A 43,639-nucleotide genomic window follows, 5' to 3' on the forward strand; every position below is an offset into this window, starting at 1 on the left:
CGGGAAGCCGAAAGGCCGCCCGATCGCGGCGAATCGGGACTCCGCGTTCGGTCCTGTGGACCGGATCGGCCAGCTCACCATGCGCAACCTCGACATCGCCGACTCGCGCGCCAAGCTGGAGCAGTACGCCGGGCTCGGCCTGATCGGCACCGGGAGCCCCGCCATCGGTGCCGCCCAGGCGGCCGCCACCGGCCTGATCGGCACCATGCCGGCCATGCCTGAGGGCGGAGCCGAGGCCATCGCCTCTCGCGGCGAGATCTCCACCGACGACGCGATGCTGGACCGCGCCGCGATGGAGTCCGGCACGGACTGACCAGCCCAGTAGAGCGGAAGGGTCGGCCCCCAGGGGGATGCACCACCGGTAGGCCGGCTCGGCGCCAACGGCGTCGAGCCGGCCTTTTCCGTTACCCGGGGGCTGTGTAGACCCGCGGTTTCATCCTGAGAGCTCCTTGGTGATGCGGTCCAGCATGAATGCAGAGGATTCCTTGGCCCGTTCCTCCCAGGCGAAGACGCATGCCGTGGCGACACCGTCGAAGTTCAGCTCGCGCAGGGTGCCGAAGAAGGCGTCCCAGTCGACCTCGCCCTGGCCGATGTCCAGGTGCTGATGGATACGGGCCGTGGTGCCGGGCGGGTTGAGGATGTAGCGAAGCCCACTGGAGCCCTTGTGGTTGAAGGAATCGGCGATGTGCACGTGCCGGAGCTTGTCGCCCGCATAGCGCATCATCGACGCGATGTCCGCGCCGACCTGCGCCGCGCCCGAGAGGTGGAAGGTGTGCGGGGCGCAGTAGAGGTAGTTCACCCAGGGCTTGTTGATCGCGCGGACCAGATCGACCGCGGGTGTGTTCTCCTCGCAGAAGTCGTCCGGGTGCGCCTCCAGGTTCAGCGCGATGCCCTCCCGCTCGAACAGCGGCAGCAGCTCCTCCAGCGAACGCCAGAACGCCGCCTCGCTCTCGGCGGCGCACTCCGGGCGGCCGTTGAACTCCGAGTTCATCAGCGGGCATTCGAGGTCCGCGGTGATCTCGATCATCCGCTTCCAGTAGCGGACGGCCGCCTGCCGCTCGGTCTCGTCCGGTGAGGACCACTTGTAGAGCGGGAGCACGGAGGACAGCTGGACGCCGTGCGTGCGCAGGGACTTCTTCAGCGCGGCAATGCGTTCGTCGTCCGCCCGCGGGTGCAGGAAGAACGGCATGAAGTCCTCACGCGGCGACAACTCGATGTACTCGTAGCCGAGTTCGGCGACCGTACACACCATCTCGTCGATGGGCAGCGCGCGGAACATGTAGGGGTCGAGAGCGATCTTCATACGGCACCTCCGTAGAAGGCGGGGCGGGGCTTCATGTCCGTACCGACGGTGCGGCCCGAATCGAGGGCCTCGACGGTGGCGCTGGTGATGACGGTCGCGGCGTAGCCGTCCCACGCGGAGGGGCCAGTGGGCTCGTTGCCCGCCGCAAGGCTCGCGATCCACTCGCGGAACTCGGTGTCGAAGGCGTCGACGAAGCGGCCCACCCAGTCGGTGAGCACGGTCGTGCTGTGCTGTCCCGCCGTGCGCACGGCGACCGAGGACGGGTCGGGCAGCCGTACGAGACCCTGCTCGCCGACCGCCTCGCACTGGATGTCATAGCCGTACTGGCAGTTGACGAAGACCTCGAGGTCGATCCGGACGCCCTTCACGGTCTCGAAGAGCATGATCTGGGGATCCTTCAGGTGCGCGAACCGCTTGCTCGTGGCGCGCGGCGTGACGACCTGGGCCGAGACGATCTCGTCGTCGAGCAGCCAGCGCAGTACGTCCACCTCGTGCACCGCCGTGTCGAGCGCGGCCATCTCGGAGGTGTACGACTCGGGCACGGTCGGGTTGCGGTGGGCGCAGTGCACCACCAGCGGCTCGCCGATCCGGCCGGACGCGATGACCTCCTTCATCTGCCGGTAGCCCTGGTCGTAGCGGCGCATGAAGCCGACCTGCACGAGGCGGCGGCCGTGCGCCATCTCGGCCTCGACGATCCTGAGGCAGTCCTCGGCCGTGGTGGCCAGGGGCTTCTCGCAGAACACCGGCTTCCCCGCGGCTATCGCGTTCAGCACGTGCTCGGCATGCGTCGGCCCCCACGAGGTGACGAGCACGGCGTCGACCTCGTCCGCCGCGATCAGCTCGGCGCCGGTGCCGTACACGCGGGCGCCGACCCGGGCCGCCGCCTCCTCGGCGCGCGCGGCGTCGATGTCGCTGACCGCGGTGACCGCGGCGCCGGTGACGACGTCGGTGAGGCGCCGGATGTGTTCGTGGCCGATCCAGCCGGCGCCGATGACTCCCACGCGCACAGTCATGGGTTTCTTTCCTTTCTACGGCTCCCGGGCGCTGCTGTTGCACGGAAGCGGAGGGGGTGTTCGAAGCCTTGTCGAGAAGGGGGTTCAGGAGTAGCGGGACCGGAGCTCCGTCTCCAGGTCCTCCAGCGTGCGGCCGCGCGTCTCGGGGACGTACAGCTTGACGAAGGTGATGGACAGGACACCCGCCACCACGAACAGGAAGAAGGTCGCGGAGATCCCGATGCCGGAGACCAGCGAGGGGAAGACCAGACCGATGGCGAAGTTGGTCAGCCACAGGACCACCGCCGCGATCCCCATGCCGAAGGCACGCATCCGCATCGGGAAGATCTCCGAGAGCATCAGCCAGGTCACCGGCGAGATCGCGCCCTGCTGGAAGGCGAGGAACGTGACCGTCATGGCGAGCACGGCGTAGGCCCGGCCGTCGCCCGAGGGCAGCACCAGCGAGAAGACGCCGATCAACAACAGCGCGCCGGTCGTACCGACCTGACCGGTCATCAGCATCGGTCGGCGGTTGACCCGGCCGAGCAGCCAGATGCCGACGAAGGTGGCGAGGACGGAGATCACGCCGTTGGCGATGTTGGCCGTCAACGCGCTGTCCGCGGCGAACCCGGCGTCGGTGAGGATCTGCGTGCCGTAGTACATGATCGTGTTGACGCCCGTGATCTGCTGCACGATCGCGATGCCGAAGCCGACGAACATCAGCCTGCGAACCCACGGTACGGACTTCATGTCCCGCCAGCCGCCGAGCTTCTCCTGCTCGTCCTTGACCGCGAGCGCGGTGACCTCGCGCAGCTCGGCCTCGGCCCGCTGCTGTGACCGGACCTGCTTCAGCACCTCCAGGGCCTCGCTGAAGCGGCTCTTGGAGGCCAGCCAGCGCGGGCTCTCCGGCATCACCAGCATGCCGAACCAGAGGACGACGGCCGGGATCGTCGCGATCACGAGCATCCAGCGCCAGATGCCGCCGGACTCTCCGCCCACCTGCGCGATGATCGCGTTGGAGGTGAAGGCCAGCAACTGACCGCTGACGATCATGAGTTCGTTGCGGGTGACCAGTGCGCCGCGCCGCTCGGCGGGCGAGATCTCCGCGAGGTAGACCGGCACGGTGACCGAGGCGCCGCCGACCGCGAGGCCGAGCACGAACCGCGCCACCACCATCACCGCGGTGGTCGGGGCGAACGTGCAGCCGAGCGCGCCGACGAAGAACAGCACGGCCAGCAGGAGGATGTTGCGCCGCCTGCCGCGCGCGTCCGACAGCCGGCCGCCGACGACCGCCCCGAGCGCGGCGCCGAGGAGCAGCGAGCTGGTGACCATGCCCTCCGTGAAGGGGGTCAGGCCCAGGTCGTCGGTCATGTACGGCAGCGCGCCGTTGATGACTCCGGTGTCGTAGCCGAAGAGCAGTCCGCCGAAGGTGGCGATGATCGTGATGAGCCGCAGCCGCCGGGAGACGGCCGGCGGGGCGTCATTGATGAGTGCGGAGGGTGCGGTGGGAGCCTGATGCGCGTCGTCCCTGACGTCCATGGCCACCTCCTAACGGTTGTTGTTCGGGCGCCGGGTTCCGGTCAGGCCGCAGCCGGCCAGGTGCTCACGCGTCCGTACGGCGATGGGCAGGGGGACCTCGGGAGCGCAGGGATACAGGTCCTGCTCGACGATCACGAACAACTCGGCGTCCAGCTTGGAGAGTTCGTCGACCACGTCGGCCGGGCTGGGCACCCCCGCGGGCGGGGAGACGCACACGCCGCGCTTGACGGCCTCGCCGAAGGAGAGGTTCTCGGCGGCGACCTGGGCGAGGATCTCCGGGTCCATCTGCTTGATGTGGACGTAGCCGACGCGCTCGCCGAACCGGCGGATCAGGTCGAGGTTGTCTCCGCCGCCGTAGGCGACGTGCCCGGTGTCCAGGCAGAGGTTCGTGTAGCGGCTGTCGGACTCGCCCAGCAGCCGCTCGATCTCCGGCTGGGTCTGGATGTGGCTGTCGGCGTGCGGGTGGATGACGAGCCGCACGTCGTACTCGTCGACGAGCAGCTTGCCGAGCCGGTCCGCGGCCCGGCCGAAGCCCGCCCACTGCTCGGCGGTCAGCTCGGGTGACTCGGTGAACGCGCCGGTCTTCTCGTCCCGGTACATGGGCGGGATGAGGACGAGGTGGTGGGCGCCTGCGGCGGCAGTCAGCGTGGCCACCTGCCGGACGTGGGCGAGCATCTCGTCCCACCCCTCGGGGCGGTGCAGTGCGCCGAAGGCGGTGCCGCCGGAGACCTGTAGCCCCCGGGCGTCCAGCTCCTCTTTGAGGCGCTGCGGGTCGGTGGGGAGATAGCCGTAGGGGCCGAGCTCCAGCCACTCGTAGCCGGCCCCTGCCAGCTCGTCGAGGAAGCGGGTGTACGGGACCTGGTGCTCGTCCTCGGGGAACCAGACGCCCCAGGAGTCGGGGGCGGAGCCGAGGCACAGGTTGCCCGCGGTGGTGCGGAGTGGGGATGGCGCCGTTGCCATGGTCGGAATCCTTCTGCGATGGGGGACGGAGGTGCTTTTTCGCTCAGCTGGAGGTGGGGAAGTTGAAGCCCGCGGTCGTCTGCTGGGTGGGCTGGGGCCAGCGGGTGGTGACGACCTTGGGGCGGGTGTAGAAGCGGATGCCTTCGGGGCCGTGGATGGGGGAGTCGCCGATGAGGGAGTCCTTCCAGCCGCCGAAGGAGTAGTACGACATCGGGACGGGCACGGGGACGTTGACGCCGATCATGCCGACGTTGATCTTGCGCTGGAAGCGGCGGGCGGCTTCGCCGGAGGCGGTGAAGAGGGCGGTGCCGTTGCCGTAGGGGTTGGCGTTGATCAACGCGATCGCCTCGTCGAGGGACTCGGCACGGACGATCGCCAGCACCGGGCCGAAGAGCTCCTCCTTGTAGGCGTCCATCTCGGCCGTGACGTGGTCGAGGAGGGACGGGCCGGTGAAGAAGCCCTCCTCGTGACCCTCGACCTTCAGACCGCGGCCGTCGACGACGATGGTGGCGCCCTGGGTGGCGGCGGTGGTGACGGCGTTTTCGATGCGTTCCTGGGCGGCCTTGGTGATGACGGGGCCCATATCGGTGCCGGGGGCGTCACCGGGGCCGACCTTCACCTCAAGGGCCTTGCGCTCCAGCACCTTGACCAGCCCGTCTGCGGCGTCACCGACCGCGACGGCCACCGAGACCGCCATGCAGCGTTCGCCTGCGGAGCCGTAGGCGCCGGCGGTGATGTGGTTGGCGGCGAAGTCGAGGTCGGCGTCGGGGAGGACGACGGCGTGGTTCTTGGCGCCGCCGAGGGCCTGGACGCGCTTGCCGTGGGCGGTGGCCTGCTCGTGGACGTACTTGGCGATCGGTGTGGAGCCGACGAAGGAGACGGCTTCGATGCCGGGGTGGGTGAGGATGGCGTCGACGGCCGACTTGCCGCCGTGGACGACGTTGAAGACGCCGTCGGGCAGGCCGGCCCTCTTGTACAGGTCGGCGACGAAGTTGGCGGCGGAGGGGTCGCGTTCGCTGGGCTTGAGGATGAAGGTGTTGCCGGTCGCGACGGCGATCGGGTGCATCCACAGGGGCACCATGGCGGGGAAGTTGAACGGCGTGATGCCCGCGACGACGCCGAGGGGCTGGCGGAAGTTGTGCACGTCGACGCCGCGGGAGACCTGGTCGGAGAAGCTGCCCTTGAGGATGTCGCCGAGGCCGCAGGCGAATTCCACGACCTCGCGGCCGCGTACGATCTCGCCGCGTGCGTCGTCGACGGTCTTGCCGTGCTCGGCGGAGATGATCCGGGCCAGCTCTTCCTCGTGGTCGACGAGGAGCTGGCGGAAGGCGAACATCACCTGGGTGCGCTGGGTGAGCGAGGACTCGGACCAGGTCTCGAAGGCGCGGGATGCGGCCGCGACGGCGGCGTCGACGTCGGCGGCCGAGCCCAGGGCGACCTGAGCCTGCTCCTGGCCGGTGGCGGGGTTGAACACGAGTGCGGTCTGCGGGTTCGTCCCGGCGGCGGGTGAGCCGTTGATCCAGTGCTGGATGGTCTTCACGTGAGGGTGTCCTTACAGGTAGTGCCGCTGGTGGCGCTTGTGGGCGGCGTAGGTCTCGTAGGCGGCTCGGGTGGAGTCCAGGGCGGAGGTCTGGCTGACCGGCACGTCCCACCAGCCGTGTCCGGGCGGGTTCGGCCCGTACAGGTCGGTCTCGACGTGCACGACGGTGGTGCGGCTCGCGGCCTTGGCCTTCTCCATCGCCGTACGGAACTCCTCTACGGAGGAGGCGTGCAGGACGTCCGCGCCGAGGGAGGAGGCGTTCGCGGCGAGGTCGACCGGGAGCACATCGCCGTCGAGGTGACCGGAATCTCCGTCGCGGAAGCGGTACCTGGTGCCGAACCGCTGCGAGCCGAGCGACTCGGACAGTGAGCCGATGGAGGCGAAGCCGTGGTTCTGGACGAGGACGATGATGACCTTCAGGCCTTCGGAGACCATGGTCACGATCTCCTGAGCCATCATCAGATACGAGCCGTCGCCGACGAGGACGACGACCTCGCGCGAGGGGTCGGCCATCTTCGCGCCGACACCGGCGGCGACCTCGTAGCCCATGCAGGAGTAGGCGTACTCGACGTGGTAGGCCTTCGGATCCCGCGCCCGCCACAGTTGCTGCAGGTCGCCGGGCATGGAGCCGGCCGCGTTGATCACCACGTCGCGGTCACCGAGGACATCGTTCAGTGCGCCGAGGATCTGGGTCTGGGCGGGGAGGTCGCCGGTGTTGCGGCCGGGCGCACAGCACGCCTCCTCGATCTCCCGTGTGTGAGCGATCAGTTCGCGGGTGCGGGCACGGTGGAACGGGTCGACCTCCCAGTCCACCAGCGCTTCGGCAAGGGCCTGGATGCCGAGCCGGGCGTCGGCCACCAGAGGCTCGGCGGAGTGCTTGACGGCGTCGAGGCGGGCCACGTTGAGGTTGACGAACGCGACGTCGGGGTTGCCGAAGACGGTGTGACTGGCGGTGGTGAAATCGCTGTAGCGGGTGCCGATGCCGAGGACGACGTCGGCCTCCTTCGCCAGTTCGTTCGCCGCGAACGAGCCGGTGGAGCCGATGCCTCCGACCGCGCAGGGGTGGTCCCACGGGACGGCGCCCTTACCGGCGTGCGTGTCCGCCACCGGGACGCCGGTGGCCTCGGCGAAGGCACGCACCTGCGTCTCGGCACCGGAGTAGACGGTGCCGCCACCGGCCACGATCAGCGGCTTCTTCGCATTGCGGAGCAGTCGGGCGGCCCGCTCGACGGCGGCGGGTTCCGGCACCGGACGCCCCACGTGCCACACCCGGCGCCGGAAGAAGGAGACGGGCCAGTCGTGGGCTTCCGCCTGTACGTCCTGCGGCAGCGCCAGGGTGACGGCGCCGGTCTCCACCGGGTCGGTCAGCACCCGCATCGCGGCCAGCGCCGCCGGGATCAGCTGCTCCGGGCGCGAGATGCGGTCGAAGTACTTCGACACGGCGCGGAAGGCGTCGTTGACGGTGACGTCGCCGCCGCGGGTGTCCTCCAGCTGCTGCAGCACGGGGTCGGCGGCGCGGGTGGCGAACATGTCGCTGGGCAACAGCAGCACCGGCAGCCGGTTGGTGGTCGCGAGCGCCGCACCGGTGATCATGTTCGTCGAGCCGGGCCCGGTGGATGCCGTGCAGGCGAACGTCGCCAGCCGGTCGCGCATCTTCGCGTACGCCACCGACGCGTGCACCATGCCCTGCTCGTTACGGGCCAAGTAGTACGGCAGATCCGCCTCCCCCGTGACCGCGGCCTGGAGAAGCGCCTGCCCGATCCCGGCCACATTGCCGTGCCCGAAGATCCCCCACGCCCCGGGGATCAGCCGCTGCTCCTGCCCGTCACGCTCGCTGTACTGGTTCGCGAGGAAACGCACGAGCGCCTGGGCCGTGGTGAGTCGGACGGTCTTCATCGTTCGTTGAGCCCTTCGAAGGGAAGCCGGTCGTCGATGTCCTGGGTCTCCCAGGTGCCGCGGACCCACCCGTGGGCGGGGTCGTCGCAGATCAGCCAGGCGCGGTCCTGGCCGGGGCCCGCCATGACGTTGAGGTGGTAGAGGTCGTAGCCGGGTGCGGCGATGGACAGGCCGTGCCAGCCGTGCGGAATGAGGACGGTGTCGCCGAGGTCGTACGGGCCCTCTGCCGCCTGGCCCTTGGGGAGGCGGTGCTTGCTCGTGTCACTCACAGCAGGCTCACCGCCCGGTCCACCGCGCCGGCGACGTCGCCGCCCGACGGGTAGAGCAGGGAACGGCCCACGACCAGACCCTGCGCTGTCGGGAGCTTGAGGGCCTTGCCCCAGGAAGCGAACGCGGCGTCCGGGTCGGAGACCTCGCCGCCGAGCAGCAGCGCGGGCAGAGTGGAGGAGGCGAGCACGCGCTCCATACCGTCGACGACCGGCAGCTTCAGCCACGTATAGGCCGTACGGCGACCCAGCCCGGAGGCGATGGTGATGGACTTGACGACGGCGTCGGAGGAGAGGTCGTTGCGGATCCTGCCGTCCCGCCACACCGACATGAACGGCTCGACCATCGCAATGAGCTGGCGGTCGTTGAGTGCGTCGATGGCGCGGGCGGTGTTCTCCAGGGCGGACGGCGTCGCCGGGTCGTCCAGCGCGATACGGGTGAGCATCTTGCCGCCGTCGAAGCCCATCGCGGCGATCGTCTCGGCGTCGTAACCGGTGAACCGGTCATCGATCTCGAAGACCGAGCCCGCGAGTCCGGCGCGGTTCATCGAGCCGAAGACACTCTTGCCGTCGAGTACACCGAGCAGCAGCAGGTCCTCCAGGATGTCGGCGGTGCCGAGGACACCCGTCACACCCGGCCTCTCCAGGGCGACACACATCCTTTCGAGCAGCTCGAAGCGGTCGGCCATCGCGGACGGATCGTCGCCCACCGTGTTGGCGCCGCGCGCCGGATGATCGGCGGCGATGATCATCGCCTTGCCGTGCTCGCCGAGGGGCGAGGCGGCCCTGACGCGCCGGGCGGCTGCCGCCGCAATGGCACCGGGATCCTTGACCCTGGCGTCCACGATCCGGCTCACCTTGTCGGACAGCACTGCCTCACACCTCTCGGGTTGCTTCGTTGTGGGGGGTTCCGCCGTGATGCGGGGCGTTCGAGGTGGCGAGCTTCGCCTCCACCTCGGCCTCCGTCGGCATGGCGTCCGAACAGGCCAGCTCGCCGGCAACCAGAGCGCCCGCAGCGTTGGCGAAGGCGACCGTGCGGCGGGTGTCCCAGCCGGACAGCAGACCGTGGCAGAGCGCGCCACCGAAGGCGTCACCGGCACCGAGGCCGTTCACCACGTCGACCGCGACGGGCGGGATCTCGGCCGTGGCGCCGCCTCGGCCCATCGCCAGCACGCCCTTGGGCCCCTGCTTCACCACTGCCAGCTCGACACCGGCGGCGAGTAGCGCCTTGGCTGCGGCGTACGGCTCGCGCTCTCCGGTCGCCACCTCGCACTCGTCGAGATTGCCGACGGCGACCGTGGTGAACCGGAGGGCCTCGGCGTAGTACGCACGCGCCGCCGACGGGTCCTGCCAGAACATCGGCCGCCAGTCCAGATCGAAGACCGTCGTCCCCGCCTTCGCCCGGTGTTCCAGGGCCCCGAGCGTGGCCGAGCGGCTCGGCTCCTCGCTCAGGCCGGTGCCCGTCATCCAGAAGATCCGCGCGTCACGCACCGCACCCAGATCCAGATCACCGGCCCGGATGTCCAGGTCGGGTGCCTTCGGCAGCCGGTAGAAGTACAGCGGGAAGTCGTCCGGCGGGAAGATCTCGCAGAACGTCACCGGGGTGGGCGCGATGTCCGACGTACCGACGAAGCGGGTGTCGACGCCGTAGCCGTCCAGGGCCGTGCGGACGAAGTCCCCGAACGGGTCCCGTCCCGTCTTGGTGATCACACTCGCGGTGCGCCCGTACCGGGCGGCGGCGACGGCCACGTTGGTCGGGCTGCCGCCGAGGTACTTGCCGAACGAGGTGACCTCCGCCAGCCCCACGCCCGTCTGGAGCGGATACACATCCACTCCGACACGGCCGATGGTCAACACATCGAACGACATATCAGTCTTCGTCCCTTCACTCTCCCGGCCTCATCGGGATGGGGGCGGAAACGGGATGATCCCGTGCCTCTGTCGCGCTCTACTAGCGCGCTCTAGCAGGAGTACGATGACCCTGGTTCAAATGTCATGTCAATAGGTTGTTGCTGGGAGATTTCGTAGGCCGCTGGTGGCTGGTGCGGGAGACTTCCTGGAGACGGCGTCGACCAGGTGCCAGTGGGTCGGGAGGATGGTTCGCAGGTGGACTCAACGGGTAAGCAGCGGCCCACGATGATGGACGTCGCCGTGAGAGCGGGGGTGTCGAGGGCGCTGGTCTCCCTCGTCTTCCGCAACCAGCCGGGGGCGAGCCAGGAGACCCGCGAGCGGGTGCTGCGCGTCGCCGACGAGATCGGCTACCGCCCGGACAGCGCTGCCCGGCTGCTCGCGCGGGGCCGTAGCCGCACGCTCGGTGTGATGCTCACCGTGCACCAGCCTTTTCAGGCGGACCTCGTCGAGGGCATCTACCCGGAGGCCGAGCGCCTCGGCTACGAGGTCCTGCTCTCCGCCAACGCACCCGGCCGCGACGAGGTCAAGGCGATCGAGGCACTCCTCAGCCACCGTTGCGGGGCGCTGATCCTGCTGGGTCCGGCGTCCGACGCCGCGGACCTGGATGCCCTGGGACGCCGCACGCCAACCGTTTCGGTCGGTCGGAGGGTGCCGGGCGCGCATGTCGACAGCGTCCACTCGGCCGAGAACAAGGGCGTTCGGCAGGCCATGGACCACCTCGTCGAACTGGGCCACAAGCGCATCGTGCACGTCGACGGCGGCAGGCAGTCCGGCTCGGTGGAGCGACGCCGCGCCTACCGCGACGCGATGCGTCGGCACGGCCTGGCCGGGGAGATCCGGGTGATCCCGGGCGCCCATGACGAGGACGCGGGCATCGAAGCCGGCCGCCTGCTGCTCGCCGAGCGCGACCGGGGACTCTCCCTGCCCACCGCGGTCCTCGCGGGCAACGACCGTTGTGCGATGGGCCTGTTGATGACCCTCACCCAGGCGGGCGTGGACGTCCCCGGCGAGGTGTCGGTCGTCGGCTACGACGACAGTCATCTCTCGCATGTGATGCCGATCGGGCTGACGACGGTTCGTCAGGACGCCGTCCTCATCGCCGAGTACGCGGTGCGGTTCGCTGTGGAACGGCTGGAGAGCGGCGAGTCGGAGCCGCGTGAGGCGGTGCTTGATCCAAAGCTGGTGGTACGCGAGACGAGCGGGCCGCCCCGGAGCGAATGAGCCGCGGCCGATGGCCCGCGCCGCGGCAGGCCCGGGATCTTCGACGCATCGACGCATCGACGCATCGAGTCGTCGGCGCGGGAGAATTCCAGAGGTGCGAAGGCCGAGCCCGCCAGGGCAGGGGAGGGGCGGGCCCGGCCGTTTGTGCCGTCCCGGGGTAGGACGGAGTGGATCGCCTCAGGCCAGCGGCTTGCCTTCGCGGTGTCGGCGCAGTCCTTCAGGCCCCTCGACCACCGCCGCGGTGAGTTCCTCGACGCTGGTGTCCTCACGGCGTACGTCAAGGATCTTGCGGCCGTGGTTCATCACGATGTGCCGGTCGCAGACCTGGAAGGCGTGGTGCAGGTTGTGGGTGACGAGCACCGAGCTGACGCCCTCCTTCTTCAGCTGCAGAAGGTAGTTGAGCAGCGCCTCGGTCGCGCGCACGGCCAGGGCGCTGGTCGGCTCGTCGAGGATCAGCAGACTGCGCTTGAAGTGCACCGCACGGGCGATCGCCACCGCTTGCTGCTGGCCGCCGGAGAGGGAACCGACCAGCTGGTTCGGGCTCTTGATGCCCTCGATGGTGACCACGCTGTCGAGGATCTGCGCGGCGATCTCGTTCATTTTCTTGATCTTCATCAGGCCGATCGGGTTGGTGATTTCGCGGCCCATGAAGATGTTGCGGGTGATCGTCATCGACGGCACCAGAGCGGAGTCCTGGAAGATCGTCTCGACGCCGCGCTTCTCGGTCTCCTGGCGATTGATCGTGCCCAGTTTCTCGCCGCGCCAGAGGTACTCGCCCTCGTCGGCGAGGACGACGCCGGACATCGTCTTGACCAGCGTCGATTTGCCGGCGCCGTTGTCGCCGAGCAGTCCGACGACCTCGCCCTGGTGGATCGTGAAGCTGACGTCGTCCAGCACGGTGTTCGGCCCGTACTGTTTGGTGATGCCGGACAGTTCCAGCAGGGCCTCGCCCGTGCGTGCTTCGGTGGCTGTGGGGGACATGGTGGTTGCTCCGTTTCCGGCGGGCTCGGCGGAGGGTGCGATGGCGCTCATTCGGCCTTCCCCTCGATCATGCGGTTGAAGAAGGCCGCGGCGACGATGATCAGGCCGACGAACAGGTCCAGGTAGAAGCCCGGAGCACCGCCGAGCAGCAGGATGTCCTGCACGGTGAGGATGAGGGCCGCGCCGAGGACCATGCCGAGGACGCTGCCCCGGCCGCCGGACAGGGAGACGCCCCCCACGACGGCCGCCGCGATCGCCCGCAGTTCCAGACCGCGACCGCTGCCGGGCTGCACGGATCCCGTGCGGACGGCGGTGAGGATGGCGGCGATCGCCACGCACAGACCGAGGATGCAGAACGCGATGATCTTGACCCGGGCCGGGTTGATGGAGATGGCGCGGGCCGCGGCGGGGTTGCCGCCGACGGCGAAGATGTGGTTGCCCAGCCGGTGCCGGTGCACCATGAGCCAGAAGAGGCCGCCGAGCACGAGGAGCCAGATCACCTGGCCCCGGAAGAAGCCGAGGTCACCGGCGAAGATGGCCTTCATGGTCTCGCTCGGGACCATCAGAGTGGCCGTGGTGCCGTTGTAGAAGAGTGCGGCGCCTTCCCAGAAGAGCATCATGCCCAGCGTCACGATGAATGAGGGGATCTTCGCCTTGGTGGTGAGGATGCCGTTCAGCAGGGCGATGCTGATACCGGTGATGAGGGCCATGCCGGTGGCGGTCCAGGGGCTCGCACCGTCGGAGTACCACCGGGTGAACACCAGCGCGCAGAAGGTGAAGTTGGCGCCGAGGGACAGGTCGAACTCTCCGGCGATGATGAGGATGCCGGCGCCGATGGCCAGGATCGCCAGTACGGGGATGCTCTGGCTGAGGACGTTGAAGTTCGCCTTCTCCAGGTAGGGGAAGCCCTGCGGGTCCACCAGGTAGTAGACGATGCAGCCGATCTGCAGCAGGACGAAGATGACGCCGATCTCCATCGCCCCGCGCCCGCGCATCTGGCGCAGGCGCTCGGTCAGCCGACCCGTGGTGCTGGTGGGGGCCGAGTCCGCCAGGTTGCGCTTGTGGACGGCGGTACCGTCGACGGCCGGATCGCCCTCCACGGCGACGATGGCGGCTTCCGCCGCCGTGCTCTCGGCGGTCACCTGACCGCTCCGCTCACTCATGCTCGTACTGCCTTTCCTTCGGTGGGGTGGGGCGGTCTTCCGTTGCTACGGCAGACCGCCCCGAACTGGTCGTGCGCTGACGTGAGTTGGGGGAGCGTCAGCGGACCTTGCCCGCGAGCTTCTCGGCGACGCCGACGTTGGACTTGTCGACCAGACCACTGCCACCGGAGTTGATGCTGGCCGGACTCAGGCCGAAGTCCAGGAGCAGGCCGAGCTGTATGACGGTCTGGAAGCCCTGGACGTAGCCCTGCTGGTCGGCCGCGGCGTCGATGGCGCCGGACTTGATGCCGTTGACGATCTGCGGAGCCAGGTCGAAGCCCACGACGGGGACCTTCACACCGGAGTCCTCCATGGCCTTGGGGAGGTTGCGGTGCGGAGTGCCGCCCAGGGGGACGATCGCGGCCGTCTTCTTGTGGCCGAGCAGGTACTGCGTGATCTTGTCCAGCGCGGCCGAGTCCTCGATCCCCGTGCCGAGGATGTCCGACTTCGCGCCGACCTCGTCGAGCGCGCGCTGCACACCGGCATGACGCTGCACCGCGTAGACCTGGTCCGGGAACTCGACCGGTGTGAGGACGGTGTCGCCCTTGCCGATGTCGGGATGGTCGGCGAGCAGGCGCTTGCCGAGCAGATAGCCGACCGCCTCGAAGTCCTGGCCGACGAAGCCGAGCGTGCACTTGCCGACCTTGCCGCTCTGGGTGATGTTGTAGGCCATCACCGGGATGCCGGCCTTCTGGGCCGCACAGACGTTCTCGGTGTACTTGTTGGGGTCGTCGAGCACGACGGCCAGCGCGGCCGGCTTGTCGGCGACGGCGCTGCCGATCAGGTCGTTGTACTTGCTCTGGTCACCCGAACTGGTCTGCATGTTCAGGTCGAGATCGAGCAACTGCGCGGCATCCTTGGCGCCTTGGGCGATGGTGGTCCAGAACGGATCCCCCGGGTCCTGAGCCAGCAGGAACGTCACCTTGCGGTCCTTGGCCTCACTGCCGAGACCGGACTTCAGCGAGGTGCCCTTCGAAGACCCCGAGGACGAGTCGTCGCCGGAGCCGGCGGAGCAGCCGACCGCGAGCAGTGCGAGTGCGGGGACGAGAGCGAAGGCGCGCCAGCCGGTGACCCGGCGGGCTCTACGGGACGAAGGCCTGGAGTGCGGCACGGTCTTACCTCTCCTTCGAGGGCACCGCAGACCCGCATTTGGGCATGCGGAATCAGCCGAGGAGTTCTCGAGCGGTGTGGGATGGATGTGGCCTGGGCCTCGGGCCGGCGCGGTGGCCGACCTCGTGGCGCAGATGTAACGCCCACATGAAGGGAGGTGTCAATAGAATGTCCGTACATCGTTCCCAACGAGCGGGTAACGGAGCGCCGAATGAGTAGGGCTTCCAAGCCCTGGGCGCGCGTGGATATCTAGCCCCGGCTGAAAGGCGATGGAGTTTCCGCAGGTCAGGGACGCTGTGCTGGTTGATCTAGAGCGCTCTAGGAGAGACAGCTGAGATTGCCTCCTGGAGCGCTCTATTTTTGCCATTGACATGGACCCTAGAGCGCTCTATCTTGCTCAGCGAATCGGCTACATAGAGCGCTCTACCTCACGTGCTCAGCGATCACCACGACGTCGCCCTGACGGGACGCGCTGTCAGGCGACCGGCGGGTCGAAGGTGAAGCGCAGGGCGCGCACCCGGTTGTCGAAGTTCGAGCCGGCCAGTTCGGGGATGCCCACGGCGCGCAGCGCCTGCGGTCGGCTCAGCAGCTCGCGGAACAGGCCCTTGATCTCGAGGCGCGCCAGATGTGCGCCCAGGCAGAAGTGCGGGCCACCGCCTCCGTATCCCAGATGCGGGTTGGGGGTGCGGGTGATGTCGAAGGCGTCAGGGTCGGTGAAGACCGCCTCGTCGCGATTGGCGGATGCGTAGTAGAGGACCACTTTGTCGCCGGGGCGGAAGGTACGCCCGCCCAGCGAGTACTCCGCGGTCACCGTCCTGCGGAACTGGATGATCGGCGTCGAGTGGCGTACGACCTCCTCGACCGCCCCATCCGCGTACCGGTCGAAGTCGGAGGTCAGCAGGGCCCGTTGTTCTGGGTTCGAGGTCAGCAGCGTCAGCGCATGGGCGATGGCGTTACGTGTGGTCTCCACGCCGGCCACCATCAGCAGAGAGAAAAACGCGCCGAGCTGACGTGCATTCAATTTCTGGCCGTGGACGTCTGCGCACACCAGGGCGGAGATGAGGTCCCCCGTGGGCTGACGGCGGCGTTCGCGGCCCAGCGTCGCCATCATCAGGTGCATGCGGGCCAGCGCCCGCAGGCCCCGTCCCGGCATCCGCAGCCTGGCGCCGAGGGTGCGCTTGACGCCCACGTTCTCGGACGCGTGATTGATCTGCCCTGCGATCTCGGGCCGGTAGTGCTCCGGGATGCCCATGAGATTGCAGATGACCTCGAACGGCATACGGGAAGCCACCGACGACACGAACTCGCCGGGCCGCTGCGCGATCATGTCGTCCACGATGCGGCCCGCGACTCGGCAGATGTCCTCCTCCGCGGCAGCGAGCAGCCGTGGGGTGAAGGCGCGCGAGACCACCCGCCGCAGCTGGGCGTGGTGCGGGTCGTCCAGGTTGACCATGGATTCGCCGAACAGGCATCTGACCCACCTGGCGGGCTCCGGGGTGGTGACGGCCGGAGCACTGGCGAACACCTTGGGAAGCCGGCTGGCCCGCACCACATCGGCGTGTTTCACCAGCGCGTAGAAGCCCCGCTCCGGTCGGCGCCACGAGGCGGGACGCTCCATGAAGTACGCCGGCCGCTCGAGGCGCCTGAGCGCCGCGAAGGCCTCCAGGCGTGCGGCCTGCGGGAGTTGCCAGAATGACGGTTGGGCGAGATTCACCTCGTGCGGCTGTAGCGTGCGTCGCTCGGCCGTCTGCGCCGGGACCCTCATGACCAGCTACCTCTCGTGGTTCCGGCGTTCAGGCAGCCGGAATGATCGCCTGGTGTGCAACCGCTCGCAGCTTGTACTCCCTCTGGAGGAGAAGCTTCCGCAGTGGGGGGAGGACATTCGCCCGACCGGCCGAACGAGTGTTGTCGCTGCGGCCAGGCGAACCTTGTCCCAGTGACGCGCCGTCCAGCCGCCGTCCAGCCGCCGTCCAGCCGCCGTTCAACTGCAGGCGAGTCGGGTCCCCTTGACGGGCACGAACTCGCCCATGCCCGGGGTGGTGTGAACTCCGGCAGGGAGTGCGGCCTTGGCCGTCGCCAGTGACCTGCCCGCAGGCACGGCCTTGAACACGGCCGCGGACTTCGGCTCGTCCCACGTGATGGTGGAGCCGACGCCCTTGATGTCGGCGTATCCCTTGATGGGAACGGTGGCGAATTCGAGCGAGCCGAGGCCGATGTTCCGCAGTTCCCTGGCCAGCGACAGAAGGTCCTTCACCGTGAAGGCCCTCTCCGTCCGGGCGGAGGGCAGCAGCACCGAGCCCAGCTTCGCCAGCCGGACCGGATTCTGCAGCGTTCCATCGCTCGAGATCTCCTTGATGAAGGAGACTAGGAACTTCTGCTGCCGTTGGATACGGCCGAAGTCGGCAAGATTGTCCACCTTGCGGGAGCGTGCGTATTGCAGCGCCTCGCCGCCGCCCAAGTGGTGCGTGCCCACAGGGAGGTCGAGAGCGGTCGCCGGATCCTTGAGCCTGCGGTCGGTGCAGATATCGAGTCCGCCCAGTTCATCGACGGTCTTCATGAAGCGGGAGAAGTCGACGGCCAGGAACCGGTCGATCTTTACGCCCGTCATGTTCTCGACCGTACGCATGCTGAGGCCCGGGCCGCCCTCCGCGTATGCCGCGTTGATTTTCGCAAGGTGGCCCTTGTGCTTCTTCCCCGTACGGTCGGTGTATGCAGGAATCCGCGCGAGGGAGTCGCGGGGGAGGCTGATGACACTGACCCTCTTCCGGTCCTGCGCGATATGGACCAGCATCATGGTGTCCGTGCACCCGCAGCCGATACTGCCGAGGCGGTACCGCTTCTTCTCCTCCTGCGTGACGGTGTCCCGGTTGTCCGTTCCCACAAGCAGCACATTCATCGCGCGGCTCTTGGGGGCAGGCTGTTTTGCCGACGACATCACGTCGTCTGTCTGGAATGCGCCCAGCGCGAGCACCGAAGTGAGCACGGTGACGGCAACTGTCCAGCCTGGGATTCCCCACCTCCGCCTGACAGGCAGGCTCGAATGCGGGGTGCCGGAGAATTCATTCATACGACCTGAACCTCACAGAGACTGCTTGCGACGGGAGAAACGTTATTTCATTCCGTCAGCAGGAAACGGCACCGACTCGGCAATCTTTTCTTTGCGCTTCGAGGATCTCTGGCCGTCAAATCCTTCAAGTCGCCCATCACCGACCGGAACTGCCGCCGAGCTTGAAGTGACCCCGGGCCAAAAGTGACCCGGGGCTTGAAGTGACCCGGGGGCGACGCCCCATGCTCGCCTTCAGTTCCGTCCTTGGCCGCAGCTCCGCCGACTCCAGCGGAGTGGCCGGGACGACGTCAGGCGGCGCTGCACCCCGCGTACCAGCCGTCCAGCCGTGAAGGTGGCCCCGTACACAAAGCGCATGGAAGGGCCGAACGACGGCGCGGCAAGAAGTCCCGCGAAGAACAGCCCTGGATACGAGGACTCGAATCCCGCATTCAGCTCCGGTGACCTGCTGCGGCCGACAGTGCCGAGCGAGCGCCGCAGGCGGTCGTCGAGCAATTCCAGCCTGCCGAGGTCGGGCGTGAAGCCGGTGGCCGCGATGACATGGTCCGTCTCGACGGTGCGGATGCCCGCGCGACCGGGAGCCATGAGTGTCAGCCGGATACGATCCCCCGCTTCGGTGGCCCCGAGCAGTTCCTGCCCCAGCTCCACGGGCACCTGCTGCTCGAATCGGTCGCGCAGCCACCAGGCGCCCGCAGGCCCGAGCGCCGTGGCGGCGATATGGGCACGGGCGTCGCCCGGAAGGTGCCGTACGAATGCGGGGATCTCGGACCAGACCCAGCTGGTCCAGCCCGTCCCCAACCCGCTGTGCGGCTCGCGGAGCGAGCGCAGCAGTCCGCGGCGAAGCGGCTGCGGCGGGGTGTTCCAGTTGAGTTGGCCCGCACGGGCGACGAGCCGCGGCCGCGCGCCGTGCTCGGCCAGCAGGGCCGCGGTCTCCAGCGCCGCCTGGCCGGCTCCGACGACGGTGACCTCCTTGCCGCTGAAGCGGCTCAGGTCCCGGTGGCTGCTGCTGTGGGAGTAGCGGTCGGCGGGAAGGCCCTTCAGCTGCTCGGGGATGTTGAGGAACGGCATGACCCCCACCGCGAGGGCCACGGTGCGCGCGGAGAACCGCTCGCCCTCGGCCGTCTCGACACGGAATCCGGAGCGGCCAGGGGACACCCGCGTGACGGTGCGCTCCTCGACCGGTGGCGCCGCCCGCTCGGCGAACCACATGCCGTACTCGGTGAAGGTGCTGATGGCCAGTGGCTTGCCGTGGCTCGGACGCAACTCGCGGGCAGCGCAGTATGCATCGAGGGTGTGGCTGCCCGAGGGGTCGGACAGATTGGACGACCAGGGTTCCGACTTGAGGAACATGCCACGCGGCATGTGATCGCGCCACGACGCCATCGGTCTGCCGAGGACCCGGGTCCTCAGTCCGGCCGCGGCCGCGTGCGAAGCGATGGACAGCCCGTAAGGGCCGGCCCCAATGACTGCCAGGTCGTACATGATTCGATCTCGCCTTTCTCATCGTGGCATGGACGCGCTGTCAGGGTGGGACGCGGAGCCGCCGTCGGGCACGGCACGGGGGACGGGCATGGCCCTGCCGCGCCGGCGAGTCCGTACGCCCGGTCTTCGCAGCCGGTTCCTGCCTTTGCGCAGTGCCCTGCCGAACCACACCGCTGCCATGGACAGGAAGGGGGCGATGTCATCGGCGGCGAACCAGGCGCTCTCGGTGCCGTCGCGCCTGCTGGCGGGGCCGGCGCCGTCAGGCGGGCACCCGGCGGACCGGCTGCTGTCCGGCCCCGCCGTCCTGAAGGGCCGAGCGCGGCCCCCGGAGGCCAACAGCGAGAGCAGGGCGTAGTTCTCGGCGACGAAGACCCGTCCCGGCCTGCTGCGGGGCCTGGGCACGGGGCGACCCGTCAGGTCCAGGTACTGGGCCCGCACGACGTCGAGGCCGTCCCGGTCGGTGAAGAGACGGAACTGGGCGCCCAGGCGCGGATTGAAGTCCAGCAGGTGGAAGGTGCCGCTGGCTTCGTCCCAACGGAAGTCGAGATCGAGGATTCCGCGGTACCCGACATGGGCCGCGAGCCGCAGGGCGGCCTGCTCCACCTCCGGGTTGGGCTGCCATCTGCCCAGCGCCGTCAGTCCGGTACGGAGCGGCCAGGAGAGCACCTTCCGGCCCGTGCCGGCCACCAGACAGCGGTCCTGGTCCCCGAAGTAGCCGTGGAAGAACCAGTCGCTGTCCGGCCTGTACGGCAGATAGCGCTGGAGCAGCAGGCGGCTGCCCGCCGCATCGCCCTGTTCGTGCAGCCGCGCCGCGTCGGCCGCCGAGTGCACCAGGGTCGTGCTGCGCAGCCCTGATCCGGCGGTGAGCAGCCAAGGGCGGCTCCACTTCGCCACCATGGGCAGCCCCAGCTCCCAGGGCGCCGCCGCGGCCTCGGCAGCGCTGGCAGGGATGACCATGGCCGGATGCGGGATCCCCAGACGCTTGCACAGCCCGGCGAGTTCCTCCTTGTCGGCAAGGCGCCCCGGCAGGTCCGGCGGCTGCTCCGGAAGCAGATAGCGCCCGGTGAGACGAGGAGCGAGTGCCGCGATATGGATGGCGCTGATGTCGTCCATCGCAATCAGCACCGCTGGTCTCCCGATCTCGTCGGAGATCTGAAGCAGCGTCCGGTGAAAGAGGTCTGGCGTGATGGCGCCTTCCGGTCCGGGGTGCGACCGGTGCAGATATCGGGACCTGGTGACCGGGCTGTCCGCCGATTCGACAACGGCATGGACTTCCACTCCTGCGCGGCCCAGTGACCTGACCGCTCCAAGGGTGCCGTGGTGCAGGGGATTCCGGTCCAGTCGAAGGAGCAGGGCGGGTACCCCGGCGCAGAACGGTGGCATTCACGTCACGTCTTTCACCTGGATGGAATGGGACGGGGTATAAAAGTCGCCAATGGGCTCTACAGAGTGCCCAAGCCGCCCGTTAATAGGATTGTTTGAGAAAAGGCTCATGAATCCGCTGATTCGCCGGCCTTCAGGGGGAGAAGTCAATGCTTCACCAACGCCGTCGGTTGATGGTCACCTGCATCGGGACCGTGGCCGCCGGTCTTCTCCTCGTCCGAGTGGGGCTCGGAGATCCGGCGCCACCCGTCCCGCCGCCCGCGGAGTCCGCCCCCGTTCCGAAGCCGGCCCCGTCCCGGGCTTCGGAGCCCGCCGTGGGCGCCTACCTGGACTTCGGTCCGGCTGGCGTGGAGCGCATGGGGCAGCTGTCCCGCTGGCTGGGGGGAGCGAACCTGCGCGTCGGCCACACCTACCTGCCGGGTGACGTCTGGTCCAACATCGAGGGCCGCCCGGGCTATCTGCAGGCCTGGGCGCGCTGGCGGCGGGCCCAGGACGACCGGATGTTCGTGCTCAATGTGCCCATGCTCGAACGCAATGAGGAGGGACTCTCCGACGACGAGGTCCGCTCGCTCCTCAGGCAGGGCGCGCGGGGAGACTTCGACGACCACTTCCGCAAGCTCGCCATACGGCTGGTGCGTCTGGGAGTCCCCGACACGATCGTCGTCCTGGGCTGGGAGATGAACGGGACCACCTATACGCATCGCTGCGGCCCGGACCCGGAGTCCTGGAAGGCGTACTGGAATCGCATCGTCAACGCGATGCGCTCCGTCCCGGGGCAGAAACTCACATTCGACTTCGCACCCAGCCGCGGAACGGACGCGGTTCCCTGGACCCGGTGTTATCCGGGTGACGACACGGTCGACATCATCGGGATGGACTCGTACGACCAGCCCCCGGCCGAAACCTTCGACGAGCAGGTGAAAGGACCGTACGGGCTGCAGGCGCAGATCGACTTCGCGGCCGCGCACAAGAAGGAGATCTCCTATCCCGAATGGGGTCTCTTCCGCAACGGTGACAATGCCGTGTACATGCGCGGGATGCTCGAATGGTTCGACGCACACAAGCCGCTCTACCAGTCGATCACGGACTACTGCCCGCACGGTGTGTGGCAGTGCGACGAGAACCCCGACGCCTCGAGGGTCTACCGCGCCAAGATGTCCGAGCCGGCCAAACCCGAGCCGCTGCCGGGCAAGGAGCGTGCAGCGTCGGACGTCAATACGACCGTGGGGTGCGTCCCGGTCGATCTGGATGACTGGGCCGGGAGGCGGGCGAAGCCCCGCACGATGTGTTGGCGCGTCCGTCGGCGGGACGACTGAGGAGGCGGCGCACTGCGCCTGGTTGTGGGTCACCGCCCGCCACCCGCCCGCCAGTTGTTGAGCTTGACGCGCCACTCCCGCACCGCCGGCACGAGCGACCGCAGTACCTCGGTCGCCCGGTCGCGGCCGGCCAGCTGCGCCGCGTACAAGCTCAGCATCGGCGCCAGCGCGGACGGGGCCAGAAGCAGCCGCTGGTTGGTGACGGTGGCCGGACGCCAATGGGTCTTGTACGGTTCCGTGCCGCGCAGCAGGCTGATGACGCTTCGGCCCGTCTCCACCGCATGCTGTGCGTCGCGCCGCAGCAGCATGGTCGCGACGTCGACCTTCCTGGTACGGAGTTCCGGGTCGGCGCCGTACAGATAGCCGCCGGTGAGATGCGCGGACTGGAGCGTCACATTGGCCGCCACCACCGCGCCGTCCAGCCGGTACTCCGTCAGCGCCGCGTCCCCGTCCCTGACCATGCGCCGCGTGGCACGCGTCAGATGCTCGGCGAAACGGGGCTTGAGGTGCTCGGGGGTGACACCCCGCCCGCGCCACTGCAGCTCATGAAGGCGCAGCAACTCGCGGATGGTGGAGGCGACTTCGTGTTCGGCAACGGCGTGTTCCTCGATGCGCAGGGCATCGACCTTGCGCAACTTGGCCCGTACGCGCTGGGCCCGCGAGGATGCGAGCCGCTTCATCAGCTCTTCGATGGGCTCGGCGGGCAGCTCCAGACAGACCGAGTCGCTGAGCCTGCGCCGCGCCCCCGGCCAGACGTCGAACAGCTGCTCCGCCGCAGCTCCGGGACGTACCTCACGCAGATCGATCACCGCATGGCTCCCGGCGCGGCGCAGTCCGTCGGCCAGCGCGTTCAGCACGCCGGGCGCGTGTGAGTCGTCGACGAGGATGTCGGAGAAATCGGAGATACCTCCGCCCAGCGGAACCAGCAGCGGCAGCGGACGGTGTACGAGCATCAGGGGAGCGGCCCCGACCAGTGTCCCGCCGCGCCGTACGAGGACGACACGCAGCCGGCCCGGTGTGCCGTACGAGAGCCACCAGGAGTGCAACCAGGAGTGGCTCTGGAACGGGGTGGCCGCTGCGCCGCTGCGGTGCAGCCTGCCCCACTCCTCCTCCAGCCCGGCGAACTGCCGGTCGTCGCGGCACAGCGTCGCGGCATAGCCCGTTCCGGCTTCGGTCGCCGTGGCCATCAGATGTGTTCCTTCGCCTTGGCGGCGGGCTCTCCCGACCGGGCGGGAGCGGGGACCGGGGTACTCGCGGTCCACTGCTCGCGCCGGGGCCGCACGAGCAGTACGAGAGCGCCGATGACGCCGCCCGCACAGCCGCCGACGGCGATGTCGACCGGAAGCGACGGGGAGACGGGCTTGGCGGGCGCGATGGCCGCCGAGAAGTCCACCAGCCGGACGCCGGTGTCCTTCGCTGCCGCGTTGCCGCTGTGCATGAGGGAATCGGCGACCGCGTTGGCGATGTTGGCGGCCTCGTCCCGGCTGGTGGACGTCCCGGTGATCTCGATCACCGGTGAATCCGGCGAGGTCTGGGCCTGGACCTGCCGGGCGGGCAGCTTGTCCGGTACGCCGTCCGCGGTCTGGGCATAGGCGAGGATGGATGTGCTGGTGGAGAGGCGGCCGTAGGCCTGGGCGAAGCCGAGGGCGGTGGCGGGGTCGGAACCCTTGGCGGGCACCACGACGACATAGGTGGTGGCGGCGTACTCCGGCGCTACGCGCGCGCTGTAGGAGGCACCTCCCGCCACCCCGATGAGGATGAACAGGACCAGTGGCCACCAGGCGGGCAGGAAGGTGAACTTCCTCCGGCGCGGGCCGGACCGCCGGGGAAGGGGGGGCTTTTCCTGGGACAACTCGGCCATGGTGGTGGTCACTTCTTCGTCGGGTCGGTGGACGGGGTTGAGGCGACGGCGCGCGCGTACACGTCCAGGAGGCTTCTGGCGCTGCGCACGATGTCGTAGTGGCTGACAACTGGGGGCGGCTGAAGGCGGCGCGCTTCCGTGGACATCTGGATCCTCAGCGCCGCCTCCAGCGCGTCGGCACGGCCTGCGACCCGGACGGCACCGGGCGCCAGTGCTGCGGGCAGATCCTCGATGGCGGGGCAGGAGACGTGCAGGACAGGCAGTCCGGCGGCGAGGGCCTCGACGGCGGCGAGCCCGAACGACTCCTCCTCAGAGGCGGAGACGAAGATGTCAAGTGCGCTGAGCACGGCCGGGATTGCGGGGACGCCGCGATCGGGGCCGTCCCCGAGCGCATCGCATTCGCCGAGGAACCGGATACGGTCGGCAGCGCCGAGCCGCCGGGCGAGGGTACGCAGCGCGGTCCGCTCCGGTCCGTCCCCCGCCAGCACCAGACGGGCATCGGGGATGGCGGCGACCGCCCGTACCAGCAGCTCGAAGCGCTTGCCGGGCACGAGCCTGCCCACGCCTCCCACGACGAAGGCGCCTGCCGGGATGGAGAGCTGTGCGCGGGTGGTGAGCCTGGTTCCCTGGTCGAAGCGGAGACTCTCCGCGTCGATTCCGTTCGGTACGAGGTGGATGCGCTGGGCGGGCACCCCCCATGTGCGCAGCCGGTCGGCGATGGTCGCCGAGACGGCCACGGTCGCCGAGCCGAGCTTCTCCGTCCTCAGATACAGGGCACGGATCCCCCGGGTGAGCGGCCGCCCTTCGATCTGCCGCTCACCCAGGGAGTGTTCGGTGGCGATCGTGGTGCGGACGCCGGCCATACGGGCTGCGATCCGCCCGTACACACAGGCGCGGTAGAGGTGGGTGTGGACCAGGTCGTACCTTCCCCGTCTGATGAGCCGGGCCAGCCTGGGCAGCGCGGCGAGGTCGCGGTTGCCGTTCATCGCCAGGTGCGCGACGGACACACCGTCGGCACGCAGCCCTTCGGCGACGGGGCCCGGGTTGGTGAGGGTCACCACGTCGCAGTGGACCGGCAGATGGCGCAGCAGCAGGCGCAGTTGCTGTTCGGCGCCGCCGACGCCGAGCCCGGTGATGATGTGCAGGGCCTTCACCGGAGGTCACCGCGGGTCAGCTGCCGGAAGCGGTGCCGCAGCCGCTTGGTGCGCAGCCGCAGGCCGCGGTCCGCGTGGCTGATGTGGGTGCGCGGCAGGGCGTGGTCGCTGCCGAGCGGGCCCGGGGTGATGGCGCAGGCATAGGCGTAACCGGCGTCTCGTACGGCCTCCACGGCCCGCTGGTCGACGGCGCCGTACGGGTAGCAGAAGCCCTGCGGGGCGACGCCGGTGATCTGGCGGAGCCGTTCAAGGCTCCCGCGCGTCTCCTTGCGCAGTTCGTCCACGGTGACCGCGGTGAGATCCAGGTGGTACCGGCCGTGCGAGCCGATCTCCATGCCCGCGGCGGCCACGGCCCGGATTCCCGCCGCGGTCAGCAGCGGCCTGCGCGGGCCCAGCAGGTCCCAGGCGTTGTCGCCGCCGAGCCTGCCGGGCAGGACGAACACGGTCGCGGTGAAGTCATGGCGTTGCAGCAGCGGCAGCGCATGGTCGATGAAGTCGGTGTAACCGTCGTCGAAGGTCAGCCCGACCAGACCCCGGGCGCGGCCGGCCGCGCGGGCGCGCATCAGGGTGCCGACGCCGACGCCCGTCAGCCCTCTGCGCCGCAGCCAGCGCAGTTGATGCTCGAGGCGCTCCGGGGCGACGGTGATGCCGTACGGGTCGTCGGCCGGGTCGCCCACCGAGTGGTACAGCAGGATCCAGGGCTGTGGGTGCGGGGTGGGGGGGGCCGGTGCGAGCGGGGCGGCGTCGCGCGACGCGGTGTCAACGGGCATGGCGGAACCTTTGTTTGGTGAGGTCGAGCAGTTCGGCGACGTTCGGGCCGCGCAGGGCGAGCACGCTGACGGCGAAGACGCCGGGCACCAGCAGGCACCCGAGGCCCAGGCTCAGCAGCGGGCCCGGCACCAGCGGCGCGAGCAGCCAGCCCATGGCGCCGGCCGCGGTGGCCGCGACGGTCAGCCGGCCGAGGGCCGCGGTGACCCCGCGCACACGGATGGAGACCACGCGCGAGCCGAGCCCGCTCAGGAGGAGCACCGCCGTCATGGTGATGCCGACGGCGTTCGCTGCGGCGATGCCGTACACACCCCAGTGCTGGACCGCGAAGGCGCCGACGACGGTGGTGATCAGCAGTCCGGCGGCCATCACGGCGGCCGGGTACCAGATGGGACGCGACGCGGAGAAGAAGGGCCTGACCAGCGCGCCGACGAGGCAGTGGCCCAGCAGTCCGAGTGCGTAGACACGCATGACGGAGGCGGTGGTGGCGACGTCCTGGGCACCGAACGCACCACGCTGGAAGAGCACTTCGATCAGCTGGGGCGCATAGCCGACGACGAGGGCGGTGCCCACGAGCACCACGACTGCGGCCAGTACCAGATCCTGCTCGACCCTGCGGCGGGCCCGGTCCTCGTCCCCGTCGGCCACGGCCTGGGCGACCACGGGGAAGGTCACCGTACAGATCATCAAGGACAGCACCATGGGCATCTGCGCGACCTTCTGCGCGTAGTTCAGATGCGAGATGGCTCCGGCCGGGAGCGAGGACGCGAGGAAGCGCTCGATCAGGACCTGGGACTGGCGGCAGACCGCGAAGAGGACGACGGGCGCGAGGACGCCGAGACCGAGGAGGGCAGGACGCGCGGTACGGACCGGGGCACCGCCTCCATGGGGGCGGGACTTTCTCCGGCGGCGCTTCACCCTCATATGCCGCATGAAGGCGGGCAGCTGGACCAGAACCATCAGCATGCTGCCTGCGGCGACTCCCGCCGCCGCGGCCCGCACACCCCACAGGGAGTGCAGCACCACCATGGTCACGATGATGCCGACGTTGTACGCGAGGTAGATCGCAGCCGGCGGCAGATAGCTGCGGTGAGCCCGCAGCGCCGCACTGAGATAGCCGCTGATTCCGAAGGTGAGCACGGTGACGGCCGTCAACCGGGTACAGCTCACGGCCAGTTCGGGACTGGCGAGCCCCGGCGCCAGGAGCTCCACGACCACCTGCGCACCCAGGATCAGCGCCCCGGCGGCGCACGACAGCAGCACGAACAGCCGTGGCAGCGTGGCGGACACCAGGCCCCGTACGGGGTCCGGGGAGACCCCCGCCGCACGCCTGGCGAGCGCATGGCTGAAGGCCGGAACCAGCACCAGCGCCATCGCGTCCTCGATGAGCAGCGTCGATGCCATCTCCGGCACGGTCCAGGCGACCAGGAACGCGTCGCTGTCACTGCCCGCGCCGAAGAGGTGCGCAATCGTCTGGTCGCGGCCCAGACCCAGCAGCGATCCGGCCACCGTGAGAGCGGCGGTGACCGCGGCGGCCCTGGCCAGCACCCTTCCCAGTCGTGGCGGCTCCTGCGGGCCGTGCGGCTCCTGCCGGCCCTTCGACGGGTAGAGCACGACGGCCGGGGGCGGCACTGTCAGACGGATGTCGGCGCTCGGGCCGATGCCCGCTGTCGCTTCGTTCATACGCTGCTCGACGTCTCGGGCTCAGCCAGCGCCCACCACGCGACGAGGCCGAACACGATGCCGGTGAGGGCGGTCGAAGGTCCGCCGATGTCCGCGTACAGGAAGTCGACGGTCTGCCAGATCATCAGCCCCATGGCCATCAGTCCGCAGTCCACGGCCGACTTACGGGATCTACGGGCTCCGGTCAGCCGGCGTACGCCTCCCACCAGCAGTGCGGCCCAGCTGCCGAACAGCGCGGTGGCGCCGATGAGGCCCTGCTCGCTGAGGACGAGCAGATACATGCTGTGCGGCGAGAGCAGGGGCTGGCGCTGGAAGGCTCGGCCCGCTCCTGCGGTGTCGCTGCCCGAGGAGAGCCCGAGCGAGGAATGGCCGTCGCGGTGTGCGGGAAACCCTTTGAGGCCCACTCCGCTCGCGGGCTCCTCGCGCCACATGCTCACTGCGGCGGCCCACATCGTGTACCGGTCGGTGACCGACTGGTCGGGAGTGTCGGTGACCCGCGTGATGCTGCTGAACCGCGCCGAGACTGCCTGGGAGCCGACACCGAAGCCGCCGACGAGTACGACCGCGACGGCGACCACCGCCGCCAGCGCGCGCGCCGCCTGGCGCAGCCCGGTGAGCAGCATGACCGCGACGCTCCCGAGCAGCGTCGCGATCCACGCTCCCCGGCTGAAGGAGAGCGCAAGGGGGAGGGTGAGGGCCACGGCGGTGGCGGCGGCTGCGGGGCGCAGCCAGGGGGGCGCGCCCTGCGCGGGGCGGAGCGCAAGACCGGTGGCGATCACCAGGCCATAGGCGACGACCGTCGCCATACCCATGACGTCGGTGGGCCCGAAGGTGCCCACCGCCCGGATGTCCGAGCCCATGTAGGAGGCGCCGGTGCGGGTCACGTACTGGTGGACGCCCAAGGTCCCCTGGATCAGGGCGAGTACGACGAAGGATCCGGCCACCACCCGGAAGTCCCTGGCGTCCCTGAGCAGAAGTACGACGGCGGCCGGTACCACCACGAAGACCTGGAGATAGCGGACGAAGCCCGGGAGGGCGGCGACCGGGTCGGCGGCGGTGATGGTGGCGACGGCGAAGCCGACCGCCGGGATGCCCAGGACGAAGGCGGCGACGGGCGTCAGCGGACGGGCCCGGTGGCGCACGAGACGCACCGCGCAGAACAGCACCAGGAACGCCGACGCCGCATCGGCGACGGAGACATGGGCAGAGGTGCTCGATCCGTTCCCGTACTCGACGGGTACGGCCAACAGGAGCACGGGGGCGATCGCAGGTGCGAGCGGCCACCAGCGGGAGAGGGAGGACATCCGCTGTCCGGCCAGCGGCGTAGCGGTCGACACGATGGCCACGGTCAGCTTCCCCCCGGCCGGAAGAGGGAGCCCGCGGTGCGGAGCAGGATGCAGACGTCCTGCCAGAGCGACCACGTGGCGATGTAGTGGTTGTCGAAGCGCGCACGGTCCTCGATGGAGGTGTCGCCGCGCAAACCGTTGACCTGGGCGAGACCGGTGATGCCGACGGGCATACGGTGCCGGGCCCGGTAGCCCGGATAGGTGCGGGAGAACTTCGAGACGAAGTACGGGCGTTCCGGCCGGGGTCCGACCAGGCTCATGTCCCCGCGCAGTACGTTCCACAGTTGCGGCAGTTCATCGAGGGAGAGCCGCCGCAGCAGATTGCCGACGTAGCTCATCCGGTGGTCCATGGCGACACTCCAGCGGGTGGCGGACTCGTACTCGTCCGCGGGGCGCAGGGTGCGGAACTTCAGCAGCGTGAAGGCGCGACCGTCCTGCCCGGTCCGCTCCTGCCGGAAGATGACACCGGGCCCGTCGGAGATGCGCACGGCAAGGGCGCAGAGCGCCATCACGGGCGCGGTCGCGAGCAGGGCGAGGACGGCCAGACAGATGTCGAGTGCGCGCTTGCTCCAGCGGGCTGCGGGGTGGTGGCGGCGTGCTTGCAGAGGCCGTACGGAGAAGCCCCACAGGTGATCCGGCAGCGCGGCCGGCGGTGCGGCCGGTTGTGCGGGGAGAGCCGCGTCGACAAGCCACATCTGCACTCCGTGCTCGTTGAAGAGCTGGACGAGGGCAGGGTCTTCGGGCTCGGCGTGAGCGGGCCGCACGAAGAGGACGTGACGCACGGTGGTCTGGATGACAGCCCTGCCGATGTCCTCATAGGTGGTCAGGACGGGCAGCACCGAGGCCTCGCTGCCGGCGGTGGCGGCCGGGCCGGATCCCACCAGGCCTACCGGGCGCATCCCGTATCCGTTGAGTGCCCGCAGGAGTGAGCTGATCTGTTGGGCGGTGGCCCCACCGTCGACGATCAGCGTGGACCGGTTGTGCCGGGCGTCCGACCAGCGCTGGAACTGGTGGACAACGCTCCGGCCCGCGCAGCCGATGAGCGTCTGCGCGGTCACTGCGGCGGCCAGCGCCTCCCAGCCCAGCACGTGCTGAGGTCCGACAGCCGCGAGGCCCGCTGCCGCGGTGCACCACAGGATCAGCGCAAGGCTGAGCAGCGCGGGCAGTTCGAGAAGCGCCGACGGCGACAGCCGCCGCCGGTAGAGACCTCGGCGGGTGTGCAGCGCCACATGCAGCATCAGCAGCGGTACGAGCACGGCCGCCGGCCGCTGCGGCCCTGGCATCACAGCGACGGTGAGGACCAGCGCGAGTGCGTCGACGGCGAACAGGGGGAAGGCAGTGCGGCGATGCCGCAGCCGTCTGCGTCTCAGCGGCTCGGGCAGCCGGTTGTCGGAGGATCTGCGCGGCGGGTGGACCGAGGGTGTCAGGCGCCGTACCGGAGTTGCCTGACCGCCGACCTGGCCTGCATGGGGAGCACGTGTGCTGTCCATCGTCATCGGGTGATGCGCTCCGTCGTCGTGGGTTGGGGCAGGCCGAGGAGCTGCCGGTACAGCTCCGAGACCGCGGTGACCGTGTCCTGCACATCGAAGTTCGCCCGTGCATGGGAGCGGGCCTGGTGGCCCAGGGCGTCCCGCAGCTGAGGGTTCGTCAGCAGCCGGCCGACGGCATGCGCCAGCGCCCGCGGATCGTCCGGCGGTACGAGGCAGTGGCGGTCATGGCCCGGTGGCAGGCTCTCCCTGGCCCCGCTGACATCGGTGAGGACGACAGGGCGGCCACAGGCCATGGCTTCGAGCGGGGCCAGGGCCATGCCTTCCCATCGGGAGGGCTGGACGACGACGTCGGCGGCCCTCATCCAGTCACGAGTGCCGTCGACCGCTCCGGCGAAAAGGACTCCTGAGGAGGCGAGTGTCCGCAGTCGCTCGCGGTCGGGACCGTCGCCGACCAGCACCAGACGGGCGTCGGGAACCGCACGGGTGATCTCGGGCCATGCCCGTAGGAGTACGTCCTGGCCCTTCTGCGGGCACAGGCGGCCGACACAGACGACCACGGGGCCCTGCGCGGGGGTGCGGGACATCAGCAGAATCGTTTCTTCTAAGGGGGGCGCCGTGGTGTCATCGGTACCGAACCAACGCACGTCGACACCGTTGCGGATCACCGTCCAGCGGGCGGCGATTCCGGCAGCTTCTCCGGTTCTGCGTTCGGCCTCGCTGACGCACAAGATGCGCTCCGCCCACCGGGCGGCGTACCGCTCCCAGGCCAGCGCGACGCGCGCTGTCGTGCCGCCCACCGCCTCGAAGGACCAGGCGTGGGGCTGGAACACCGTCGGGATACGCCCGCGCACGGCGAGCCGCGCGGCGAGACCGGCCTTGGAGCTGTGCGCATGAACCACATCGGGCCTGCTCGCGCGGATCAGGCGGGAGGCGGACACCGTCTCCCCGGGCAGTCCGGGGCCCGGGGCGCGGCCGGCCTGCCATGGATGGACCTCAGCGCCCGCATCGGCGAGCGCCGATGAAAGACGGGTACCTCGCGGGCAGGCCACAACGACCCTGATTCCTTCCAGGACTTGAGCCCCGACGAGGTCGGTGACCACGCGAGCGACTCCCCCTTCCACCGGCTGAACGAGGTGAAAAACCGTCAGCCGGTGGTTCGCGGTTCTGGTTCTGGGCAACAAGTGCGGCTTTCTTTGTACCTGGCCCGGCGATCGGGCACCGAGGAGCGCGGGGAGAAACGTTTCAGCGTCGCGAATCCGCCTGCACGAAGAGCGCGCCGAGAAAGTACTCGCCGCTTCCGGCGGAGAAGTGGAAGTTCAAGCTGTCCCCGCCACGGGAGAGCGCAGGCTTCAGGTCGAATACGTCGGAATCATATCCGAGGGTATTCACATAATGGGGCTGCCGTTTGAACGCAGCGCCACCGAAATCTGTGATGGTCGAATTCATCACATTGTTCGCCGGATTTGCAGAATTCCTGAGGCTGACCGGTCCGAACCGACCTGCGGTGACCTTCAGCGCGTCGCCCTTCATGGAGCGGTCCCCGTCGTACGAGACGACGCCGGCCCGACCGGTCGCCCCGGCGGGCATGTCAAGACCGGCCAGCTTCAGGGACTGAGTCCTGCGGGCCGCGCCGAGCGTTTCGAATCCGTCCCAGATGGCGAGGTTCCGCAACGGTTGTTGCTCGTTCTCATAGGCGACGACGAGCGTCCAGCCGCCCCACGCGCCGACCGCCGACTGCCCCTTGGCGACATTGACCTGGGCCACGGTGTACTGGACTGCCCCGCTCTGGCGTACCAGCCGAGTGACATCGGCAGAGGCCTGGAATGCATCGCTGCCATCGGCTGTGCGGTGGGCGACAGGGGTGTCCGCCAGCACCGCCTTGTACTCCCCGCCCGGCTCGGCGAAGAGCACCCGCCCGTTGTCCCTGGGCGGCTTCTGCTCGCCGACCCGCAGATTGCCGCCCCAGTACAGCCGGGCGTAGCTGACCCGCGAGTGGGCCGGCAGGGCCAGCTCGGCGCGGCTCGAGTTGTAGGTGTTGGGGTCGTCGTCGACATCGATGTAGAGCATGTCGAAGTCGCCGTTGACGCCCCCCTGTGCGCCTCGCTGGACCTTCGCGCACGAGGCAGCCGCAGGATGAGGCGCCGTCTGACAGGTGATGGCGGAGTTGGCGGCCCGGACAATCCCGCCGTGCTGTACCGAGTGATAGCGCTGCGTGAAGGGAATCCTGGCTGTTTTCTGCTCCGACTCCCTTTCTGAATCCCGCGGAACAGAGACGGCAGGCCCCGAAAGAAGCGTGGACACAAGCGTCACGTATGACAATACGCCCACGGCATACAGCGCAGTGAGACCCGTCGGCTTCCCCATGACTGCTTTCCTTTTCGCTCGAAATGACCAAGCAGTAGTGCACTTTGTCAGAGAGCAAGTTGGAAAGCACGCAAATCTCACTCGTGCCGCCATTTGGAGGGCGCCCGGAAGCGCCGAAGGCCTACGCGTCACGGGCACGACACATCGCTGCGGGCCCGGAAACGTACCCCGGATGATCGTGTCCTTGGTTCGGTGGGCGAACTGGCGTACGTCCGGCCGGCCCTCACCACCGTAGCCGTGGACCGCGAACGCCAGGGGCGCGAGGCGGTGCGTCGGCTGCTGGCCGTGCTGCGCGGCGAGCCCTCGTCAGGCCGCTCGAGGCGGCCGAACGTGGGAACTGCCGCGTGAAGGACAGGATGCCGTCGGTGCTCTCCAGCTGCAGCAGCGCCTCCAGCCGGGCGCCGCGCCCGGCAGCGTCGCCCTTGAGGCCGACCTTCAGCCACCTGTCGGGGCAGAACTTCTGGGGCGGCGACTCCTACCCCACCGCCATCGGGTCGCAGGGGACCTGGAGTTCGTGATCCTGAAGGACGTCAAGCAGTAGCCGCGGTGGCCTCGGTATCCGCGGCTCGTGGGGAAGCCCGCAGGGCACGCGGTGACGCGCCGAACTCGCGTCGGCAGGCCTTGTTGAAGGCCTGCAGGTCGGGAATGCCGACGGAGGCGGCCACTGCGGGGATCGACAGCGTCGAGGCACGCAGCAGGTGGTGGGCGCGGTCGAGTCTGCGACGGCGGACGTAGCCGACCACCGTGTCGCCGGTCGCGGCACGGAACAGCCGGGTCAGGTGGTTGTGCGAGACACCCGCGGCCCGGGCGACGGCCGGCACGGTGAGCGGCGCTGCCAGATGCGCCTCGATGTACGCGATGGCCGTACTCACCGCCGGGTGCGGTCCGGGCCGCTGCGCGGCCGGGGCCAGCTGCGCGATGCGCCACAGGGCGGTCCAGATCTCGGCCCTGGTGCGCTCCGGCTCGCGCGGGTCGGCGGTGATGGCCTGCAGCAACAGGCTGGTGAGCGTGGGCAGTTCGGGCCCGGCGTCCTGGACGACGGGCACAGTGCGCGTCGGTCCGGCGGCCGGGATGCGCAAGTGGGCGTAGAGGTGCTGGGAGCGGCCCTGGTAGCGGTAGCGGACCGTCGTGCCCGGCGGGACGAGGCTGACCCTGCCCGGTCGGATCACATGCGGCGTACCGTCGACGATCAACTCGGCGTCGTACTGGTACAGGTGTAGCTGCCGCAGTTCGGGCAGCCGGAAGACATCCGTGCGGCTCGCGACGCCGTGCACCCCCACGCCGGCTGCCGCCACGAGGGGCGGTTCGCCGAGGTGGATCTGCGTGACGAGCATGGTGAAAAAATACCAGCAGTGGGTGAACAGTACCCACGCGCCGGAGGGCCCCGGCTCCCTACCGTGGCGGCATGACAGACACCCGACAGCCACCGCTTCTGACATCCGTCGAGATGGCCCGTTTCGTGGCGCACGGATCGCTGCGCCTGGATGCCGTCGTCCCGCCGGAGATGAACGAGGAAGGCATCAAGGTCCTGGGCGAGGGCGTGCCCGGGGTGCCTTACGGCAGCAGGATCACGGACGTCTACCCGGAGGGCTCCTTCGTCCGCCGACTGCTCGAGATCCCTGCCGTGGCAGGCGCATTGCGCTCTCTCGTCGGCCCGGATCCGACGGTCGACCACCATTTCGTGCACATCCGTGAGCCCCACGAGGGACAGGCGCAGCCCCTGCACGGGGACGCGATCATCGACGTGCGGACGGACGCCTTCGACGTCCAGCTGATGTACTACCCGCAGGACGTCACCCTCGACATGGGCGGCACCCTCAGCGTGCCGGGCAGCCATCTGCGGCGCACGAACGAGTCCGACACGGGCCGCTACCAGAACCTGCGCGGTCAGTCCCGGCTCGTCTGCCCGGCCGGCACCGTGGTGTTTCTGCACCACGGGCTGTGGCACGGCGGGCGCCGCAACGACAGCGACACCGTGCGCTACATGTTCAAGATCCGCTTCAATCCGACCGTGCGGCAGCGGCGGCTGTGGGACACCTCGGACCTCGCCGACCCGCGCGTCCGGAGGGAACTCTCCACCACCTTCCCGTGGTACGAACACGCCACCGGCCGCCTGGAGATGTACAACCGGGTCCTGCTGTGGCGCGCGCTCACCGGGGACGACACCTTCGACCTGGAGTACTGGGTGACCCGGGTCTCCAACCGCCCGCAGGAGGACGCCGCATGAGCACGAACACGAGCACCCGTCAGCAGGTGCTGGTCCTCTATCTGGCCACTTCCGCACTCGACTCGGAGGTGGTGGGCTGGTCGCGGTACGACGGCACCGCGCGTACCTCGCCCACGACCGGGGACAGCGACGAACCGCCGTACAAGTCGGGCGTGCACGCGCTGGAGGACGGCTGGCGACTGTTCCAGGCCGCGCAGCTGATCCCGCCGTATCCGGGACACGAGTACGACGTGTCGTTCCTCAAGCACGAGTTCTTCTTCGAGAAGGTCGTGGAGGTCGATCAGTAGCTCCTGGCAGATGTCCGACCGGCTCTTGTTTGCCCCCTCTGTTGTCTCCGTATGTAGCGTCTCCGTATGTAGACACGGTTTTTCATACGGGACAGCGACATAGGAAGATGTGGCTTCCTCGCTCGTCAGAAAGTCAGAAGGGAAGGCCGCGTGGGGGCCGACTCCGTACTCCTGCTCGCCGCGGCGGGCGTCGCATCCGGCCTGACCGGGTCGATCGCCGGTCTGGCCTCGCTGTTCAGCTACCCCGCACTGCTGGCTGCCGGCCTCCCTCCGGTGGCCGCCAATGTGACCAACACCGTGGCGCTGTTCTCCAACACGGTGGGTACCGCGGCCGGTTCACGGGAGGAGCTTCGCGGCCAACGCCGTCGTCTGGTGCGGCTCGCCCTCCTCGCGGCCGCGGGGGGTACGGTCGGCGCGGCACTGCTGCTCGGTACCCCGACCTCGGCCTTCGAGCGCGTCGTGCCCTGGCTGATCGCCCTGGGGTCGGTGCTGATCCTGGTCCGCGAACCGCTCCGCCGACTGGCCGAGAACCTCCCGCAGCGGGGCGGCGGACTGCGGGCGAGACTGCCCTTGACCTGCGCGGTGCTCCTGGTCGGCCTCTACGGCGGCTACTTCGGCGCCGCGGCGGGCGTCCTCATGCTGGCGGTGCTGTCGCTGTCGGGGAACGAGCCGCTTCGGGTGACCAATGCCGTGAAGAACATCGCCACCGGAGCGGCCAACCTCACCGCGGCGATCGCCTACGCCTTCCTCGCGCCCGTCGACTGGGGAGCCGCGGCGGCGCTCAGCCTCGGATGCCTGGTCGGCAGCCGGGTCGGGCCGGTCGTCGTGCGGCGGATCCCCGAGAAGCCGCTGCGGATCGCCATCGCCCTGGCGGGTCTGGGCCTGGCACTCTCCCTGTGGCGCGAGGCCGGCTGACACCCACAGAGCCGCGCGACGACTAGCCGCCTCCCGGCGGAGTGGACGATCGTCCTCTACGGATCCCCTGATCCCATGGGATCGAGGTCAACGACACATGATCATCGGGTCAGGCACCGAGTGGGCGTGCGTCGATCGCTTGGCTGTGTCTCTGTACATGCCCTGAGGGTGCGAGCGACCCTTGTCGTAGGGGCCCCTGGCCCGCAGGTTCATCCGGGATCTGGGCTCTCCGCCGTACGACGCTGCTCCTGCCAAGGGGTGTGCCATGCGAGTCGAAATGATCAGACGCGCCGCCGACGTGCTGTGGGACGTCCCTGCCGACGCGCGCAAGGAGATCATCATGATCCTTGTCGCCGTGGCCCAGGCGCCGGCCCCGGGAGCGGGGGTGAGGGCAGCAGCGTTCAGCGAGCAATGCTGGGTCGAGTACATGGCCCGTGGCAACGTGCTCGAAGTCATCGACGTCGGATCTCTCTGCTGACCGGAGGCTGCGGCGGCACAGGGACATGATGAACCCCGGCCTCGCTGGCGGCCGGGGTTCCGGCTCACCGGAGGTCAGCCACATGATCTTGTGATGCCGCGCCGGGGAGTGCCTCTGTCTCCTGACCGACGTCAAGGCCCCTTGTACCCCGTCACCGTGGTGCGCGTACCGTCAGCCGCCCGTGGACTCCCGGACCACCACGGAGAAGTGGCTGACGAACTCTTCGCGGTCCGCCCCGGGCTCGGTCTGCTGGATCCGCCTGGCCAGCAGGTCGACCGCCCGCTGCGCCATCATGTCGTGGTCCGGGTCGACGGTGGACAGCGACGGGACGAGGAACTCGCTCTCCTGGACGTTGTCGAAGCCGATCACCTTCACCTGCTCCGGCACCTTCACCCCCGCATCGGCCAGGCCGCGCAGCACGCCCATGGCCGCGGTGTCGGTCACGCAGAAGACGCCGTCGAAGTCGAGCCCGCTCTCCACCATCTCCCGGGCACGTCGCGCACCCGCGTGCATGGTGAGCGTCTCCACGCTCTGTACGAGGCGGGGGTCTGCGGGCAGGCCGGCGCTCTGCAGCGCCTGCCGGTAGCCGGTGAGGCGGAGGCTGGACACGTCGGTCTCCTCGCCCAGCATCCCGCACAGGATCGCGATACGTCGGCAGCCCCGCTCGATCAGATGGCGGGTGGCCGCCTGCGACGCGTCGACGTTGGGCATGGCGACGTGGTCCACGGGACCGCCGAAGATCCGCTCGCCCAGGATGACCACCGGGTAGTCCACCTTGAGCAGCTCGGCGTCGGCCGGCCCCATGCCGACGGTGCTGAGGATGAGCCCGTCGTAGAGCCGGTTGCGCGACAGCGACAGCGCGTCGAGCTCGTTCTCCCGTGAAGCGCCGGTCTGCTCGATGCTCACGCGGAGGTGGTGCCGCTGGGCCGCGGTGATGATGGCGGTGGCCAGCCGGCCGTAGTAGTGGCTGTTCACCTCGGGGACCGCGAGCCCGACGGTACCGGTCCGGCCCGTGCGCAGATTGCGGGCCGCCACGTTGACGCGGTAGTCGAGCCGGGCCATCGCCTCGAGAACCTTCTCGCGCGTCGCGGGGCGCACGTTCGGGTGATCATTGATGACGTTCGAGACGGTCATCGGTGAGACTCCGGCCGCCTTCGCCACGTCCTGGATCGTTGCCACGTTCGCCCCCGGTCTGCGGTCTGCGGTCTGCGGTCTGCGGTCTCAGGACTCACCCGGCATCATGCTATGTCTCGCGTCCCTGCCCACGTATGTCGTGCCGCCGCCGGTGCCGGCCGGATGCGGCACGGCACAGGCGGCGGCACCGGTCTCGTACACCTCAGGGGGCGAGGCGGTAGAGGGCCGCGCCGTGGGCGGGGAGGGCGACGCGCAGCTGGTGGCCGTCGTGCGGGGTGTCGGTGTGCGTCCACAGCTCCCGGATGCGGTCGTCGGGGTGGGCGCCGATGGAGCCGAGCGGGACGGTGACGCGGGCCGGGGTGTCGGCCAGGGAGAACACGGCGGCGTAGCGGGTACGTCCGTCGGTGTCGCCGGCGGTCCACAGGACGAGGTCCCGCTCGCGGAGGACCTCGCGGCTGTCCCTGCTGTGCCACAGGACCTCGAGTGCCTCGTCGTTGGTGAGCAGCTCGATCGTCTCCGCCGGGCTGGTGGGCAGGTCGCCGCCCATCATCAGCGGGGAGCGCGAGATCAGCCACAGTGTCAGCAGGCTGATCTGCTCGGGGCGGGTGAGGGCGCACAGGCGGTCGTCGCCCCTCTCGGCCCGGATACCGACATGGCCCAGGGGCAGCATGTCGGCGTCCGCCCAGCCGCGTTCGCTCTGCCACGGTGCCCACCGGGCCATGCGGCCGAACTGCGCTTCGACGTCTTCCCACCGATCCCAGAGGTCGTCGCAGACGCGCCACATGGTGGCGTTGTCCCGCAGGTGGTCGAGGTGGGTGAGGGAGACGTCGGTGCCGGGGGAGAGGCTCAGCTCGATGGGCCGGCCGCTGCGGGCGATGGCTTGGGCGTAGGCGGCGATCTCCCGCTCGTGGTACGGGAAGAGCATGTCGTCGGCCTTGATGAAGTCCACACCCCACCGCGCGAACTGGGCGACCTGCGCGTCGTAGTACGCCTGGGCGCCCGGGTGGTCGTGGTTCAGGCCGTAGTTGTCGCTGTTCCAGGGGCAGACCGAGCCGGTGTCGGCGATCTCGTCGGCCGTCCAGTCGGTGCCCGCCACGGGCAGGCGGGCGGCGACGGCGCGGCGCGGGATGCCGCGCATGATGTGCAGGCCGAAACGCAGCCCGAGTTGGTGCACCTGGTCGGCCAGCGGCCCGAATCCCGCACCGTCCGCCGCCGAGGGGAACCGGTTCGGCGCCGGCAGTTGGCGGCCGTGGTCGTCGAGGAGCACCGGGGCGTCCGGGTTGTAGCCGTGGGCGCGGGCCGTGGGCTCGTACCACTGGATGTCCACGACCACGGTGTCCCAGCCGTGCGCGAGCATGCGGTCCCGCATGAAGGTCGCGTTGGCGAGGACCTCTTCCTCGGTGACGGTGGTGCCGTAGCAGTCCCAGCTGTTCCAGCCCATCGGCGGACGCAGGTGGCGTCCGGGGATCGGACGTGCGGGTCCGGTCATGGTTGATCGTTTCCTGTACGGGACGGGTGGACGCGGAGAACGGTGAAGGAGTACGGCGGGATGTCGCAGACCGGCCCGGGCAGCCGGTCCTCGACGGGGGTGGCGGCCGGGGCGGGCCCGAACCGGCTGATGGCGCCTGGAGGCGCGGAGAGGACGGTTCGCCGGCGGACGTCGTGGACGGCCGGTCCTACGCCGGGAGCCGGACTGCGACGGCCGGTCAGGCCAGCGGGGCCTGGACCGTGAGGAACGAGTGGGGCGGCAGCGTCAGGGACAGGCCCTGGTCGGTGACCTTCAGGCCGTCGAAGGAGCGCGGGCTGACTGCTCCCGGCGTGTCCGCGGTGTTGTGGGCCTGGAGACGGTCGGCCGTCAGGATGCGGGCGGTCGGCTCGCCGATGGAGCGGCCGCGCAGGTCGAGCGTCACCTCGGCGGGCTCCTCGGCGTCGAGGTTGGACAGCGAGATGAGGACCGTTCCGTCCTTGACGCTCGCCGAGGCGGACACGGTGTCCAGCTCTGCGTCCCCCACCGCGCGGCGGGCGTCGTCGGTGCGCAGGTGGACGGCGAGTGAGGCGGCGTCCTGGTGGCCCTTGTTCATCTCGAACACGTGGTAGCTCGGGGTCAGGACCAGCGCGTCGCCGTCGGTGAGGACCATCGCCTGCAGGACGTTGACGGTCTGGGCGATGTTGGCCATGTACAGGCGCTCGGCGTGCTTGTGGAAGATGTCGAAGTGCGTGCTGGCCACGAGCGCGTCGCGCAGGGTGTTCTGCTGGAACAGGAAGCCCGGGTTGGTGCCCGGCTCGACGTCCCACCAGGTGCCCCACTCGTCCAGGACCAGACCCACCTTCCGGCCGGGGTCGTAGCAGTCCATGACCGTGGAGTGGCCGGTGAGGATGCGGTCGATCTTCCGGGCCGAGGCCATCGTCCGGTAGTAGTCGTCCGTGTCGAAGTCGGTGGCGCTGCCCTTCGCCTCCCAGGGACCGGCCATCGTGTAGTAGTGGACGGAGATGCCCTGGAAGAAGGTGCGCGGGGTCGCCTCGCAGCCGAAGCAGTTGATCTGCTGCATCAGCGTCTCGGTCCACTTGTAGTCCGCGTCGGACGCGCCCGAGGCGATGCGGTAGAGCTTGTTGTCGCCGTGGTCGCGGCAGTACGTGGCGTACTGGCGGGCCAGGTCGGCGGAGTACTCGGCGCGCATGTTGCCGCCGCAGCCCCACGTCTCGTTGCCGATGCCCCAGAACTTCACGCGCCAGGGCTCCTCGCGGCCGTTGGCCTTGCGCAGCCGCACCATGGGGCTGTCGCCGTCACGGGTCAGGTACTCGACCCACTCGCTCATCTCCCGGACGGTACCGCTGCCCACGTTGCCGCTGATGTACGGCTCTGTGCCGAGCAGCTCGCACAGAGCCATGAACTCGTGGGTGCCGAAGTGGTTGTTCTCCTCCACGTTGCCCCAGTGGGTGTTGACCATCGTGGGGCGCTGGTCCCTGGGGCCGATGCCGTCCATCCAGTGGTACTCGTCGGCGAAACAGCCGCCGGGCCAGCGCAGGTTGGGGATGTTCAGGGCGCGCAGGGCCTGTACGACGTCCAGGCGGATACCGCCCTCGTTCGGGATCGTCGAGTCCTCGCCGACCCAGAAACCGCCGTAGATGCATCGGCCCAGATGCTCGGCGAAATGCCCGTACAGGTGGCGACTGATCTTCGGACCCTCGATGTCGAGATTGATGATCGCGGTGGCGTTGGGCACGGCGGTACTCCAGCGTGGCTTGGGTGGGTGCTTGAGCGGCTGCGGGTGCGGTTGGTACGGACGTGGGTCACCGGCAGATGAGGCGGCAGTGGGCGACTTCGTCGCCTCCATAACCGCCACCACGGCAGCCGCCGCCCCCGCGCGTTTGTATCGATAAAAGCTCCCAATGTGTGGCGAGCGTGTCAAGAGGGATGCGCGAACTGGTTGGTTGTAGTCGTTACTCCTCCGGTGTGCCCGTGAACGGAGAACTCACCGCCTCGGCCGTCTGTTCGGGCGGTCGCCAGGTCCGAGCACGGCACGGATCTTCCGGGAGAGCGGGGCGAGCCTGTTGCTCGAGCGCCGTCGCGGGCTGTCTCAGGTGCCGACGAGGGTGTCGTGGACAGCCCATCCCATGTCGCCGGCACACCAGCTGATGTTGCCGAGGACGGCGACGTCCAGGTCCTGCTGCGGGTAGTGGTAGAGGCGGGCACTGACCCCGTCCTCCTCACCCGTGTGGCCCCAGCGGACGATGGTTCCTTCGTCGTCGAGGATGTGGGTGAGACCGAAGCCGTACATCCACCTGTAGCCGCGGACCTTCTCCTCACGCTCGTCGACCTGCGGCGTCAGCGCCAGGCGCGTGGTCTCCTCGTTCAGCAGCCGCCCGTGGCGCAGTGCGCGGGCGAAGGCCGTCAGATCGGCGGCGGTCCAGGTAGCCCCGCCGTCGGCGGCGGCGCCGGGGGTGGTCGCGTAGTGGTTGGTCCGGTACGGGGTGGGGCCCTCGGCGGTGGTGAGGTATCCCTCGGCGACGTTCGGCCCCAGGTCGTCCAGGGCCGGGAATCCCGCCCCGCTCATTCCGGCACGGGTGAAGACGTCGTCGGCGATGACCTCCTCGAAAGCGCGGCCGGTCACCGATTCGATGAGCAGGCCCAGCAGGATGTAACCGGCGCCGTTGTAGAGATGACGCTCCCCGGGAGGGAAGTGGGGCTGTTTGCCGGCGAACAGCGGCAGGTAGTCCTTGTTGCTCCGCAGCAGGTACAGGGGGTGGGAGGAGGTCAATGCGGCCCATTCGGCCTCCCAGTCGTCGCCGGCCTCCTCGAACCAGTCGCCGATGCCCGACGTCATCGTCAGGGCGTGGCGGACCGTGACATTCGGATCGAGCTGGGGCATGTGCTCATTCACGAAGCCCACCAGAGCGTCGTCCAGGCGGACCTGCCCCCGCTCGACGAGCTGCAGGACGGCCACCGCCGTGAACGCCTTGGACACCGACGCCACACGGAAGCGCGTTCCGCACGTGTTCGGTACGGACCATCGTCGTGACGCCATCCCGAACGCGCGGGTGAACACCGGCTCCCCGTGCCGCGTGACACGGACCGTGCCGGAGAACCCCTTTTGTTCCGCCACACTTGAGACGGCCTCCTCCAGGCAAGCCGGATCGAAGCCGTCAGCCCTCGTCACCATCGTCACCGCAGACTCCGCAGAAGAAAGATCACCAGCCGTCCATTGGCGATGATCGTCAGCAGTCCGTCCTGCGGGCAACCGCTTTTTGCTGGGACGGCCTCGCCGCGCCGAGATCGTCGCCCGTCCAGCCTGCGTCGGCCGCGGACCTGATGTGATCCGCCGACCTGTTGATGTCATTCCTGATGGCAGTTGCTGCCGATCGACCACTCCGTCCGGCGATGGTGCCGGAGCGGTTCAGCCGCCGTACGGATGGGCGTGCCGCCGGCGCCACCCGCGCAGGGCCTCCAGTAGCAGTCCGAGGACCAGGGACTGGATCAGGGCGGAGACGATGATCCCGCCGATGAGGGACCATGCAGGCAGATCAAGGCCCCACACCGCCTCGGCGACCGGTACGACGAAGAAGAAGGTGGGGCTGGTGAAGAACGCCGGCCACACCCAGATCAACGACTCGCCCCCGTGGTCGGACCACAGCGGTTCGGTCGCGGCGATCACGACGGAGATGCCGACCAGACCGAGATACACCGCCGAGGCGGGGTTGTGAACTGCTGCCGCGAAGCAGCGCACGAGTGTGATCTGGCGTGCATGAGCGAGTGTCCGGGTTGGGGTGGGTGCGCAGGGAACGAGAGTTCCCTCATCGAATGGGTGACCTCGTCGAGGGGTGGTCGTTGAGTGCGGTGACGGGGTTCTGCGGGCCTGGATAGGGAGGGTGATCTTGGCGGATGGGCTGCGGGAGGTGGCGGCACCGTTCGTGGTGCCGGGCCCGTTGGGGGTGGCGGTCCGGGACCGGCTCAAGCAGCTGACCGCCGACGACGAGCAGGTCCTGCGTCTGGTCGGCGACCACCTGGGGGCGCTGGCCTCCCGTGACCTGAAGGCGCGCTGTGCGGCAGGTCTGGATCACGACGGTGATGCGTGGGCGGAGCGTAAGAGGGTCCTGACTGGGCAGTCGTCTTCGCGGTGGGCGGGGTCGATCACGAAGGCCACCCACGATCAGTGGGCACTGGCCCGGCGCGGCCAGCTGGCGCATGTCCAGGGCCTTCAGGCGGCAGTGCGCACGGTCGCGCACCGGCTGTCCCTGCCCGTGGGCGAAAAGGGCAGCAAGCACGCC

At 69.3% G+C, this 43,639-nt stretch carries 37 protein-coding genes and 3 pseudogenes; 9 read left to right on the forward strand and 31 right to left on the reverse strand.

What is annotated here, in order from left to right:
* Window positions 1-313: pseudogene (locus H1D24_RS38620) on the forward strand (hypothetical protein); the annotation flags it as partial.
* A 120-nt stretch (window positions 314-433) separates the two neighbouring features.
* On the opposite strand, the gene H1D24_RS38625 reads toward H1D24_RS38620, so the two are convergent.
* The 9 genes and pseudogenes from H1D24_RS38625 to iolC all read right to left on the reverse strand — a co-directional run bounded on the left by H1D24_RS38625 (window position 434) and on the right by iolC (window position 10,365).
* Window positions 434-1,303 carry a sugar phosphate isomerase/epimerase family protein gene (locus H1D24_RS38625; protein WP_181662427.1) on the reverse strand — a complete coding sequence of 290 codons (870 nt, stop codon included), beginning with the start codon at window positions 1,301-1,303 and terminating at the stop codon, window positions 434-436.
* On the reverse strand, window positions 1,300-2,316 hold the full coding sequence (locus H1D24_RS38630; protein WP_181662428.1) for a Gfo/Idh/MocA family protein: 1,017 nt from the start codon (window positions 2,314-2,316) through the stop codon (window positions 1,300-1,302). Before H1D24_RS38630 ends, H1D24_RS38625 begins: the two co-directional genes overlap by 4 nt.
* Before the next feature lie 84 nt (window positions 2,317-2,400).
* Window positions 2,401-3,834 carry a sugar porter family MFS transporter gene (locus tag H1D24_RS38635; RefSeq protein WP_181662429.1) on the reverse strand — a complete coding sequence of 478 codons (1,434 nt, stop codon included), beginning with the start codon at window positions 3,832-3,834 and terminating at the stop codon, window positions 2,401-2,403.
* A gap of 9 nt (window positions 3,835-3,843) precedes the next feature.
* Window positions 3,844-4,794, reverse strand: a complete 951-nt coding sequence (locus H1D24_RS38640) for a TIM barrel protein (protein WP_181662430.1) — start codon at window positions 4,792-4,794, stop codon at window positions 3,844-3,846.
* Window positions 4,795-4,837: 43 nt separating this feature from the next.
* A complete protein-coding gene (locus H1D24_RS38645; protein ID WP_181662431.1) occupies window positions 4,838-6,334 on the reverse strand; it encodes a CoA-acylating methylmalonate-semialdehyde dehydrogenase in 1,497 nt (498 codons plus the stop codon).
* A gap of 12 nt (window positions 6,335-6,346) precedes the next feature.
* Entirely contained in the window at window positions 6,347-8,230 is a 1,884-nt protein-coding gene (iolD, locus tag H1D24_RS38650; protein ID WP_181662432.1) for a 3D-(3,5/4)-trihydroxycyclohexane-1,2-dione acylhydrolase (decyclizing), read from the reverse strand.
* Window positions 8,227-8,436 (reverse strand): annotated as a pseudogene (locus tag H1D24_RS38655) (5-deoxy-glucuronate isomerase); the annotation flags it as partial. The pseudogene H1D24_RS38655 and the gene iolD, both read right to left, overlap by 4 nt.
* 59 nt (window positions 8,437-8,495) lie before the next feature.
* Window positions 8,496-9,368, reverse strand: a complete 873-nt coding sequence (locus H1D24_RS38660; protein ID WP_181662433.1) for a Cgl0159 family (beta/alpha)8-fold protein — start codon at window positions 9,366-9,368, stop codon at window positions 8,496-8,498.
* A 4-nt stretch (window positions 9,369-9,372) separates the two neighbouring features.
* On the reverse strand, window positions 9,373-10,365 hold the full coding sequence (gene iolC / locus H1D24_RS38665) for a 5-dehydro-2-deoxygluconokinase (RefSeq protein ID WP_181662434.1): 993 nt from the start codon (window positions 10,363-10,365) through the stop codon (window positions 9,373-9,375).
* 267 nt (window positions 10,366-10,632) lie between these two features.
* Here iolC and H1D24_RS38670 point away from each other — a divergent pair, with 267 nt between their 5' ends.
* Window positions 10,633-11,628, forward strand: a complete 996-nt coding sequence (locus H1D24_RS38670; RefSeq protein WP_181662456.1) for a LacI family DNA-binding transcriptional regulator — start codon at window positions 10,633-10,635, stop codon at window positions 11,626-11,628.
* A 177-nt stretch (window positions 11,629-11,805) separates the two neighbouring features.
* On the opposite strand, the gene H1D24_RS38675 is transcribed toward H1D24_RS38670, so the two are convergent.
* The 7 genes from H1D24_RS38675 to H1D24_RS38705 form a co-directional block, all read right to left on the reverse strand.
* Window positions 11,806-12,660, reverse strand: a complete 855-nt coding sequence (locus tag H1D24_RS38675) for an ATP-binding cassette domain-containing protein (RefSeq protein WP_258564670.1) — start codon at window positions 12,658-12,660, stop codon at window positions 11,806-11,808.
* On the reverse strand, window positions 12,657-13,772 hold the full coding sequence (locus tag H1D24_RS38680) for an ABC transporter permease (protein ID WP_220137719.1): 1,116 nt from the start codon (window positions 13,770-13,772) through the stop codon (window positions 12,657-12,659). The genes H1D24_RS38675 and H1D24_RS38680 overlap by 4 nt, the downstream gene beginning before the upstream one ends.
* A gap of 97 nt (window positions 13,773-13,869) precedes the next feature.
* Window positions 13,870-14,922 (reverse strand): sugar ABC transporter substrate-binding protein, encoded by a 1,053-nt coding sequence (locus H1D24_RS38685; RefSeq protein ID WP_181662435.1) that lies wholly within the window; start codon window positions 14,920-14,922, stop codon window positions 13,870-13,872.
* A 474-nt stretch (window positions 14,923-15,396) separates the two neighbouring features.
* The gene (locus H1D24_RS38690) at window positions 15,397-16,686 is read right to left on the reverse strand and encodes a cytochrome P450 (RefSeq protein WP_181662436.1); all 1,290 of its coding nucleotides are present in this window, start codon (window positions 16,684-16,686) and stop codon (window positions 15,397-15,399) included.
* 216 nt (window positions 16,687-16,902) lie between these two features.
* Window positions 16,903-17,988 (reverse strand): LCP family protein, encoded by a 1,086-nt coding sequence (locus H1D24_RS38695; RefSeq protein WP_508481457.1) that lies wholly within the window; start codon window positions 17,986-17,988, stop codon window positions 16,903-16,905.
* A gap of 231 nt (window positions 17,989-18,219) precedes the next feature.
* A complete protein-coding gene (locus H1D24_RS38700) occupies window positions 18,220-19,467 on the reverse strand; it encodes an NAD(P)-binding domain-containing protein (RefSeq protein ID WP_181662438.1) in 1,248 nt (415 codons plus the stop codon).
* A gap of 18 nt (window positions 19,468-19,485) precedes the next feature.
* Complete coding sequence (locus H1D24_RS38705; protein WP_181662439.1) at window positions 19,486-20,592, reverse strand: ATP-grasp domain-containing protein; 1,107 nt, start codon at window positions 20,590-20,592, stop codon at window positions 19,486-19,488.
* 407 nt (window positions 20,593-20,999) lie between these two features.
* Between H1D24_RS38705 and H1D24_RS38710 the strand changes: the two genes are divergently transcribed.
* On the forward strand, window positions 21,000-22,166 hold the full coding sequence (locus H1D24_RS38710; RefSeq protein WP_258564672.1) for a glycoside hydrolase family 26 protein: 1,167 nt from the start codon (window positions 21,000-21,002) through the stop codon (window positions 22,164-22,166).
* 29 nt (window positions 22,167-22,195) lie between these two features.
* On the opposite strand, the gene H1D24_RS38715 is transcribed toward H1D24_RS38710, so the two are convergent.
* From H1D24_RS38715 to H1D24_RS38755, 9 genes are all read right to left on the reverse strand, one after another.
* On the reverse strand, window positions 22,196-23,353 hold the full coding sequence (locus tag H1D24_RS38715) for a GNAT family N-acetyltransferase (RefSeq protein ID WP_181662441.1): 1,158 nt from the start codon (window positions 23,351-23,353) through the stop codon (window positions 22,196-22,198).
* Complete coding sequence (locus H1D24_RS38720) at window positions 23,353-24,027, reverse strand: YveK family protein (protein ID WP_258564673.1); 675 nt, start codon at window positions 24,025-24,027, stop codon at window positions 23,353-23,355. Before H1D24_RS38720 ends, H1D24_RS38715 begins: the two co-directional genes overlap by 1 nt.
* A gap of 8 nt (window positions 24,028-24,035) precedes the next feature.
* Window positions 24,036-25,181, reverse strand: a complete 1,146-nt coding sequence (locus tag H1D24_RS38725) for a glycosyltransferase (RefSeq protein WP_181662442.1) — start codon at window positions 25,179-25,181, stop codon at window positions 24,036-24,038.
* Window positions 25,178-25,951 carry a polysaccharide deacetylase family protein gene (locus H1D24_RS38730; protein ID WP_181662443.1) on the reverse strand — a complete coding sequence of 258 codons (774 nt, stop codon included), beginning with the start codon at window positions 25,949-25,951 and terminating at the stop codon, window positions 25,178-25,180. Before H1D24_RS38730 ends, H1D24_RS38725 begins: the two co-directional genes overlap by 4 nt.
* Window positions 25,941-27,632 (reverse strand): murein biosynthesis integral membrane protein MurJ, encoded by a 1,692-nt coding sequence (gene murJ, locus H1D24_RS38735; protein ID WP_181662444.1) that lies wholly within the window; start codon window positions 27,630-27,632, stop codon window positions 25,941-25,943. Before murJ ends, H1D24_RS38730 begins: the two co-directional genes overlap by 11 nt.
* On the reverse strand, window positions 27,629-28,936 hold the full coding sequence (locus tag H1D24_RS38740) for an O-antigen ligase family protein (RefSeq protein ID WP_181662460.1): 1,308 nt from the start codon (window positions 28,934-28,936) through the stop codon (window positions 27,629-27,631). The genes murJ and H1D24_RS38740 overlap by 4 nt, the downstream gene beginning before the upstream one ends.
* A 44-nt stretch (window positions 28,937-28,980) precedes the next feature.
* A complete protein-coding gene (locus tag H1D24_RS38745; protein WP_181662445.1) occupies window positions 28,981-30,474 on the reverse strand; it encodes an exopolysaccharide biosynthesis polyprenyl glycosylphosphotransferase in 1,494 nt (497 codons plus the stop codon).
* Window positions 30,471-31,649 carry a glycosyltransferase family 4 protein gene (locus H1D24_RS38750; protein WP_181662446.1) on the reverse strand — a complete coding sequence of 393 codons (1,179 nt, stop codon included), beginning with the start codon at window positions 31,647-31,649 and terminating at the stop codon, window positions 30,471-30,473. Before H1D24_RS38750 ends, H1D24_RS38745 begins: the two co-directional genes overlap by 4 nt.
* Window positions 31,650-31,710: 61 nt before the next feature.
* Window positions 31,711-32,832 (reverse strand): DUF3344 domain-containing protein, encoded by a 1,122-nt coding sequence (locus H1D24_RS38755; RefSeq protein ID WP_181662447.1) that lies wholly within the window; start codon window positions 32,830-32,832, stop codon window positions 31,711-31,713.
* Between the two features lie 93 nt (window positions 32,833-32,925).
* Here H1D24_RS38755 and H1D24_RS43280 point away from each other — a divergent pair, with 93 nt between their 5' ends.
* Window positions 32,926-33,180: a substrate-binding domain-containing protein gene (locus tag H1D24_RS43280; protein WP_181662448.1), complete on the forward strand. Its 255-nt coding sequence runs from the start codon at window positions 32,926-32,928 to the stop codon at window positions 33,178-33,180.
* A 182-nt stretch (window positions 33,181-33,362) separates the two neighbouring features.
* Here H1D24_RS43280 and H1D24_RS38765 read toward each other — a convergent pair whose 3' ends face one another.
* On the reverse strand, window positions 33,363-34,166 hold the full coding sequence (locus H1D24_RS38765; protein ID WP_181662449.1) for an AraC family transcriptional regulator: 804 nt from the start codon (window positions 34,164-34,166) through the stop codon (window positions 33,363-33,365).
* Between the two features lie 71 nt (window positions 34,167-34,237).
* Here H1D24_RS38765 and H1D24_RS38770 point away from each other — a divergent pair, with 71 nt between their 5' ends.
* From H1D24_RS38770 to H1D24_RS38785, 4 genes are all read left to right on the forward strand, one after another.
* Window positions 34,238-35,059, forward strand: a complete 822-nt coding sequence (locus tag H1D24_RS38770) for a phytanoyl-CoA dioxygenase family protein (protein WP_181662450.1) — start codon at window positions 34,238-34,240, stop codon at window positions 35,057-35,059.
* Window positions 35,056-35,346: a hypothetical protein gene (locus tag H1D24_RS38775; RefSeq protein WP_181662451.1), complete on the forward strand. Its 291-nt coding sequence runs from the start codon at window positions 35,056-35,058 to the stop codon at window positions 35,344-35,346. The genes H1D24_RS38770 and H1D24_RS38775 overlap by 4 nt, the downstream gene beginning before the upstream one ends.
* A gap of 150 nt (window positions 35,347-35,496) precedes the next feature.
* A complete protein-coding gene (locus H1D24_RS38780) occupies window positions 35,497-36,261 on the forward strand; it encodes a sulfite exporter TauE/SafE family protein (protein WP_181662452.1) in 765 nt (254 codons plus the stop codon).
* Window positions 36,262-36,526: 265 nt separating this feature from the next.
* Entirely contained in the window at window positions 36,527-36,739 is a 213-nt protein-coding gene (locus H1D24_RS38785; RefSeq protein ID WP_181662453.1) for a hypothetical protein, read from the forward strand.
* A 171-nt stretch (window positions 36,740-36,910) separates the two neighbouring features.
* Here the strand turns inward: H1D24_RS38785 and H1D24_RS38790 are convergent, their stop codons facing one another.
* The 5 genes from H1D24_RS38790 to H1D24_RS38810 form a co-directional block, all read right to left on the reverse strand.
* Window positions 36,911-37,918, reverse strand: coding sequence for a LacI family DNA-binding transcriptional regulator (locus tag H1D24_RS38790; protein ID WP_181662454.1), 1,008 nt, complete (start codon window positions 37,916-37,918; stop codon window positions 36,911-36,913).
* 157 nt (window positions 37,919-38,075) lie between these two features.
* Window positions 38,076-39,362: a glycoside hydrolase family 27 protein gene (locus H1D24_RS38795; RefSeq protein WP_258564674.1), complete on the reverse strand. Its 1,287-nt coding sequence runs from the start codon at window positions 39,360-39,362 to the stop codon at window positions 38,076-38,078.
* A 217-nt stretch (window positions 39,363-39,579) separates the two neighbouring features.
* A complete protein-coding gene (locus H1D24_RS38800; RefSeq protein ID WP_181662455.1) occupies window positions 39,580-41,097 on the reverse strand; it encodes an alpha-N-arabinofuranosidase in 1,518 nt (505 codons plus the stop codon).
* Window positions 41,098-41,451: 354 nt separating this feature from the next.
* Window positions 41,452-42,477, reverse strand: a complete 1,026-nt coding sequence (locus H1D24_RS38805; protein ID WP_220137722.1) for a serine hydrolase domain-containing protein — start codon at window positions 42,475-42,477, stop codon at window positions 41,452-41,454.
* A gap of 291 nt (window positions 42,478-42,768) precedes the next feature.
* Entirely contained in the window at window positions 42,769-43,098 is a 330-nt protein-coding gene (locus H1D24_RS38810; protein WP_220137723.1) for an SCO4225 family membrane protein, read from the reverse strand.
* A 142-nt stretch (window positions 43,099-43,240) separates the two neighbouring features.
* Between H1D24_RS38810 and H1D24_RS38815 the strand changes: the two are divergent.
* Window positions 43,241-43,639, forward strand: a pseudogene (locus H1D24_RS38815) (hypothetical protein); the annotation flags it as partial.

The sequence above is a fragment of the Streptomyces himalayensis subsp. himalayensis genome (genome assembly GCF_013778455.1).
GTDB classification, from domain to species: Bacteria; Actinomycetota; Actinomycetes; order Streptomycetales; family Streptomycetaceae; genus Streptomyces; species Streptomyces himalayensis.

Excerpts from the sequence above, each read along its gene's own strand:
- H1D24_RS38625 (WP_181662427.1), bottom strand. The coding sequence starts at position 1,303 with ATGAAGATCGCTCTCGACCCCTACATGTTCCGCGCGCTGCCCATCGAC.
- H1D24_RS38630 (WP_181662428.1), bottom strand. The coding sequence starts at position 2,316 with ATGACTGTGCGCGTGGGAGTCATCGGCGCCGGCTGGATCGGCCACGAA.
- H1D24_RS38635 (WP_181662429.1), bottom strand. The coding sequence starts at position 3,834 with ATGGACGTCAGGGACGACGCGCATCAGGCTCCCACCGCACCCTCCGCA.
- H1D24_RS38640 (WP_181662430.1), bottom strand. The coding sequence starts at position 4,794 with ATGGCAACGGCGCCATCCCCACTCCGCACCACCGCGGGCAACCTGTGC.
- iolD (WP_181662432.1), bottom strand. The coding sequence starts at position 8,230 with ATGAAGACCGTCCGACTCACCACGGCCCAGGCGCTCGTGCGTTTCCTC.
- iolC (WP_181662434.1), bottom strand. The coding sequence starts at position 10,365 with ATGTCGTTCGATGTGTTGACCATCGGCCGTGTCGGAGTGGATGTGTAT.
- H1D24_RS38670 (WP_181662456.1), top strand. The coding sequence starts at position 10,633 with ATGATGGACGTCGCCGTGAGAGCGGGGGTGTCGAGGGCGCTGGTCTCC.
- H1D24_RS38675 (WP_258564670.1), bottom strand. The coding sequence starts at position 12,660 with ATGAGCGCCATCGCACCCTCCGCCGAGCCCGCCGGAAACGGAGCAACC.
- H1D24_RS38680 (WP_220137719.1), bottom strand. The coding sequence starts at position 13,772 with ATGAGTGAGCGGAGCGGTCAGGTGACCGCCGAGAGCACGGCGGCGGAA.
- H1D24_RS38690 (WP_181662436.1), bottom strand. The coding sequence starts at position 16,686 with ATGAGGGTCCCGGCGCAGACGGCCGAGCGACGCACGCTACAGCCGCAC.
- H1D24_RS38695 (WP_508481457.1), bottom strand. The coding sequence starts at position 17,988 with ATGAATGAATTCTCCGGCACCCCGCATTCGAGCCTGCCTGTCAGGCGG.
- H1D24_RS38700 (WP_181662438.1), bottom strand. The coding sequence starts at position 19,467 with ATGTACGACCTGGCAGTCATTGGGGCCGGCCCTTACGGGCTGTCCATC.
- H1D24_RS38710 (WP_258564672.1), top strand. The coding sequence starts at position 21,000 with ATGCTTCACCAACGCCGTCGGTTGATGGTCACCTGCATCGGGACCGTG.
- H1D24_RS38715 (WP_181662441.1), bottom strand. The coding sequence starts at position 23,353 with ATGGCCACGGCGACCGAAGCCGGAACGGGCTATGCCGCGACGCTGTGC.
- H1D24_RS38720 (WP_258564673.1), bottom strand. The coding sequence starts at position 24,027 with ATGGCCGAGTTGTCCCAGGAAAAGCCCCCCCTTCCCCGGCGGTCCGGC.
- H1D24_RS38730 (WP_181662443.1), bottom strand. The coding sequence starts at position 25,951 with ATGCCCGTTGACACCGCGTCGCGCGACGCCGCCCCGCTCGCACCGGCC.
- murJ (WP_181662444.1), bottom strand. The coding sequence starts at position 27,632 with ATGAACGAAGCGACAGCGGGCATCGGCCCGAGCGCCGACATCCGTCTG.
- H1D24_RS38740 (WP_181662460.1), bottom strand. The coding sequence starts at position 28,936 with ATGTCCTCCCTCTCCCGCTGGTGGCCGCTCGCACCTGCGATCGCCCCC.
- H1D24_RS38745 (WP_181662445.1), bottom strand. The coding sequence starts at position 30,474 with ATGACGATGGACAGCACACGTGCTCCCCATGCAGGCCAGGTCGGCGGT.
- H1D24_RS38755 (WP_181662447.1), bottom strand. The coding sequence starts at position 32,832 with ATGGGGAAGCCGACGGGTCTCACTGCGCTGTATGCCGTGGGCGTATTG.
- H1D24_RS38765 (WP_181662449.1), bottom strand. The coding sequence starts at position 34,166 with ATGCTCGTCACGCAGATCCACCTCGGCGAACCGCCCCTCGTGGCGGCA.
- H1D24_RS38770 (WP_181662450.1), top strand. The coding sequence starts at position 34,238 with ATGACAGACACCCGACAGCCACCGCTTCTGACATCCGTCGAGATGGCC.
- H1D24_RS38775 (WP_181662451.1), top strand. The coding sequence starts at position 35,056 with ATGAGCACGAACACGAGCACCCGTCAGCAGGTGCTGGTCCTCTATCTG.
- H1D24_RS38785 (WP_181662453.1), top strand. The coding sequence starts at position 36,527 with ATGCGAGTCGAAATGATCAGACGCGCCGCCGACGTGCTGTGGGACGTC.
- H1D24_RS38795 (WP_258564674.1), bottom strand. The coding sequence starts at position 39,362 with ATGACCGGACCCGCACGTCCGATCCCCGGACGCCACCTGCGTCCGCCG.